This is a genomic window from Parerythrobacter lutipelagi (assembly GCF_005434975.1).
In the GTDB taxonomy this organism is placed as follows: domain Bacteria; phylum Pseudomonadota; class Alphaproteobacteria; order Sphingomonadales; family Sphingomonadaceae; genus Parerythrobacter_A; species Parerythrobacter_A lutipelagi.
This window is the reverse complement of sequence record NZ_SKCJ01000002.1, coordinates 1-56,072: the sequence shown is the minus strand read 5'-3', so window position 1 is coordinate 56,072 and position 56,072 is coordinate 1. Positions and strand designations below refer to the sequence as shown.

Below are 56,072 nucleotides of genomic sequence, written 5' to 3'. Positions count from 1 at the left end.
CTCAGATATTTAGAAAATTCGGTCTATGCGAAGAGCCCGCAAAAGGCCCTCAAAAACCGACTAATGCATTGGTTCGATGCCTTTTTAGGGACTCGAATCGTTGTTTTTTCGACGCCTCACACGACAGACTGGAGGCTTGCACCCGATAGAAACACACGACCGTGAATAGATCTGTGACTGCTCAGATTGGATGGTTTCTTAACCTAAGCGAATTGATCACGACCGAAACCGACGACGCGCTCATGGCACAGGCCGCCAACATCGGGCTGATGAGGATGCCGAAAAACGGATATAACACGCCGGCAGCGATTGGTACGCCTATTCCATTATAGACAATGGCGAAGAACAGATTTTGCCGGATGTTGCGCATGGTTGCGCGCGCTAGCCTCCGCGCGCGAACGATCCCATCAAGATTGCCTTTGACGAGAGTAATTCCGGCGCTCTCGATTGCCACATCAGCTCCGGTCCCCATTGCGATGCCGACATTCGCTTGCGCCAGTGCGGGGGCGTCATTCACCCCATCGCCCGCCATCGCGACTCGCCGACCCTCGCCTTGTAGTTCGCGAATAATCCGCGCCTTGTCTTCGGGTAGCACATCGGCTCGGATTTCATCGATCCCGAGTTTTGCCGCAACTGCCCGCGCGGTGCACTCATTGTCGCCGGTCGCCATTATGATACGAAAGCCCAAACCACGAAGGTCCCTGAGCGCGGTTGGTGACGTCTTCTTGATCGGATCGGCGACGCTGAGGAGACCAGCCATTTCGCCTGAGACCAAGACGAACATCACCGTTTCGCCTTCATCGCGGCGAGCGTCCGCTGCATCTGCAAGCACCGGTGGCTCGATTCGAAGGTCTTGCAATAGCTTGAGATTGCCCAAAGCCACAGACCTGCCATCGACCTCTCCCAGTACCCCCTTGCCTGTGACCGCTTCGAAATTCTTGGCTGACCCAAGGACAATGCCGCGTGCTTTGGCGCCTTCGACGATGGCTTCGGCAAGCGGGTGTTCCGATCCTCGCTCTAGAGTCGCGGCCAGCCGTAGAATGTCGTTTTCATGATAGCCCTCGCTAGGGAGTACCGCGACCAGGCGCGGTTTGCCATGGGTCAACGTCCCGGTCTTATCGACAAGCAGTGTATCGACAGTCGCGAAGCGTTCGAGCGCTTCGGCATTCTTAATCAGCACTCCCGCCTGTGCGCCGCGCCCGGTTGCCGTCATCACCGACATCGGCGTTGCCAGTCCGAGCGCACAGGGACAGGCGATAATCAGGACTGATACAGCCGTGATCAGTGCATGGGAAAAGGCTGGCGGCGGCCCCCAGATTGCCCAGGCTATGAAAGCACACACCGCAATGCCAATGACCGCCGGAACGAACCATCCGGCAACTCTATCGGCATATCTCTGGATCGGCGCGCGCGATCTCTGGGCTGCGGCGACCATCTCGACGATCTGACTTAGCATCGTGTCGGCGCCAACGCGCCGCGCCTCAATCACCAGGCTGCCTGTACCATTGATTGTAGCGCCCGTGACCATATCGCCGGTCTGCTTTTCGACTGGAAGCGGCTCGCCCGATAGCATGCTTTCGTCAAGCGAAGAGTGGCCTTCGACCACGATCCCGTCGATTGGAATCTTCTCGCCCGGGCGAACACGAACAAGGTCGCCGATTGTGACCCGGTCGAGCGCGACATCTTCTTCGCTGCCATCCGCTCGCACAATCCGTGCTGTTTTCGCAGCGAGATCAAGCAGCGCTCGGATCGCCTTGCTCGTTCCTTCGCGCGCCCGTAGTTCCATAATTTGTCCAAGTAAGACCAGCACCACGATCACCGCGGCAGCCTCGAAATAGACAGGGACAATACCGTGTGTGTCGCGGAAGCTTGCTGGGAAAATTTCCGGGGCAATGACCGCAGCAATGCTGAACAGCCAGGATGCGGCAACGCCCATCGCGATCAGCGAGAACATGTTGAGGTTCCAAGATAGAAACGATTTCCAGCCGCGCTCAAGGAAAGGCCAGCCGCAATACCAGACCACAGGAGTTGCCAAGGCAAGCTCAACCCATTGGCCCGTGCGATGCCCTAGCGCTTCGCGGATCGCACCAAGTCCGATCATCGGACCCATGGCGAGAAGCAGGACCGGAAGCGTTAGGATCGCACCCACCCAGAACCGGCGCGCGAAATCATTCAGTTCCGGATTGGGTTCATGAAGCGCCATAGCCGCGCTCTGCGGTTCAAGCGCCATACCGCAAAAGGGGCATGGGCCAGGTGCGGCCTGTCTTACATCAGGATGCATTGGACACGTGTAAACCGCGCCTGCGCAGCCTTCGGAAATCGCATCGTATCGGGCGCCGCTTTGCGGCGTTTCAGCGCAACCCTTATGCTTTTCATGGTGGCAGTGCTGATCGCTCACGGTTCGATTAAACCGCCGAACTGAAACGGCCGGGCGGGTGATCGAGATAGGGATCGAACAAGGCCGCAATCGCCCGTGAGTATGGAAGCCCATGAGGTGTTATTGAGATGGCACCCTCTTCACAGCACGCGAGACCTCGCTCAAGAAATGGCATCAAAAACGGCATTACCTGGGCTTCAGTTTCCGAGGATATCTGAGCCTTCCCCGAACACAGGAGTTGCTCGATTACCTGGCCCCGAGTGCGGTCATCCGTTGATCTGGACCTACCTCGCACGGTGGCTAGACGGCCATCCGATGCTAGCATACGGTATCGGCCGCTATTCTTCTCGTTCTGGGCGAGGAGGGTCTCGAATGAACTGATGGCCGATGCACCCAAGCCTATCAAGGCGCGCGCATTGTCATCGGTGAAGCCTTGGAAATTACGCCGGAGAGTTCCCGCTTGAGCAGCAATTGCAAGCGGATCGTCTTCCGAGCGTGCGAAATGGTCAAACCCGATGGCACGAAAGCCGTTGGAGCAAAGATAGGTGAACCCGATTTGCGCCATTTCGAAACGCGCGGCCCGGTCAGGCATGAAGCGGGCATCGACCGCGCGTTGCCGCGGCACCAAATTCGGCATGTGCGCATAACCAAACAGGGCAATTCGGTCGGCACCGAACGCCACTGCCCGCTGCAAGCTTTCGGACAGATCATCGTTGGATTGCTGTGGCAACCCGTACATCAAGTCGAAGTTGAGCGATGTCACGCCAGCGTTACGCAAAAGATCGGTCGTTTCGGCTATCAATGTCTCAGATTGGACACGCCCTATCGCTTCCTGGCAATGCGGCGCGAAGGTCTGAACGCCAAGGCTTGCGCGATCGATCTCAAGCGCTCTTATGACCTCGGCCCATTCACGAGACATTGTGCGTGGATCAAGTTCGATGGAGAAAACCGGATCAGAGATTCCGAAGCGGATGATCAGATCATCGACGAGGCGGACGAAATCCGTGGGTGCGAGCGCATTGGGACTACCGCCGCCAAATGCAATTCGGCGCACCTGCGAGTTCGAAGGGAGCAAGCGCGAGACCGTCTCGATCTCACGATGCAGCGCTTCGAGATATGATTCCAGTCTGTGTCGGCGTCCTGCAGCACCCGTGTTACAACCACAGTAATGGCAGATCTTTTCACAAAAAGGGATATGCACGTAGAGCGAGACGTCTCCGGACGTGCTCTCAATCGCAGTGCTGTAATCGCCTGCGTCGATCGCCTCGAACTCGGCTGCAGTCGGAAAGCTGGTGTAGCGCGGGACAGGCTGTTCGAGCAATTCGGGATGGTAAGGCCACATGGCCAACGGATGCGCTCTCCCTTTTCGGAAGTCCTTGATCTGTATCAAATCATACGACGCGCCGGTCGCAACTTCCAAACACCAAGGCAATGCAGAGCATTTCCACGTGCCGGGTCGGCGTCGCTCTCAGCTCAAGCCGGAGAGATGACCTGCCTCTTGCTTGAGCGCGGCAAGATCAAGGATTTTGACCTGCGATCTCCCAGAAGTGGATACGAGGCCCGCATTTCGCAGTTCCGTCATTTGGCGGCTTACGGTTTCGATCGTAAGACCAATATTGTCGCCGATATCACGACGAGACATGGGAAGGTCGAGCAGGGCTCCATTTGAGAACGGAGCTCCGATACGCTCCGCCATACTGACCAGGAACGTCGCGACCCGCTCCCGCGCAGTCTTTTGCCCAAGAGCAAGAGATTTTTCGCGACAACGACTGAGGGCGCGCAGCAGGTGACTCAGGAAATTGTTGTTGAGGGTCTTGTCGCTTTGAGCCAGACGAATGAATTCCGTGGCCGGAAAGGCGACAAGCTCGCAGTCCTTCAAGGCGCAGAGATTATAGGCATGCGTTTCTCGTGCGGGCACGTAGATGAAGTCGTCCTTGAAGTAGAACCCCATCACCTGAGTGCGTCCGGCTGACGCACTGGCTATGAGCTTGACCGCACCCTCAACGACAAGAACCACCTGGCTGGCGCTGTTATCAGTTACTCGAGAGTCTCCGGAGCGAGCGCCGACATATCTGGTAAGCGCCTGCAGACGAAGATGCGTTGCTTCGTTAGCGCCAAGAGAAGCCACAGGTGCTGTCGCTCCCGTGAAAACGATCGAAGTCGGCGAGGCCGCAGCTGATTGCTTTGCATGCATCAGCGAAATCTGGATGATCAACGAGGCGACGTCATTGATTTCGGTCAAACCGAACGTTTCGTATTCGGTCTCGTGGAAGCACCGGTTGGTGCGGGGGTCCGAAACTTATAACACGGCCAGCTTGCTTCTCAGCTGGCCTGGGCCAGACTAACCCCCTCGTTCTGCGAGAGCCTTCAACGAATTGATTGTCAGTTCGCGTCGGCCTGGAAGACCGATCAACCCATCATTCTTCAGCTTGGTCATGTGCCGACTAACCGTCTCAATCGTGAGGCCAAGAACGTCAGCCATTTGCTGGCGGGAAAGAGGTAAGGTCAGCGATCGCTCATCACCCAGTTCCGACTCTTTGCAGTTTGCAGGAATGAGCCTTTCTGCCGTCTCGACAAGATAGGTGGCCAATTTCTGCTCGGCATTCATTCGCCCCAGCAGCACCATCCAGCGCCGCGTGCGATCCAATTCGGCCAGCGTCCGCTCAAGGAGCTTGTGCTCAAGCCGGGGGTGCTCTCGGGCAAACCTGTCGAAATCGGTGCGCCGAAATACACAGACCTGCGCATCGGTAATCGCCTCGACGCCATAGGGTGTGGTCTCACCGAAGGGTCGACCTAGGAAGTCCGACGGATAGACAATCCCAAGGATTTGTTCTCTTCCATCCGCCGTCTGCGTCGAAAGCTTGAGGACACCTTCCACCACATTGGCGACGATGATCGCGTCATCGCCTTCCCAAAGTAACTGTTCACCTGCTTGAAGCCGTTTTCGCCGACCGATTGCGTTCAGCAATCCTAATTCATCCTCGTCGAGGTCAGCACAGATCGCACGGTTGCGGACAGCACAAGCCTGGCAGAAGTTTAATGATGGCTCGATTTCGAGAGAATCCATATTGTTGGAATAGCGCGTTTAATTAGGCTCGCCAAGCCAAAGAGGGTTTTGGCCCGGAAACAACCAAGAGAAACTCTGAGAACTGTCACCCACCGCTCACCAAAAGGGGGTAGCAGCCTGTGAGCCATGCATTCGTGACTGGACAGCTATTTCCCCAGAGCCCCTCTTCTCGGCGAATTGAGTATCGGGCCAAAGACAACCAGGAAGAGCCCGAATGCTCCTAGCCACCCAAAGCCCGCAACAACAAGAAGAACAAAGGACTGCCCAATTTGCAGCCCGGCCACGACGCGAGCAATAGCAGCTAGGGTAATCAAAACGCATGCCGATGCGATGGCCAAATTAAAACTCGGTTCGCGCGCTGTCATTGCAAGCGACGTGCGGCTCATGACGCCAAGTATCATCGTCGCCATCGCCCCTGTCGAAAGCGCATGAATTGCAGGGCTCTCGCTGATCCATCCGAATTGCGCGGCTCCGAGGAGGAGCAGGCCGAGTGCGAGCCAAAAATATCCCAGGTGAAGAACAAATACCGGTAGGCAAGGCAAACAGCGCCAGCCCTGCCACCTGGCCAACCGCGCGAAGTTGGCAAGGCCCGCGAGCATCAGCAGGGTTCCGGATGCGCCGCTTGCGCGAGCAAGAATCCAGACGAGCAAGCCGCCAATCGTGACGGCCATGACAATGGCGTCTGTCAGGTCCGGCTGGGTCGGGGTGGGGTCCAGCCTGACTTGCTTCAGCAACCAATTGTGCGTGAAGCTGGGAATAAGCCGCCCTCCGATCAGCATGACAAGAGCGGTCACGAGAGCTATTCCCGCTCGCCACCCCAGGCCCGCGCTATCGATCCATTTTGCCATCTCCATCCGATCAAGAATGTCGGCTAAACCAAACGCCGCAATAACCATGCAAATGGTGAGACTTCGTTTGCGACCGTGGGTCTCTTCGCGCCCGATCAGAAAAGAGAGAAAAAGGTAGAACCCTCCATCGAGGGCAATAAGGGCCGCACTCGTATCCGCTAGGCCAAACGGGAGAACCCGCCCTACACACCAAAAGAAAAATAGCGTTGCAAGCGGCCATCCGGCGATGGGCAAGCGTCCGGTCCAGTTGGGCGCGGACGTTAGCGCAAAGCCAGTGATTGCAGCTCCGACAAATCCGAACAGCATCTCGTGGCGATGCCACGCCAGTGCGTCAGACACGAAACCGCCAGGGATTTGTCCAAGTACATGTCCCAGCCATAGGCACATGGTGAAGATAGCCCAAAACGCGGCGCCGAGAAAGAACGGGCGAAAAGCCCCGCGGAAAATCGCTGGTCCGCTTTCCATCCGACGGCGCCGCAATGCGAGGCGCTCCGCGTTGCTCCCTTTTGGTTCATTCCCGGCTTTGGCGTTCATAGGCAGGCCTGTTGATCCGGGCACTTCTAGAAGGGAAGCGGGCCTTGCCACGAGAAATCGCGCAGGTGCGCTAGTCGCTCAGGAAGAATCGGGTCGTAGGCCTGCTCTAAAGAGAAATTAGCTGGCTTGTCACTCCAGATATTTTCATGCCGACCGCCGACGAAACGGATCACAGAAACGGCGCCCCAGCGTGAGCCATATGGGCCGTGGGGAACGGCTGGTGGCCGCCAGAAGTAGGCGCCTGGATGCATTGTTCCGGGAGGCCCTGTGAGCGAGCCAGCAATCATGTAACATTCCTCGACAACCGGGTGACTTTCCTGCGGCCCATTGCCTGCCGGCGGTTCAGATTGAGGAAGAATCAATGAGAGGAGCGTGCGTTCGCCGGTCTCAGGATCAGTCCGCAGATCCTTTCGCGAAATTCCCAGATGGCGTAGATTGGGGTCATTGAGCGTCATGTCCCAGTCCATTTGTCGGGTTTTGAGATGCGGTATTGCACGCAACATATCGCACTCGCTTTCATCTCCTACCAGCAGTGGCTCTTGGCTGTAAAACGCCAACAGCACGCAGCCTGTCTTGCTGACCATGCTTTTGCGGGTCCAACCTGCAGGTAGAAAGGCATAGCTGTCCGGTTCATAGAACTCGCCGTCCATTTCCAGCGATCCGTCGAGAACGAAAAACTCCTCGTCTGCCTGAATGTGCTCCGGCCCAATACGCGACCAGCCCGGTGGGTAGCGCATCAATGCACTGCATGCGCCGCATTCCGCATCACGACTTAGCATTTTGTATTCAGCATTGGGTCGCGCAAGGCCCGCCCCGATACGTTGCCAGGGAAGCAACTGCGACTGCACAAACTCGACATGATCGCGACGATCCATACTGGTCTTTAAAGATCAAATTTCTCTGACCGGCTTTGACCTAAATCAATTCGAAATTCCGGACAAAGTCTATCTCTAGGGGCCAGTAAAACACTTCAGCAAAGCGCCCTCTCGATGGACTTCAGCCTTTCAAACAATCAGTCCCATTGGCGGGACCGCGTGCGCGACTTCATGCACGCGCATATTTATCGCGCAGAAGAAGTATACCGAGACCAACTAGGCAAGCACGAAGGCGAGCGCTGGCAAGTTCCGCCGGTTGTCGAAGAATTGAAGGCACGGGCCTATTCCGCGGGATTGTGGAACCTGTTCCTGCCGCCGTCGGACCATGATGACGGAGACTATCGCGGAGCAGGGCTCAGCAATCTCGATTATGCGCTGTGCGCGGAGGAAATGGGCAGGGTCGGCTTCGCTTCGGAAGCGTTCAACTGCTCGGCCCCCGACACCGGAAACATGGAAGTGCTCCACCGCTACGGTACGCCAGAGCAAAAGGCACAATGGCTACGGCCTCTGCTCGACGGGGAAATTCGGTCGGCATTCCTGATGACCGAGCCCGATGTCGCTTCCTCCGATGCGACCAATATCCAGACCTCGATCCGCCGCGAAGGCGACGAATACGTCATCAACGGGCGCAAATGGTGGTCTTCCGGAGTTGGTGATCCACGCTGCAAGCTCGCCATCGTCATGGGCAAGACTGACCCGGACGCGAACACGCACCAGCAGCAATCTCAGATCCTCGTTCCGCTCGACGCGCCGGGCGTGGAGATTGTGCGCATGCTACCAGTATTCGGGTATGACGGGGCTCCACACGGCCATGGCGAAGTGGTGCTGCGCAACGTGCGGGTTCCTGCGGCCAACATTATACTGGGTGAAGGACGCGGTTTCGAGATCGCTCAAGGAAGGCTTGGACCCGGTCGCATTCATCACTGCATGCGCGCAATCGGTGCCGCCGAGCGCGCACTAGAGAAGATGGCCGAACGTCTTCAGTCGCGCATCGCATTTGGGAAGAGACTGTCCGAGCAGTCGGTATGGGAACAAAGGCTGGGAGAAGCACGCCTCGATATCGAGATGACAAGACTGCTGTGTCTTAAGGCCGCCGACATGATGGACAAAGCAGGCAATAAGGCTGCCAAGCTCGAGATCGCTCTGATCAAGGTCGCTGCACCCAGAACGGCTCTACGAGTTCTCGATCACGCAATGCAGGCGCATGGCGCGGGTGGGCTCTCAGATGATTTCGGCCTGGCTGAAGTCTATGCCGGTATGCGCGCGCTGCGGATTGCCGATGGACCTGACGAGGTTCACTTGCGATCGATCGCCCGTATTGAGCTGGCACAGGTTGGATCGCGCTTGGCGGAATGGCGAGATCGCTGACGCGTCAGATGGGATCGAACCATGACCAGGCAAGCTGCAGATCCTTTCGCCAAATTCACCGACTGGTTTTCTCAGGCCACGCGCGAGCTAGGGGCTGAGCAAGCCTCGGCAGTCAATCTGGCGACCGTATCGGGCGAAGGGAAGCCATCCAGCCGAATGGTCTTACTCAAGGAGCACGATGAGCGAGGCTTCGTATTCTATACCAATCTCAAGAGCCGCAAAGCCACCGAGCTGGCCGAGAATTCGGCCGTGGCGATGTGCTTCCACTGGTCAGACCTTGGCAAGCAAGTGCGGATCGAAGGTCGCGCCATGTCAGTGAGCGATGTTGAAGCAGATCGCTACTTCGCGACCCGCCCGCTGGCCAGCCGCTATGGCGCATGGGCATCCCAACAATCATCGCAGCTCAAGAACCGGCGCGAGCTGGCCGGGCGGCTGACCAGCGTAGTCGCCAGGTTCAAGTCTTGGGATGTTCCTCGTCCGCCATTCTGGTCAGGTTTCCGGGTTCGTGCCGAGCGGATCGAATTCTGGAGCAATGCCAAGTTCAGGCTGCATGATCGCATTTGCTATCAACGCACCTGCGATGGCGCATGGCAGCAATTCCTGCTCTATCCATGATTTTAGGCATGCCGAGGACCTCTTGAAACCATGGCGCATACAAATTTGGAAAAGTCAGTCGCCAGCAAGGTTGATTCAACTGTTCCGATCGTGATCGCCGCCGGGGGCAACGGTTCGCGTATCGGTGGCTCTAAACATGCGCGGCTGCTGGCAGGCCAATCGCTTCTTGATCGGGCGATCGACTGGGCCAACACACATGCCAATAAAATTGCAATTGCGGTGCGCAGCGTCGATCAAATCGTGATCCCGGGCATACCGCTCTTGACCGACGAGCAAGTCGATATCGGTCCCATCAGCGCGTTGAGCAGCGCATTTGCGTTCGCGGCGACGCACAATCATCTCCGTGTGCTTGTCATCGGGTGCGATATGCCATTCCTGCCCGATGATCTCCTACTTCGGCTCAAGGAGGCAATCGGGGAAGGCGGTTGCGCAATGCCAGTCAGCGCTGGAAAGGATCATCCGATGGCGGCCATGTGGCGCGTCGATCGGCCAGTATTGAAAGATTATATCGCCAATGGAGGACGATCGCTCTGGAGCTTTGCCGAAGCGTCAGGTGCGGTGCGGGTTTCGTGGGAATCCGAGCCCAAGCAAGACCCCTTTGCCAACATCAATGACGAGAGAGCGCTCACAGAAGCGAGGCATCGGCTCAAAAGGCAAGCGCGCTAACATGCTCTCCTGCGCGGCAGACTGGCGCGTTGGGCAGACGACGAATAAGCCAGTCCGCCTGCATCAATGCACGCTGCGCACCGCTATCCTGGTTGGTGACCGGGACAAGGCCGTCTTTCTCCCAGCTGGCGCGAATGAAGGTTTCCCGCCCCCCTGTCGTCGGTAGTTCCTCCGCCAGAACCATTTTTCGCCAGCAATTGACTTCGGCAATCGATTGTCCCTGCAGCCGCGCGAGCAGTGGCATCAGGAACAGACGCGCAGTAACCATGGCGGAGGTTGGATTGCCGGGAAGCCCCAAGACCCACTTGCCTTTGGCGCGTCCGAGCCAGACCGGTTTTCCAGGCTTGATCGCAGCTTTCGCGAACACCAATTCCAGTCCATGCGGGGCAAACATCGGCTTGGCGAAATCGCGTTCGCCGACAGATGCGCCGCCCGTTACTATAACCACGTCAGCACAGCTGAGCATTGTACCGGCCAGATCCTCAAGCGCGGGAAGATCGTCGGAGGCCAATGCTCGTTCGATCACCTCAGCCCCTGATGCGGCAGCCATGGCGGCGACCCCGTAGGTTACGCTCTCGGCAATGGCGTCAGCGCGCGTGTATGCAGTTCCTGGCACCATCAACTCGTCGCCCGTGCCGATGATGGCCACACGCGGCTGCACGCTCACGCTAACGGTGGCAAGGTCGGCTGCGGCCGCAGCAACCATTGCCCGGGCTCCCAGACGGGTGCCCGGCGATACGAGCCGGTCACCTTTGCGGAAGTCGCTGCCCGGCGGACGAACGTGCCAGCCTGGCCCATAATCCTCCTTGAAAACCACCAAATCGCCATTCCGCTCGGCATATTCCTGCATGATGCAGCGGTCACTACCCTGGGGCATGGGAGCCCCGGTAAAAATCCGCACAGCGTCGCCGGGCTTTAAAGCATCAGTAAAGCCCGTTCCGGCTGCAGATTGCCCAATAACCCGCAATGCCTCGCCGGGACGTGTGGCACTATCGATGACGGCATAGCCATCCATCGCGGCAACTGCGCTGAATGGAGCATCCCGTCTGGCGTCCAGAGCTCTTGTGAGAACACGGCCGGCTGCTCGTTCGAAAGGTACGACCTCTTCACCAAGCGTAGTTGCTTGGTCGTTTATCAGTCCAATCGCCTCGTCGAAAGGAATCATCACGTCCCCCATGAGCTCGATTTGCCACCTGTCTTCGAAGTAACCTGGACCGCTTCGATCTGCATTGTTTGATCAATCGCCTTGAGCATGTCGAAGAGCGTGAGCGCAGCGATTGAGACTGCCGTAAGCGCTTCCATTTCAACACCGGTTTTCCCATCGCAGCGCGCGACGCCTTTTACAACGAAGCCCGGCAGGCTCTCGTCGAGCGTCACCTCAACCACGACGCTGGAAAGAGGAAGGGGATGACATAGCGGGATCAAGTCCGCCGTGCGCTTCGCACCCATGACCCCTGCCAATTCGGCAGTCGAAATCACGCTGCCCTTGGGCGTCCGGCCTTCCGATACCGCGACAAGCGTTGCCGGTGCGCACCGAAGGCGACCTAAGGCCTCGGCGCTCCTCCTCGTCGGCAATTTCTCGCCGACATCAACCATTCTTGCGCGACCTTCTCGATCGAGATGAGTAAGGTCGGTCATGCGCAAAGGTGTCTCAGGCGGGGTACTTGGCCTGCGATCGAGCAAGGACGATAACGGCTATCGAACTCGAGCGCGAGAATGCGATCCCAAGCATCGCGGCAGGCTCCTGTGGAGCCGGGAACACAGAATATGAACGTGTCATCGGCCTGGCCTGCGAATGCGCGGGATTGCAGCGTGGAAACGCCGATCGTGTCCATGCTTACCTGATGGAAGACGACGCTGAAGCCGTCCATCACTCTGCGCAGCAACGGACCTACGGCTTCAGGCGTGACATCGCGGGGCGTGAATCCGGTTCCTCCGGTGCTGACAATAACGTCCACGTCCGGATTTGCGACCCAGGCAGATACCTGCTTGCGGATTGAGTCGACCTCATCAGGCACGATAGCGCGGCCTGCGAGATGATGCCCAGCCTCCTGGAGGCGTGTGGCGAAGAGCGCGCCCGACGTGTCGGTCTCCGGTGTCCGCGTATCCGATACGGTAAGAACTGCAACCTTAAGTGGATGAAACTCCAGGCTATCGTCTATTCCGGGCACGACATACTTCCTTTGATTGACTGGTGTTTTCTTTGTCCGGGATTTGCTCACGCGTATTTGACGCGGATCAATGACTGACTGGTGGCTTTATGGCATGATAATCAAATGGAGGTGACCTCACATACTCCAACTGGGCTTCGAGGCTTTGCAGCCAGCCGTCTCGCGACCCACTGAGAATGAAGTGATGCCTCCGCCATCAAGGAGGTTATTATGACCAAAGCAACCAATACGAAGCCTGCCACAAGACGCAGTGATGATAATGGCCAGGGAACAGGCCCCCCTACCCTTGCAGAACTCAAAGCCTGCAACATCATGAGCGGATCGGTGATCTCGATACACACGGATGTATCGATCCATGACGCTGCAGAAATGCTGATCGATCACGGAGTCAGCGCGCTGCCCGTCGTTTCCGGTCGCAAGGTTGTCGGCATTCTAAGCGAAACCGATTTGCTCCACCGGGAGGAGTTGGGCAACCCGCCCGACACCTGCGACGTTGATTCCCCGGAACCTGAATGCGTGAAGGCATTCGGACACACGGTTGGCGAGGTCATGACACCGGTCGTCGTCAGCGTCGAAGAGACCACCACCCTGTCCGAAATCGCGAACCTCATGGATGAACATCGGATCAAGCACCTGCCGGTCCTGCGCGACGACAATCTCGTCGGTATCGTCAGTCGTGCTGATATCGTGCGAGCGCTGATCGTGCGACCAGTAGGCTCGCATGGACCGATGACCAATGATGACGACATCATTCGTGCACGGGTGATCGAGAAGCTTCTGACCATTAAGGGTGCAAGCGCGTGGCTGACTGACGTGGCCGTTTCAGAGGGCGTCGTTACCCTGACAGGAACCGTGCAGGACGAGGACGCACTGCTGCCTTCGCGCGAGGCGGTGGCGGCGATCCCATTTGTCAAAGCGGTCGATGATCACCGCGCAGTCACTCAAGCATTCTGGGGCTGAACCAAACAAAGCAAAGGCATATTGCAGCGCGTTTTGTCGCAGGCTGCATCGCAGCTGATCCGGATGACGTGCTTCACCAGCGCGCAACATCGCTCCTGTCCGCATCGGTCGGCTCGATCCAGGCCGAGCCGTTTGCATGCTCCTCGCGCTTCCAAAAAACTGCTTCTGTCTTGAGCCTGTCCATCAGATAGTCGGCCGCTTCGAACGCCGCTCTGCGGTGGGGTGAGGCCGTTGCCACAAACACTATCGCCTCCAGCGGTTTGATCCGGCCCGCGCGATGAATGACATGGCTTGCGGTTATTGCGAACTTTGCGTGCGCGTCTGCTGCGATTTGCTGCATAGAGGCCAATGTGACGCCCCGGTAGCTTTCAAGGACCAGCGCGTTGATCGGCAAACCGTCCTTGGTCTGCCCTCTGGCTCTTCCGGTGAAGCTTACGACGGCCCCTTCATCACCGATCCGCCCTGTAAACTGCGAAAGGCATACAGACGGATCGAACACCTCCTGCTTTACTTCGACAAACGCCGTCATCCGCCCGAAACCGGAGGAAAAAGCGCCGCTGTATCGCCTTGGCGAATGATCGCATCATCGGGTACGATCGTCTCGTTGACGCAAGCCCGAATGCGACCGCCAGCGAGGATCGGTGCGAGCAAGGGATACGCACTGCTTACCGCCTCGAAGAGCTCCCTGACCGGCAAGCCGCTAGGTGAAATGTCGAGCGTGACAGAGCCCCCGTAGCTGTCTGCCAGCTTGCCGCAAAGTTCAACATTAAGCGACTGGTTCAATTCAACCTCCGATGGATGCCAGGTGCGGCGTGGCACCGCTATTTCCTTGATGAAGCCGATGCGCCGGAGCCTTGGTCGCTGTAAGCTTGCGGATGCGTTCGATCAGTTCGTCCCCTGCGCCATCGTTCTGGAGCAGAGGGCGCAGATTGATGCCAGCATCGCCAAACAAGCACAGATGCAGTTTTCCAAGCGAAGAGACGCGCAGGCGATTGCAACTGGAACAGAAATCCTTCGAATAAGGCGCGATTATGCCGATCCGTCCTTTCGCGTGCTCATGCCCGAACTCGACTGCGGGACCGGCGCCAGCCTGTCGCGGTAGGCGCGACCACCCCAGAGCCTGCAGGCGGTCGATGACAGACTGACCCGTGACGTGCCGCTCGGCAAAGAACTCGGCATTGTCGTTGGTGCGCATGACTTCGATAAACCGGAGTGAAAGATCGCGCGACGAAACGAAATCGACCATTGCCTCGAGTTCCCGGTCGTTGATACCACGCATCAGCACCGCGTTGAGCTTAATGCTGTCAAAACCCGCTGCTTGTGCCGCGTCGATACCAGCGAGGACTTGCCGCAACCTGTCATGCCCGGTAATTTCGGCGAACCGGGCCGGATCGAGCGAGTCCACGCTTACATTGATCGCGCTGATCCCTGCCGCCCGCCAGGCGGCTGCCTTTTCTGCCAGCCGATACCCGTTGGTCGTCATCGCCACGCGCCGGATGCCCGGTACATTTGCAACTGTCCGGGCGATCTCGTCGAAGTCGCGGCGCAAAGTTGGCTCGCCGCCTGTCAGGCGCACCTTCCACAGCCCGAGTCTGGCAAAGGCTGTCACAATACGGCGCACTTCGTCGGCGGAAAGCTCAGTCGGGCGACTGCAGGGCTTCTTGTAGCCGTCGGGCAGGCAATAGGTGCAGCGAAAATTGCAGACATCGGTCAAGGACAGGCGCAGATACTCGAACCGCCGTCCGATCCCGTCGAACAACTGGTCAACACGCCGGTCACTGGCAGGGGCACCGAAGTCGCGATTATCCGTCACTGAACCAATGGTCCTTCTGCTGCAGCCAAGTCCACGCCCTCGATCTCCGTCTGGCTCGCCAGAATCGACAGATATTGCGCAACGGCTTTCCGATAGCTGGCTTCTTCGAGATAATTGCGGATCGATTGCTCGACCACTTCGAACGGCAGTTGCTTGCCTTCCGCCCGCCGCCCGGCACGGATCACGTGAACGCCGAAAGGCGATTTTACCGGAGACAAGCACAGCTCGCCCTCCGATAGGGCAAACAACGCTGTTTCGAACTCGGCGACCGTTTGTCCTTTGCCGATCTGGCCGAGATTGCCGCCTTGTTCTTTCGATGGACAGGCAGATCTGGCCTTGGCCAGTTCGCCAAAGCGCGACGGGTCCTTTTCCAATTCACGGATCGCCATACGCGCATCACCGACTGCCAAACCATAATTGAATGAGTCATCGGGGCTGGCAGAAAACAGGATATGTTCTGCTTCGACCAGCGGTTCGCTGGCGAAGCGATCGCGGTGCTGGTCGTAGAAGCGCTTTGCTTCCTCTTCGTTCGCCACAGGAACGTCGACTTCCTGGCTAAGGAGGGCATCCATCCGGGCATCCTCGCTTGCGAGCTTGCGTCCCTCATCATCGAAGCGCTCGTCGGCAGAGATTTCCAGCCGGTCAGCTTCCGCAAGTAGAAGCTGACGGATTGCCAGCGCTTCGGCCGCGGCCGTCCAGGCGGCCTCCGCGTCGGGAGCCGGATGATTTTGGGCTTCGGCGGCGATAGCGGCTTCGGCAATCTCTACACCGCCGACGCTGACCTGCACGCGTTCCATCACATCATCCATGGCTCAGATCCTTACGCGAACGCACGATCTGGTAGCCGCCCCGCCATAGGTAGCGGACCGGAGCAGACAGCATGTGGACCAAACGGGTGAATGGGAAGAGCAGAAAGATTGTAAGGCCCAGGAAGATATGGACACGGAAAATCCAGTGCGAGCCATCGAGCCAGAGCGAAGCCGTCGGGTTGAAAGTGAATATCCCGTTGGCCCAAGCCATGAAGCGAACCATTTGCTCGCCATCCATATGGCCTAGGGAAATTGGAACGGTTGCGAGGCCAATAGCCAGTTGCAGCCACAGGAGGAAAATGATCCCTGTATCAGAGAAACTCGAATTCGCCCTTATGCGTGCATCGAACAGACGGCGATGGAGAAGCAATGTTGCGCCGATGAAGGCGAGGGTTCCCGCAAAGCCACCTCCGAACACCGCCAGCGCCTGCTTCCATTCATGCTTGATTGCAAAAGAGTCGAAAATCCAGATGGGGACCAACAGTCCGACGATATGGCCGAAGAGCACGAACAGCACACCGACATGGAACAGCACAGACCCCCACATCAGCTGTTTGCGTCGAAGCAGCTGGCTCGAACCCGAGCGCCAGCTATAAGGCTCTCTGTCAAAACGAATAATCGATCCCACCACCAGAGTGGCGAGTGCGATATACGGGTAAATTCCGAAAAGCAGATGGTTAAGATAGGTGTCCATGGACTAATCCCCCGCTGATGTCTTGGTGACGGGAAGCTCGCGCATTCTTTCGAGTATCTCCCCAACTTTGGGGCATGCTGCATTCGGGTCTGGAGCGGCTTCGGCTCCAAACCGGATTTCTTCTTCTTCCCACTGCGCATCGAGCGCCTCGAGATCCTGCGGGTCGTCAACCGGAGAGAGCGCCAGCTGCGCTTCTTCGTCCATTTCCACTCCGGCAATGGCGCAGAGCGATTCGAAAAGCGGCGCATAGTCCGATTCCCGCTCGGCCAGACGCGCGGCGATGGCCACCATAACGACGCCAGGCTCTGAAAGCGCTTCGCGGGCGGCCTGCTCCGGCAGGGTCGAGCAATAGTCGAGGAACAGCGGCAGGTAGTCAGGCAATTCGTTGCCGCTGGGTTCCAGTCCCGCAGCAAGATAACGTTCGCGCAGGTCGACCATTGCCTGGCCACGGTCGCGGCTTTCACCATGGACGTGTTCGAACAGGTGCAGGCTGTGCGCCCGGCCCCGGTCGAAGAGTTCCACATAGATCTCCTGCGCATCATAGATGTCGCTGGTCGCCAGCCGCGTGAGTAGCGGAGCGAGCGACTTCACCGACGCGGACGGAAGCGACGGATCGGCATCCAGCCGCTGGCGGATTTCGCCGATAACAGATTGCAGGTCCTTGGTCGGATATTGCAGCAGCAGCGACATCAGGTGAAGCGATTGCATCAGAACACCTCCGTTGGGGTCTGGAGTTTTTTGCGGGTTTGGGTTGCGAACAGATTGGTCTTGCTTGACCCACCCGAGCACCCGTTGCCGAAGGAGAAGCCGCACGAACCGCGTTCTTCGAACATGTCCTCGGCATCCTCGCGGTGTCCGGTCGGGATCACGAAGCGATCCTCGTAATCGGCCAGCGCCATGATCTTGTACATTTCCTCGATCTGCGCGCCGGTCAGCCCAACATCGGTGGCAATGCTTTCGTTATGGACGCCGTCGATCGATTTGGCCCGCATGTAGCCGCGCATGGCGAGCATGCGCTCGAGGCAGACCGCAATCGGTTCCTCGTCGCCCGCCGTGAGAAGATTGGCGAGATACTTGAGCGGAATGCGCAAAGACCGGATGTCGGGCATATTGTTGTTCACGGAAATCTGCCCGGCGTTTGCCGCAGCGTTGATCGGCGACAGCGGCGGTACGTACCAGACCATCGGCAGGGTCCGGTATTCGGGGTGCAGCGGGAAGGCGACCTTCCATTCCATGGCCATCTTCCATACCGGCGAATGCCGCGCAGCCTCAAGCCAGGCTTCGGGCACTCCGTCCTTGCGGGCCTGTTCAATTACCTCGGGATCATTGGGATCGAGGAAGATATCGAGCTGGGCCTGATACAGATCTTCGACATTTTCCGCCGATGCAGCTTCTTCGATACGATCAGCATCATAAAGCATCACGCCTAGGTAGCGGATGCGGCCAACGCAGGTTTCAGAACAAACGGTCGGTTGACCAGCCTCGATACGCGGATAACAGAACGTGCACTTTTCCGATTTGCCGCTTTTCCAGTTGTAGTAGATCTTCTTGTAAGGACATCCCGATACGCACATGCGCCAGCCACGACAGGCCTCCTGATCGATCAGAACGATGCCGTCTTCCTCGCGCTTGTAGATCGCGCCTGAGGGACAGGCCGCGACGCAAGTCGGGTTGAGGCAGTGCTCGCACAGCCTTGGCAGATACATCATGAAGGTGTTTTCGAACTGGCCGTAAATCTCCTTCTGAACACCTTCGAAGTTGTAGTCCTCCGAACGTTTGGAGAACTCGCCGCCAAGAATTTCTTCCCAGTTCGGACCCCATTCGATCTTCTCCATCCGCTTGCCCGATATCAGGCTCCGCGCGCGTGCGGTCGGAAAGGCCTTACTCTCACCCGCCTGCTGAAGATGGGCGTAGTCGAAAGTGAAGGGTTCATAATAATCGTCGATCTCTGGCAGATCGGGATTGGCAAAAATCTTCGCCAGCACCCGCCACTTGCCGCCCATCCTGGGCCGGATTGATCCTCCTGGAACCCGCTCCCAGCCCCCTTTCCAGCGTTTCTGGTTCTCCCAGTCCTTGGGGTAGCCAATGCCGGGCTTGGTTTCGACATTGTTGAACCAAGCGTATTCCATCCCTTCACGGCTGGTCCATACATTCTTGCAGGTGACCGAGCAGGTGTGACAGCCAATGCATTTGTCGAGGTTCAGAACCTTGCCGATTTGCGCGCGAATTTTCATGCTACGGTCTCCCCTTCAGGCAGAGCTTCTTCGAGCCAGTCGACCTTACTGAGTTTGCGGACGATGACATATTCATCGCGGTTTGAGCCCACCGTGCCGTAATAGTTGAAGCCGTAGGCAAGCTGGACATAACCGCCGATCATATGGGTGGGTTTCAGTACAGCGCGCGTCACTGAATTATGAATGCCGCCGCGCTGGCCGGTCAGCGGCGAGCCGGGCATATTGGTGAGCTTCTCCTGCGCATGATACATGAACAGGGTGCCTTCCTTCATGCGCTGCGAGACCACCACCCGGGCTACCAGTGCGCCATTGCTGTTGAAGGTTTCCACCCAGTCATTATCAACCAGTCCTGCCTTGGCGGCATCGACCTCGCTCATCCACACGATCGGCCCACCACGTGACAAAGTCAGCATCAAGAGGTTGTCGGTGTAGGTCGAGTGGATGCCCCACTTCTGGTGCGGAGTGATGAAGTTCAGGATTACGTGCGGCGCATCCTTGGCTTCATCGAGCATCGGCTTGACCGCCTTCGTATCGATCGGCGGGCGATAAACGCAGAACCCTTCGCCAAAGGCGCGCATCCATTTGTGATCCTGATAGAGCTGCTGCCTCCCGGTCAGCGTGCGCCAAGGGATCAACTCGTGCACGTTGGTATAGCCTGCGTTGTAGCAGACATGCTCGCTCTCAAGCCCCGACCATGTCGGCGAGGAGATGATCTTCCTCGGTTGGGCCTGGATGTCGCGGAAGCGGATCTTCTCCTCTTCCTTGGGCAATGCAAGATGAGTGTGATCGCGGCCGGTGTTCTTCGAAATCGCTTCCCATGCTTTGACTGCGACCTCGCCATTGGTCTCCGGCGCCAGCATCAGGATCACTTCAGCAGCATCGATAGCGGAATCGATACGGGGCGCACCCTTGGCCGAGCCCTCCTCGCTTCTGGCTCCGTTGAGCTTGCGAAGGTTCTCGACCTCGGTTTCAGTGTTCCAGGCGATCCCCTTGCCGCCATTACCGAGCTTGTCCATCAGCGGCCCAAGCGAAGAAAATCGCTCGTAGAGCCCCGGATAATCGCGCTCTACTACGGCAACCGTCGCCATCGTCTTGCCGGGTATCGGCTCGACATCTCCTTTGCCCCAATCGGCCACATCATAGGGCTGCGCGATCTCGTTCGGAGTATCGTGCTGGATCGGGGTCAACACCACGTCCTGTTCGACGCCAAGCACTTCGGGCGCCACTTCGGAGAATTTCTTCGCTATCCCCTTGTAGATGTCCCAGTCGCTGCGCGATTCCCAGACCGGATCGACTGCAGCCGACAGTGGGTGGATGAACGGGTGCATATCGGACGTGTTGAGATCGTCTTTCTCATACCAGCTCGCGGTCGGCAGCACGATGTCGGAGTAGACGCAGGTCGTCGACATGCGGAAATCGAGCGTTACCAGCAGGTCAAGTTTGCCTTTCGGCGCATCGTCATGCCACTTTACTTCCTTCGGTTTCTGCGCGCCGGTTTCACCCAGGTCCTTGCCCTGCACGCCGTGGGCTGTGCCAAGCAGGTGTTTGAGGAAGTATTCGTGGCCCTTGCCAGACGACCCCAGCAGGTTGGAGCGCCACACAAACATGTTGCGCGGCCAATTTGCCGGATCATCCGGATCGAAGCAGGACATTTCAAGCTCGCCGGATTTGAGCGCATCGGCAACGTAGTCTTTGGCCTCCTTGCCTGACGCCTTGGCGGCCTTGCCCACTTCGAGCGGGTTCGTCTTCAATTGCGGCGCTGACGGCAACCAACCCATCCGTTCGGCCCGCACATTGTAATCGATCAGGCTTGCATCCCAATCACCCTCGGGCGCGGTTGGCGACAGGATCTCCTCCACATCGAGGGTTTCGTATCGCCATTGGTCGGTGTGTGCGTAGAAAAAGCTCGTGGAGTTCATCTGCCGCGGCGGACGGTTCCAGTCCAAGGCGAATGCCAGAGGAAGCCATCCTGTCTGCGGACGCAGCTTCTCCTGTCCGACATAATGCGACCAGCCGCCGCCAGACTGGCCGACGCAGCCGCACATCACCAACAGGTTGATAATGCCGCGATAATTCATGTCCATGTGATACCAGTGGTTGAGCCCGGCTCCGAGAATGACCATCGATTTGCCGTTGGTCGTCTCGGCATTACCCGCGAACTCGCGCGCAATCGTAATGATCTGGTCTGCCGGCACGCCGGTAATCTTCTCGGCCCAAGCGGGAGTGTAGGGCACCATTTCACTGTAATCACGGGCGACATGCTCGCCGCCGAGGCCCCGGTCGAGGCCATAATTGGCGCAAAAGAGGTCGAACACAGTTGCGACAAAGGCTTTGCCTTCTTTCAGCTGCAGCTGGCGTACTGGCACGCGTCGCTTGAGCACGCTGGGATGGTCTGTGCCTTGGAAATGATCATGCTCGCGGTTGCCGAAGTACGGAAAGGCTACTTCGATCGTTTCGTCGTGATGGGCATCGAGGATGTTGGTTAGGCGGAGCACTGTGTCGTTTCCGCGGCCATCTTTTTCCTCGAGATTCCATTTGCCCTGTTCGCCCCAGCGAAAGCCTGCCGAACCATTGGGCGCAACGACTTCATCGGTGTTTTCATCGATTGCGACTGTCTTCCAGTCGGGGTTGTTCTCCTCTTCCAAACCGTCAAGGAAGTCAGCCGCACGCAGCAGGTTCTCGGGTACGTAGGCGCCATCTTTCTCGACCAGTCGCACCAGCATCGGCATGTCGGAATATTTGCGACAGTAATCCTCGAAATATTCCGCCTGACGATCGAGGTGATATTCGCGCAGGATGACATGGCCCATGGCCATCGCCAGGGCCGCATCGGTGCCTTGCTTGGGATTGAGCCAGAGGTCGGCGAACTTGGTGGCTTCGGCATAGTCAGGTGAGACAACCGCCACCTTGGTGCCGCGATAGCGGGCTTCGGTCATGAAGTGCGCATCAGGAGTTCTCGTCTGCGGAACGTTCGAACCCCACATCATCAGGAATCCGGCGTTGTACCAGTCGGCGCTTTCGGGAACATCGGTCTGTTCGCCCCAGGTTTGCGGGGATGAGGGAGGAAGGTCGCAATACCAATCGTAGAAGCTCATGCAGGTACCACCGAGCAGCGAGAGATAGCGCGAACCAGCGGCGTAGGAGACCATCGACATCGCCGGGATCGGCGAGAAACCAATGACCCGGTCAGGGCCATAAGTCTTGGCAGTGTAGGCGTTCGCCGCAGCGATGATCTCGTTGACTTCATCCCATGTCGAGCGAACAAATCCGCCATGGCCGCGAATGGCCGTATAGCTCTTGCGCTTGACCGGATCCTCGACGATCGACGCCCAGGCTGCAACCGGGGTGCGAACCACCCGCGCCTCACGCCACAGCTTGAGCAAGCGCGAGCGTATCATCGGATATTTCAGCCGCTGGGCCGAATAGATGTACCAGCTATAGCTCGCCCCGCGCGGACAACCGCGCGGCTCATGGTTGGGCAGATCGGGCCTTGTTCGCGGATAATCGGTCTGCTGCGTTTCCCACGTAATGATCCCGCCCTTGACGTAGATTTTCCAGGAACACGAGCCGGTGCAGTTCACTCCGTGGGTGCTGCGCACGATCTTATCGTGCTGCCAACGCCTGCGATAGCTATCCTCCCAGTCGCGGTTCTCATTGGTGGTGACGCCGTGGCCTTCGGAAAAGGCGACTTTCTTCTGGTTGAAAAAGGTCAGGCGGTCGAGAAGCTTGCTCATGCGGTTGCTCCCTTGAGCTGGTTGGTTGGTTCAGCGGGGACAGGCGCCCGGCCACGTTCGATATCGTGCAGCAGGCCGCCGCGACGGGAATAAGCCCACCAGGTCAGCGCTGCGCAACTGGCGTAGAAGATGAAGAAGCCCCAGAGCGCCGCCATTGGAGAGCCGGTCGCCGAGATCGCGCTGCCAAAGCTTTTCGGGATGAAGAAGGCCCCGTAGGCGGCGATGGCGGAGGTGAAGCCGACAATCGCTGCCGATTCCTTCTCCGATTGGCGCAGGCTTGCTTCCCGAGACAGCTGCGGCATCAACCGCGGCACTTCCTGACGCATGATGTTGGGGATCATCTGGAAAGTGGAGGCATTGCCCACCCCGGTCATAAAGAACATGAAGATGAACGCTGCGAGGAAGCCCCACCAGCTGCCCGCTTCGATGAAGTACGCCACTGCGAGCACACCGAGCATCATGAGGACGAAAACCCAGAAGGTCACCCGCGCCCCGCCCCAGCGATCCGAAACCCATCCGGTCGCAGCACGACTGAGTGCACCGACCAAAGGCCCGAGGAAAACGAACTGGAGCACATCAATTTGAGGGAACTGGTGTTTGGCAAGCAAAGGCAGACCGGCCGAAAAGCCGATAAAGCTGCCAAAGGTCCCTGTGTAGAGCCAGCACATGAGCCAATTGTGCTTGCGCTGGAAAATCACGGACTGCTCGGCGAAGCTGGCCTTGGCATCGGCAATGTCGTTCATCCCGAACCATGCCAGCATGGTCGCAACGATAATGAACGGCACCCAGATGAAGCCGGCATTCTGCAGCCATAACTCGCCACCTTCTGCGGTCTGCTGCGGTTCGCCGCCCAAGACGCCGAACACTCCAGCGACAATGACAAGCGGTACGGCAAACTGCATCACCGAAACGCCAAGATTGCCAAGCCCGGCATTGAGGGCGAGCGCGTTGCCCTTCTGCGCCTTCGGAAAGAAGAAACTGATGTTAGACATCGACGAGGCGAAATTGCCTCCGCCAAACCCGCACAACAGCGCCAGCACCAGGAAAATGACGTAAGGCGTCTCCGGGTTCTGGACTGCATACCCAATCCCGAAGGCCGGGATCAGTAGCGATGCGGTGGACAAAGTGGTCCACAGTCGACCCCCAAAAATCGGGACCATGAAACTATAGAAGATCCGCAGTGTCGCCCCTGAAAGTCCAGGCAAGGCTGCCAGCCAGAACAATTGGTCAGTGCTGTAGTCGAAGCCGATGGAAGGCAACTTGGCGACCACGACCGACCACACCATCCAGACTGCAAAGGCCAAGAGCAGGGCCGGGATTGATATGAAAAGATTGCGCCGGGCAATTCTCTCGCCGGTTTGTTCCCAGAACTCGGAGTCCTCCGGTTTCCACTCCGCGAGCACCTTGCTCGGCTTCGCTGCTGCATGCTTCTTCTCTTCATGCAGATCGGCCATTTCTGGGAATTCAGGCAGCGAGCGGTTATCCATCCCTGCTGCCTTCTGCTCCATCTGCCGAATGGCTATATGCATCCATGCGAGGGCAATGCCGACGAGGGCAAACAGCACCATGAAGCAGCTGGTCCAGATTCCGGTGAGATCGCTAACGGCGCCAAAGACGATCGGCAGGATGAAGCCACCCAGGCCGCCAACCATGCCCACCATGCCGCCAACCGAACCCACGTGGTCGGGGTAGTAGACCGGGATATGCTTGTAGACCGCTGCTTTCCCAAGCGACATGAAGAAGCCCAGCACGAACACCGTGATGACGAAGGGAACCAGGCTCATCGAAGTCGAAAATACGATGTCGCCGCGGATGCCATGAATGACATAGTCGGTTGCCGGGTAAGACAGCATGAACAGGCACACCAACGACACGCCGAAGGTCGCATACATGATCCGCCGCGCGCCGTACTTGTCCGACAGCATCCCGCCATATGCGCGAAACAGGCTGGCCGAGAGCGAGAAGGTCGCCGCCAGCATCCCGGCCGTTTTAACGTCGACGCCATAGAGGCTGACCATGTATTGCGGCAGCCACAGCGCCAGCGCGACGAACGCGCCAAAGACAAAGAAGTAATAGAGCGAGAAACGCCAGACCTGCTCGCTCTTGAGCGGTTCGAGCTGCTCCTTCAGACTCCGCGCTTTGGTCCCATCCGCTTTGCGCGCGGCAAATTCCGGATCATCCCTGGCAAACAGGTAGAACAATACGGCGACGAGTGCGAGCGCACCCGCCCACACCTGGGCGACGCCTTGCCAGCCGATTGCGACCATGACCCATGGGGCCAGGAATTTGGTTACCGCCGCACCCACATTGCCCATGCCGAAAAAGCCTAGAGCCGCACCCTGTCGCTCTTGCGGGTAGAATTTGGAAACATAGGCAACGCCGACGGCAAAGCCGCCACCGGCCAGGCCGAGGCCCAGCGCTGCCAGGAGCATGACGTAGTAATTCTCGGCGTAAGACAGCAAAAAGGTTGATGCGGCTGACGCCAGCATGGTGAGCGGGAACACGATCCTGCCGCCACGCTGGTCGGTCCAGATGCCCAGCATGAGCCGGGTCAGCGAACCGGTCAGGATCGGAGTGCCGACCAACAATCCAAATTGCGTGTCGTTAAGCCCCAGATCGGCTTTGATTTCGATCCCGACGATGGCGAAGATCGTCCAGACGGCGAAACAGATTGTAAACGCAAACGTACTCAAGCCGAGAGCTCGGTTCTGGTCGGCGGCGTTTAGCGCGTGCTGTTTTGGCATGCTCGGCTTCCTCGTGGATCAGCGATCAGTCGTCTTTCGCTGAGCCAAGAAAGCGGAATACTATTTGACCAAGATCAAAGAGCGCCTTGAAAGACTGCAAAACTCGCGGTCGCTTGCTATTTTCGGGAAGAGCGAATTTTGGATATCAAGTCTTCGGTTGATGAATATCAATCGGTGGGCTAGCCAGAGCAGATCAAGTTGTAAGGGAAGCCAATTCGGGTGCGAATCGAAGAAAAGCCGGAAATCGCGCGACTTCCCCTGTTTCGCGACATGGATGATGCCAGACGCGAGGACATCTTCTCCGGTTCATTCCTGCAGGTATTCCCTGCGCAGCTTACGCTTTTCGAAGCAGGCCAGCAGGCGGATTTTTTGCATGTGCTCGTCGATGGCTTGATCGAGCTCTATGTTCCCGGGACAGCGCGCGATACGACGATCCAGCTGATTGAGCCGGTAAAGAGCTTTATCCTCGCTGCAGCGGTCAACGATATGCCCTATCTGATGTCGGCGCGTACGCTTACGTCATCAAGAGTTCTGCTCGTTCCAGCTGCACGTATCCGCGGTGCGATCAAGGAAGATGCTGCCTTGATGCAGGCGACTATGACTAAGCTTGCGCTTGGGTACCGGGACATGGTCAGAGCGCTTGTCGATATGAAGATCCGACAATCTGCCGAGCGGCTGGGCAATTATCTGCTTGGATACAGTGCGAAGCACGGCGATGCGTGGCAATTCGAACTTAGTGGAGAAAAGCGGGTTCTGGCATCTCTGCTCGGTATGACACCGGAAAATCTGTCGCGCGCCTTCGGGACCTTGAAGCAGCACGGGGTAAACGTAGTCGGAGCAAGAGTGCGGATCGAGGACAGGGAAGCTCTGACTGCATTTGCCCGTCCCGATTCAGTACCCGCCGATCCAAATTGAGGAACCACCCGTGTGAGCTCGCCGCCGCAGACACGATTGTTCGTTACTCCAGAAGAAGAGAGGCGGATACGATCAGCTGTAAAAGGCGCGGATGTAGCTTTGCTGGGTCCCGGCTATCGTCCAGCCACTGCTCAAGACGCCGAAGGCCTGCTTGAGCTTCTCGCTGATCCTGAAGTGTCGTATCCGATCTACGATCTTCCGCGACCGTTGACGCATGAAAGCATTCGAAGTTGGGTTCTCGATGCACAGGCGAGACAGCGTCAGGGTGAAGCCGTCTTTGCGATAATGATCGATAGCACTGACGAGATCGTGAGCTACTCCTACTTCACGGTATGGCCGGAGCGCTCCTCAGCCGAAATCGCAGGTGCCTATCGCGGTGACGCGCAAAGCATGGGTGCCGGCAAGGCGGGCGCTGCGTGCAGCTTTGACTGGATGTTTGAGCACTTGGGAGTGCGACTCATCGGCGTCACAGCTGCGATAGATAATGTGCGCTCAGCAAAGGTGATCGAAGCTGCTGGATTCACGTTTTTCGGCGAGCGCGACAGTGTCCGGCCAGATGGTTCGACGCGCCAATCGCGCTACTGGGAGATGATGCGCAAGGATTGGCAAAAGCTAAAAGCACAAGGTCACTAGCAGCTTAGTCGCCAACGGCCTGACGATAGGTCGCCATATCAAAATAATCGCGCCAGACCGCGATTTTTCCATCCTTCATCTCAAAGACCCCGCAGCACGGCAAACTAACCGGCTTTCCATTCACGATCGTACGATCCAACCGCTCTACGAATACGGTGTTTCCAGAGGCAGCAATCGACAAAATGTCCCATTGTGTCCTGGACCAGCCGTGCAGGAATGCAGCGATAAATTGCCGCAAAGCATGGTGGCCCTGAATGGGGTCTATCGGCATGTTGTGGTAAATGCCATCCTTGGCGAAATAGCCCACTAGTTCCTCAGGATCGAGCCGCGACCAGGCGGCTATGAACTCGCGCAAGGTAGCGATGTTGTCTTGCTCCTCCATCAAGTCGAATCCTCAATCAGCATCAAAAAGTCATTTGCAAGGATAGCCACCCTTTGGTCGTATCGACCGCGAACTCATCCGCTTTGTAGTGCGCAAATTTCAGCAAGACCTTGAGGTTTGCCTGGATCGGATAAACGGCGAGCAGATTAATCTCCTGCCCATAGGACTGATCCGTCGAAGTCGCATCAAAATCGTGGACGATACCGCGGAGCAGCAATCCGTTGAGCGGTGAGCCATCGCCAAAGCGGTAGCTGATGTCTCCATAAAGGTCGCGCAAGCCACCGGGCGGCGTCACAAGAAACTTGTCTGCCCAGCCGTTGAAGGCATGCAATGTTGCGAGCGGGGTTTGCAGGGCGAATGCACCATTACCCTCAAGTCGCTCGTAACCTGTCTTGATCGTGAAGCCTCCGAAGGAGATTCCCGGCTCAAGCAACAGATAGTCGAGTGAGAACTCAGCCGGATTCAGCCCTAAATCGCGCTGGTTTGCGTATTCGGCTGCGTAGAGGATCTTTGTCGATCCGCCGATGGGCTGCGCGCCAGAAAGCCGCACTCCAAGCGTCTGCGAACTGTTGGCTGGCGACACCGGAATGTCGAGGAAATAGCCATAGGCGGACACCGTGCCTACCGATGGTATCGCATAAGTCGCATGGACATTGTGGATGTCTGTATCGCGCCATATCCCTTGCGGCGAATCCGGCCCGAAGATGCGATTGACCCGCCAGGCATGGAAATAATCCACGGATGCGCCTTCCACCGGGTTCACCGTGACCTGCGCCAAGTCGAAAGTCTGATCGTTCTGGCGCCAGTCGACCGAACCAATCCAGCGCTGATTGTCGAGGTTGATTTTCTGGCGTCCGGCGAGCACTTCGACAGCAGGGTCCGGTCGCCAGCGAACAAATGCCCGGTTGAGCAATAGGTCCGAGGGATCCGCAATAACCGGGAACTGTACTTGGCCGTTGACGGTATCGTTGAAGTTTTCCGGTCCCAGACGAACCACTGCCTCTCCTTCGACGAGCGCGCTGAGGCCGTTCCACTCATAGGTTTCGACCCCGCCTCTTATCCTGAGCGTCGACGCGGTAGCATCTTCGGGCAGGTTTTCCTGGTCGACCACTTCAAGCCGGTAGCGCAGGTCTAAATATGGATCGAATGGCAGGGCATCACCGTCTTGCGCCAACACTGGCGTGGACATCGTGATCGCCAATGAGGTGGCACCGAGCGTGAGAAGAGTCTTGTTCATGGCCGCTCAGATAGAGGGCAGGCAGCCAAAGTATTTGATCCGTGTCAAAGTCGCGCGCATCCAATTCCACCAAAAGGGCGAGATGATATTTGATGATTTCACTCTGGCCCGCGTGCTCCACATCGTATCCATTGTCGGCTGGATAGGAGGCGTCTGGTTCGTAACATTCGTCGTAATGCCTTCGATCGCGAGGACTGCTTCGCCGGCGGACAGGCTCCATGCCTTTCACCGGATCGAGCAGGGGTTTTCTGTGCAAGCAAAGTTCTGGGTAATTCTTGCCGGAGCATCTGGTTTCTGGATGACCTGGCGCGCTGATATGTGGTCGCGATTTGCGGAAACGTCTTACTGGTGGATGCACGCCATGCTCGGACTCTGGCTCGTTTTCGCTGCTATGCTTTTCATCGCGGAACCGCTCGTACTCCACCGGCGCATGGCAGAATCGCCGTCACCGGAACGCGACTTCAACCTGATGGTATGGGTGCATCGCGTGCTTTCGGTCATCGCTCTCGTCACTGTGCTGGGTGCGATGGCGGGCGCGCACGGGCTTATGTAGGGGGCAAGCGCGAGATATGATGTCACCCTCGATCTTGCTGGCCGCACCGCACCGCCTTCCCTTCCTTGGCGGCGCGATCGGCATTGGCGGACTGGCTTCGTGGTGGCTGATCCAGGTGCTGGGGCTGTATGGGGACGGGCCACTGCCGCCCCAGACCGAGCTGCCCGCGTCCCTGCTTCATGGCCCCGCCATGATCTACCTCGGATTGGCACCGTTCATCTTCGGCTTCCTGCTCACGGTATTTCCGCGCTGGATGAGTCTGCCCGATCTCTCTGCCAAGCAGGTTGGTCCAGCCGCATGCGCACTGTTTGCCGGGGTCGTGACGGCCCAACTTGGGCTGTGGACCGGGTCAGACAGATTGGTTTTGGCTGGCTTCGGGCTTGCGGGTGCAGGGTGGGTCTTGGCGTCAATCATGCTGGCCATTGTCCTTTACCGCAACCGGGCGCAAAGCGGACCGCGCTGCACTCATGGCTGGTCGGCCATGGCGGGCATTCTTTTCGGGCTGGCCGGTATATTGTGTGCGGTTGCCTTCATTGCGCTGAGAGACCCGGCCTGGCTGCCCATCGCCAACCGCATCGGCATATCGGGCTTTCTGCTGCCGGTGTTCCTGACGGTTGCCCATAGAATGGTGCCGTTCTTCGCCGGGAATGTCGTGAAGGATTACATTAGCTGGCGACCAGACTGGCTGCTCGCGCTGCTCTGGGCCTTGCTTCTTGCTCGCCTTGTGGGGGAAGTGCTGAACCTTGGGCACATGCAGACAGGCGCTAATGCCGGCTTGGCTGTTACCACCGCCGTGATGTGCTGGAGATGGTGGCCAAAAGCAAGCGCGCCTGGCTTGTTAAATGTCCTGATTTGGGGTTTCGCTTGGGCGCCGGTGGGCTTCGCTTTCGCTGCGGTTGACGCAGCATTTGGCTTGTTTGGGCGCGGGCCGGACCACGCGCTGATGATTGGTTTCTGCTGCAGCCTGTTGGTCGCGATGGTGACCCGCGTCACGCAAGGACATTCGGGTCGGCCGCTGGTCATGCCGATGGTATCATGGGTTGCCTTTTACGGCATACAGATCGCGGCCATCAGCCGGGCAGCGGCCGCTTTGCAGAGTGAAAGCGGCAGCTGGCTTATGCTTGGAGCTGCGGCATTTGCCGTCAGCCTATTGCCGTGGGTGATACGCAACGGCGCAATTTATCTGTCTCCCCGGATTGATGGCAAGCAAGGATAGCGACGACTTATGCCTGATGAGCCCGCACTCGCCCCGGATCAAGCGCTTGACCTGCTAAAAGAGGGCAATCGACGTTTTCTGGAGGATACATCCTATGAACCTATAATGGACCGAATGCGGCGTCTCGAGATTGCAGCCGCTCAGCGTCCTTTTGCTGCCTACTTGAGCTGCTCGGATTCGCGCGTCCCGCCAGAGCTGCTGTTCGAGCGGGGGCTGGGCGAACTCTTCATTATCCGCAATGCAGGCAACACGCTCTGCGCCACAGCACTCGGTAGCCTGGAGTTCGCGGTGGCCCATCTTCAAGTTCCGCTGATCGTCGTGATGGGCCATGAGGCCTGCGGAGCGCTGAACGCCGCCGTCTCGCTTGCGCGCGGTCAGGCCAGTTTCTCCGGCAACATTGCAAAAGTGCTTCAGTCACTGCTGCCTGCCGTGCTCGAGACCGATCCCTGGGCCGACAACATCGTCGATTCCGCAGCGCTTTCAAATGTTCGCCGCGTGGTAAACGAATTGCGCGAAGAAGCCTCTCCTGCCCTGCTCGAGCCCCAGCAGAGCGGGATGCTCAAAGTGGTGGGAGCATTCTATCATCTCGATAGCGGCAAGGTGGATTTCCTCGAGCCGGACAAGTGACGGTTCTTAGTCTTGGGGGAAAGCGAAGTATGTTTCCCGAAGGAGTATAACAGGTATGGCACCCGTCCGCCCGATCGAAACACTCGGCACACACGAGGTCACTAACCAGCCTCCCCCATTGAAGAATTTCAACCGGTTTCGATCGGATCGGGCGCTGCACGAAGCTGTCGTTATGGCCGGTGCTGGCCGTCATCTCGACAAGTTAGAGAGGTTTGGAGACCGCACAGGCTCGGCTGAAGTCATCGACTGGGGCATTGAAGCGAACCGATCACCGCCAGTGCTTGAGACCCATGACCGTTTCGGGCATCGCATCGACGAAGTGCGGTTTCATCCGGATTATCATCACCTGATGGCGCTTGGACTGGACGCAGGCGTGGCATCAGTCGCATGGGACGGGACCGAGGCGGGGCACACCCTCCATGCCACCCTGAGCTTTCTGTCGGGCCAGACAGATGCCGGGACAAGTTGCCCGATGACGATGACATATGCGGCTGTTGCAGCGCTGAACCTCGATCCTGAAGTCGGGATGAATTGGGTGCCCAGGATTACAGCGTCGCGGTATGATCCCTCCAATCGTCCGGCATCAAAGAAGACCGGTGTGACCATCGGTATGGCGATGACCGAAAAGCAGGGCGGTTCTGATGTTCGGGCAAACACAACGAAAGCCGAGACTGCTGATGGCGCCTACCGGTTAACCGGGCACAAATGGTTCTGTTCAGCACCGATGTGCGATGCATTCCTTACGCTGGCCTACACCCCATCTGGCCTTACCTGCTTCCTCGTGCCCCGCTGGACGCCAGACGGCGAACGCAATGCTGGCTTCCAGATCATGCGGCTCAAGAACAAGCTTGGTGATCGTTCCAACGCGTCGTCGGAGGTCGAATATCGTGGTGCCTACGCTGAGCGTATCGGGGAAGAGGGCCGCGGCGTCTCAACTATCCTCCAAATGGTTCAGCACACCCGGCTTGACTGCGTTGTTGGCTCTGCTGCTACAATGCGCGCGGCACTTGCCGAGGCGCTATGGCACACCCATCATCGCTCTGCCTTTCAGCGTATGCTCGCAGATCAGCCGGCGATGGCAGCGGTGCTGGCTGATCTGGCGGTTGAGAGCGAGGCGGCAACCGCGCTTGCTTTTCGACTGGCGGCTGCGTTCGACCAGAAGGAACCGCTCGCACGTCTGCTGACGCCAATCGCAAAATACTGGGTCTGCAAGCGCGCGCCGGGAATGGTTTACGAGGCGATGGAATGTCTGGGCGGCGGCGGTTACGTCGAGGACGGGCCGATGCCGCGCCTGTTCCGGCAATCGCCTTTGAACGCAATCTGGGAAGGCTCAGGCAATGTCATCGCGCTTGATGTCATGCGAGCGTTAGGCCGCGAGCCAGATGCGCTGGACGCCTTGCAGACGTTTCTCGCCAAAGCGCGCGGACGCTATGCAGCCTATGACAAATGGGCCGACACCCTCCGGTTCGATGATGCTAGCGAGCACCATGCGCGTAACACCGTCGAACGGCTGGCTCTAGCGGCCCAAGGCGCGGCTCTCATCAATGCGAATAGTCCGCTCGCCGAAGCGTTTTGCCGATTGCGTCTTGCCCGGCCATCTCTTGCCTATGGTGGATCGGACGCCGTGATCGACACGCGCGCAATCGTCGAGCGAGCAATGCCCATAGAGGGATGACGCTGGCAATCGCAGAAACCGCTACTCAAATGAGGCTGAACACCGTTATTCATTCTTCATCGCTGAGAGGTTGCGCATCGCCCGCGTGAATTTATGCAGAGACATGGATGTTCTACTGCGAGGCAACATCGCTTCGATCAGATAGAAGCTACTCTCATCATCTATGGCCAGATCCAGCGCACGCTTCAGTTCAGCGCAGGTCTCTACCCTGATCCCGCGGCCGCCAAGCGACGGAGCGATGTCGGCAAAGTGCCAGTCATCCAGATCGTGATAAGTCTGATTGGGCTGAAACCCGCGGAGCATTTCCCAGCTCTGGTTGTTCAGGACGATGACAATTGGAGACCAGCCATATTTCCGGCAGTTTCCCAACTCCCAGCCGGTCATCTGAAATGCGCCATCACCGACGAGAACGATCGGGCGACGCCCGGTAACGGCATTGATCGCAAGGCCTGCCGGAACTCCCATTCCCATCGAGGCATAATAACCCGGCGCGACCAGCGCCGTGTCCGCAATCTCCAACCCGATGAACAGACTATCGCCAACATCGGCTGCGATCGGAGACGATCCTTTGCTATTAAAGAGATCATTGACGGCAATCGCGATATGCGTTGGTTCCAAGGGCGTTTCGTCGTCGGGCAATCCGGTCGCGTAGACAGGTTCCGGTTGCGGCTCCGGAACGCCGATTGTCTCAGCAATTTCGAGCAGGGCATCAACCAGTGCCTCAAGAGAAACGTCCGGATAGAGGTGATGGCCGAGTACAACCGTACGATCCAGGGCACGGATAGAAGCTCGCATATCTATGGCACGACCGGAGACACCGAAATTGGTGTCGCATGTAATAACACCTAGCATCAGCAAGCAGTCTGCACCTTCAATTGCGCTCGCAATATTCATGTCACCTGCGGAGCCGAGATATGGCCCCAGCAATGGAAGTGTGAAGTCGGCAAACAGCCCGCGCCCCATGAAGCTGGTTGCGACTGGCACCCCCAGTTTTCGGCAAAGGCTCGCGATCTTGTCTTCAAGACCATATCGGCGCGCCTCGACGCCCACCAGAATTGCGGGCGACTTTGCCGAGCGCAGTCTGTCGAGCACTTCCTTGGCACAGGCGCGCGCTGCATCGTGATTAGCCGCCGGCAACGCTATGGCCGGGGCTGACGCGCAAGGCTGATCGACCAGATCACGGGAGATCTCGATGTAGACAGGGCGTGAGAGGCTCAGCGCCGTATTGAGCACTCTGGCAATTTCGATTGGAGCGGTTTCGAGATCGTTCAAAATGCATTGCGCACAGGTCAGTTCGCGAAAGATCTCGAATTGCGAGCTCAACGTCTTCACCTGGTGGTGGAGGCTGAGCCCGAGTTTGCCCTCGTCGGCCCCCGGTCCCCCCGATATGACCACCAGTGGAGACTTCTCCGCATAGGCCTGCGCCACGGCATTAACCATGTTAAGAGCGCCCGCGCCATAGGTCACCACCGCTACGCCCAGCGAACTACCAATCCGTCCGGCCGCATCTGCCGCATAGCCAACAGAGGGCTCATGGCTGAGCGTGTGCAAGGGAAGGATGCCGCTTTCGGCAATAGTGCGGAAAAATGGCAGGACGAAATCGCCGGGGAGCCCGAAGATGCGGTCCGCTCCGCGTTCTTTCATCGCGTTCAGAAGGACAGTTCCGAGCGTTTCTGACAATGAGATTTCCTTCCAAACGGCGTGCTCGGGAGAGCATCGCTGGCGCAGCTATGGTGGCCAACTGCCGGGCTCTCCTTGACCAAAATCAAAGGTAGGAGGTCATCGCCCTGAACTTCTCCCAAAAACCTTCTCGGTTTGACATTTATCAAATGAGCCTCGGAATTTTGTGCTTAAGCATACGTGCGCAACACAACATCTTGTGGTTTGGCGGCGCAATCCGCGGTCGCGCCACTGTCGGGAGGAAAAGCGATTATGACACTTGAACTGCAAGAGAAGAACTTCGGCGATGCAATTGCGGCTAATGATCAATTGGGTTTTGGCGACCCAATGCCAGGCCCAGTCTGGTCGGGGAGCAAGATCGATTGTTCGGATACTGTCGGCGAATATATCTCTGGTGCCGATTGGCGGATCAAGGCAAATGCCAATGTCGGTTACTCGCATGCCGGATTGATAAGCAATGTGGCAGGTAAGGTGATCGCCAATTACTGGCTCGACGAAATCTACGCCCCTGAAGAAGGTCTGGCCCATCGCCAGGGCGACATCCATATCCATGATCTCGACTGCCTGACCGGCTATTGCGCGGGCTGGTCCTTGCGTGCGCTCCTCAACGATGGGTTTAACGGGGTCGCTGGCCGCGTATCCTCACGCCCGCCGCGGCATTTCCGAGAAGCGCTGGGGCAGATGAGCAATTTCCTCGGCATCCTTCAATCCGAGTGGGCTGGTGCTCAGGCTTTTTCAAGCTTCGACACCTATCTTGCGCCCTACGTCTTCTATGACAATCTGAGCTTCGCCGAGGTCAAAAAGGCGATCCGGCAATTCGTCTACAATCTCAATGTACCGGCACGGTGGGGGCAGTCCCCCTTCACCAACATCACGCTCGATATCGTGGTGCCAGACGATTTGCGTGAGCTATATCCGACATACAGAGACGAGCATTTGTTCAAAGGGATCAGGAACGAAGAGCTGCTCGCGCAGGCACAGACGCGCGACATGGGGCTACGCAATCTGGAAGACATGTCCTTTGCTCATTTCGAGCCGGAAATGGAGCTGATCAATCTCGCTTACTATGAAGTGATGACGGAAGGCGACGCCACGGGACAACCGTTCACCTTTCCGATCCCGACGGTAAACATCACCGAGGATTTCCAATGGGACAGCAAGGTTGCAATTGCGATCTTTGAAAATGCTGCCAAAGTTGGTTCTTCATATTTCCAGAATTTCATTGGTAGCCAGTACCTGCGCGACCCCGTCACGGGCGAGCGACGCCCCAATCCCGAGGCGTATTCGCCCGGCGCTGTTCGCTCGATGTGCTGCCGCCTCCAGCTGGATCTGCGCGAATTGCTGAAACGCGGAAATGGTCTGTTCGGATCAGCGGAGATGACCGGATCGCTGGGGGTTGTCACCATCAACATGGCGGCGCTCGGATACCGTTTCAGAGGAGACCTGCCCGGACTGATGGCGGAGCTCGACCGGCTGATGGATATCGCGCAGTCCACGCTGGAGAAAAAGCGCGCCTTTGTGCAACAGATGTATGATCGCGGGCTTTATCCATTCACGGCGCGCTATTTGCCATTCCTGCGGAACCATTTCTCGACCATCGGGGTCAACGGAATGAACGAAATGGTTCGCAACTTCACTGAGGACGCGTCTGACCTGACACAGCAGGGCGGTATCGATATGGCGCTGGCGATCCTTGACCATATGCGCGAACGGCTGGTCGGCTTTCAGGAGCAAACCGGCAACCTCTACAATCTGGAAGCAACCCCGGCGGAAGGCACCACCTACCGGTTTGCCAAGGAAGATGCTAAACGGTTTCCAGACATTCTTCAGGCGGGCAGCGATGAAAACATCTACTACACGAATTCCTCGCAGATCCCCGTCGAACACACTGATGACCCGTTCGAGGCATTGGAACTGCAGAATGATTTGCAATGCAAATATACCGGCGGAACGGTGCTCCATCTCTATATGAACGAGAAGCTCTCGAGCGCGGACGCGGCCCGTAATTTCCTGAAAAAGGTACTGAGCAATTACCGTCTGCCCTATGTCACGCTCACGCCGGTATTTTCAGTCTGTGACACGCATGGCTATCTCGATGGCGAACAGCCTGAATGTCCCGAATGCGGAGAACGGACCAAAGTCTGGACCCGGGTGATGGGTTATTTCCGGCCCGTGGACAGCTTCAACAAGGGTAAGCAGGGTGAACACCGGCAGCGCCGCCACTTTACCGAAGATGCTGCCATGGTCGGCGATTTGTTCGCACCACAACGCTGAAATGGGAGCTGTTGCGCCAGTGGAGAGGAATGCGCGGCACGGGACGACCCGTGTCGCCACGCCCTTTTATGCCGTAACGCCTTTCACCATGCTCGATTTCCCAGATCGTATTGCCTGCATCCTGTGGATCGCAGGATGCAATATGCGCTGCGGATATTGCCACAATCCGCAAATCGTACTGGGCAGGGGAAGCATCGACGAAGACCGGGTGATCGAGTTTCTGACCCGCCGTAAGGGATTACTGGACGGTGTAGTGTTCTCCGGTGGTGAGGCAACAAGTTGGAAGCATCTTGCGCGCTTCGCCGCTCAGGTGAAATCGATGGGATTTGCGATCAAGCTCGACACTAACGGCCTTAGGCCGGACGTTGTTCAATGCCTGCTCGATGAACAATTGGTCGACCGTATCGCGCTCGATTACAAGGCGCCTCGGTCGCATTTTCACAAGGTCACCGGGGTAACAGCCTATTCGCGCTTCTCGGCGACGCTCGACCTGCTTTGCACGCAAGGGAAAATACTTTTTGACGTGCGGACCACGGTGCACACCGATCTGCTGGACGAGGAAGCCATCGTCGCGATGGCAAACGATCTTTTCCAGCGCGGATATCGCGGAGTCTATGCCATCCAGTCGGCGGTGATCGACCCTGATCGCCCCACTCTCGACGGCTTAGCCGCGCAGTCCCGCCCGCTTGATACGGAGCGGCTGCGCAATGGAAGTCCGCTGCAACTCGAATTTCGTTAGAGTGTTAGCGGTTTGTAGCAGAACTCACGTCGGCAACGGCCATGTGATTATGCACAAAAATAGTTTCTGCTAAGCTGCGAACACGATAGCGGAGCCCACCTTGTTTATGAAGAAGGTGTTTGAGATGGAGTGGAGCGTCGATGGTCCTCTTCTCAAGCTTTCTCAGTAGCCAGCTGCTGGAGAAAGCGAGACCGTGATCCGGTAATCTGCGCAAGATCGAATTGGTCGAGATGCGCCAGAAAAGCGTTCAGAGCGCCCGATAATGCGGGCTTGAGGCCGCAAGCGCCGTCAATAACACAGTCTTCCTTGCCGCCCATGCAGGCAACAAAGCCTGTCGTGTTCTCCAGCTTCCGCACCACGTCACCGACATTGATTTGCGAGGGAGGGCGAGCCAAGCGCAGTCCTCCGCCTCTGCCGCGCTGCGTCTCGACAAACCCGGCGGCAGAAGAGGCATCGCACAATTGACTTATCAGATTGATTTCGCGTGATAATTTGATGCGGGTTTTCAGAAAAGCCCCCAAAATGGCTTCAAATTCCTTATAAGTGACTGGTTCGATGCCTTTTTGGGGACTCAAATCTGCAAAAAGTGGCAGAATTGCGTTGGTCCATCATAGCGAATCCAGACACTTTTGAGGTGCAATCATCGAGGCTGTCCAGCCGTCATTTTCGGGCTCGGCGAAGCATCAAACGTCACCATGACATGGCGATGTGGCTGGCTCCCGCGAAACTTGCCGACGCCAGACCTGCCTGATCAGCGACCTTCTTTCCCGTCGATTGGCAGGATATCGAGTCCGACGATACCGAGCGGCTTTCAGTGGCTTTGCGCGAAGCAATTGCCGATCCGCAGTTTGACGGCGAAATAGGCGCAGACGATCTGACGCGTCTGGCTGAGCAGCAGCCTGCTTTTGCAAAACGGTTTGTCGATTTGCACTCGCTTTATCGTCGGACTTCGCAGCGCCTTGCCATGATTGACGATGCCATATCTGCCGACAACTCGACCGGCGCACGGCTTCCATGGGAGGAAGTGAGAGACTGGTTCCACCTGTCGAACAACTATGTCGACAGTCTCGACCGCGCCGCCGAGAGATTGGCGAACTCACTAGTCGATGAGCATTCTCACCTCACCGGATCAGCCATGAGGCAGCATCTCCTTGCCCAGCACGGGATCATGGTAATTCTGGAGAGATCGGACCGGGTTCGCAAGTTCGATACAAAGGCGAGCGCGCTGGTAATCGATGCCGGCCAGCCGGCATCAGGAGTCCGCTTCCAGCTTGCCTACCAGATTGCAGTGATGACGCTGGGAGAGACCATCACTCAGGTGGCTGCGGATGCCGAACTTCGATCGCAGGCCGCGCGCGAACTCCTCAAGGTAGGTCTCGCCAATTATGCAGCTGGGGCCATGCTGATGCCATACGAGCATTTCAGGCAGGCGGCCCGCGCCGAACGCCACGACGTGGACAGATTGACGCTACTCTATCGGGCAAGCTTCGAGCAGGTCTGTCATCGCCTGTCGACATTGCAACGCGAGGGCTCCCGAGGCGTGCCTGTCTTCTTCTGCCGCGTCGATATGGCGGGCAACATCACCAAGCGTCACAGCGCCACCAGACTGCAGTTTGCGCGATTTGGCGGTGCCTGCCCGCTGTGGATCGTCCATGAAGCCGTGGCCATTCCCGATCGGGTGCAGGTCCAGCTGGCCGAGACGCCCGATGGGGTGCGTTATGTTTCCATGGCCAAAGGGCTGATCAAGGCCTCAGGAGGATTTGATCGGAATCCGCGCCGTTATGCTGTCGCGCTCGGTTGCGAGGTCGAGCATGCTAGCGAATTCGTTTACGCCGACGGTATCGACCTGATCTCAGCTGGAGTGGCCACCGAGATCGGGGCATCATGCAGGATCTGCCCACGAACGGGCTGCGACCAACGCGCATATCCTCCAAGCGACCAGCAGATCGAAGTCGATCTGTTCGAAAGAGGCGTTGTTCCCTATTCGATGCGGCAAAACGGCTAGATGGTGATCTGGCGAAACGGATGAGAGCGATGGGCGAAGAGCGATCGCAAGAGATAGAGAACGAACAAGCCAAGATGAATACAGCGAGCGCAGCCCATGGATGGCGAGAGATGGTTGCAGGCGATCTTCCCCGAGTGCTTGCCATCGCGGACAAGTGCCATCCCGATCACCCTGAAGACGAGGCTGTGTTTCGAGAGCGGCTCGAACTTTTCGCAGGAGGATGCTGTGTTCTCGAGCAAGACGGAGAGACGGTTGGATACATCATTTGTCACCCCGCTACTTTCGGCCATCCGGTGCCACTGGACACACTGCTAGGCGAACTGCCTGACAATGCGGATGTGCTCTACATTCATGATATCTCGATCGACCTGGGTATGCGCGGTCAAGGGCTTGCAAGCGAGGCGGTTGATCATGCAAAGCTACTTGCGCGCAATCACGGTTTCGACCGGGTGGCATTGGTGGCGGTCAACCGGTCTCAGATTTTTTGGGCAAAACATGACTTTGTGACCGTAGCCGACGAGGACATCAGGGAAGCGCTGGTCGGATATGGCGGAGCCAGTAGCTATATGGTCTGCGATCTCACCTAGGCTGGAGCGAGCCTTTGCATGATTTGCGACTTCGACCCAGTGATCTGTCCCAGATCGAACTGGTCGAGGTGGGATAGAAAAGCCTCCAACGCCCCCGCGAGGGCGGGTTTGAGTCCGCACACTCCATCGATGGCGCAGGTTTCCTTGCCTCCCATACAGGCGACGAAACCGTGCGTATTTTCCAGCGACCGGACAACCTCGCCTACATTGATTTGCGAAGCCTGCCGCGCGAGCCGCAGGCCACCGCTCCTGCCTCGCAAGGTTTCTACAAAGCCCGCGGCTGCGAGATCCTGTGCCACTTTGGCCAAGTGGTTGCGTGAGATCCCATAGCGATCAGCAATCCAGTCGATCGAGACCACATCGTCTTTGGCGGCAAGCGCCATGAGCATTCGCAACGCATAATCGGTTCGAAGGTTTAACTGCATAAAAGCGGTATATCAGATGTTGCTTTTACCACAAAACGGGATATAAGAGGTATATCATATACCTGTTTTAAGGTTCAAGAGATGACCGCGAACTTCAATGATTCTCGCGCAGATGTGCTCGATGCACGAGCAGCGAAGCGCGCTCACGCTGAATCGCTCGGCGTCACCGCCCAGTTCGTGTCGCAACTGGTGGACGAATTCTACGGACGCATTCGCGAGGACGACCTGCTTGGCCCCATTTTCGCGGACCGTATTTCGCAGTGGCCCGCGCATCTTGAGCGCATGAAGTCCTTCTGGCGCTCCGTACTGTTCAACAGCGGTGAGTTCGCAGGCAATCCCATGCGCAAGCACATCGAGATTACTGGTCTGGAGGAGCCCCATTTCACCCGTTGGCTGGACCACTTCTACGCAACGCTCCGCACGCTCTCGAGCCAACCAGAGTCGATAAGACTGGTTGCCGACCGAGCCCGCGCAATCGCTGACAGTCTCCTGACAGGCATCGCGATCGGAAAAACCGGAATCTCGGGGTCAGCAGCAGGAAGGAACCTCCCTCATGTTTGAACAGCACACCTTACTCGCGGAGCGCGAGGTCCATCCGGCAAACGAAGTCGAGGCTCTCGACGGCATTCTGCAGCCGCTCTCGGTTGCACCAGTAGCTCCCGAGAATGCAGGCTTTCAGCTCCCAGCACGGGTCTGGCAGATCATGCTCTCATGCTACGGAATATTCTTCTTCGCGATATTCTTGGCGACGGGCGGTAGTACGGCGGCGCGCTTCGCGATCGTGATTTCCGTCTTGTACACGGCAATGTATTTCGGGGTCGCACGCCTGGGTGCGCGTCAAGCGGGACGTGAAGAGACTTCACCGCTCGATTGCGGTGGAAAGCTTCCAACGTGGACCGGCCCGATGGATCGCAAGGCGGTCTTCGTGCAGGTGCTCGTTGTACCGGCAACAGTCTCGCTGTTCGGGATCGGCATATTGATCATTGTCTTGGCGGTTGGACCTGGCGCGTGACCCAGTCGGTCGAATTGCCGCCAGGCGTGGTCAAATACGCCGAAAGCCCGGTGTTTTCCTCAGCAACCGTTCCAGAAAAACTCACGTCCAAACATAACTTGAAGTCCGATGTTTGGGGCAGGCCTTGCGTTGATGCTGGGTCGGTGGAGTATCACGCTCTCGCACCCTCGAGCTGGACAGTCACCGCTAGCGCGGGGGAAAGCATCGTGATCGAACCTTTACAGGAACATTTCGTAAGACCTTCGGACGACGCCATATTCCAGGTCGAATTTTATCGGCGTTTTCATACATAATAATCAGGCTGAAGCGTGTGTTCCGCCAAGCGTCACAATCGACGCTCAATCTCGCATACTAGCAGCACACCTGTTGTTTTATTGGCCGTAAATTTTGCGTTGCTTTGTTTAGCTCTCAGCCCCTCTCCAATCGCGTAGCGATCCAGGCCTCAACCTCGCTCTCCACCCAGGCAACCGCATGTCCTCCGAGTGGGACCGGTTGAGGGAATTCTCCTTCAGCCATCCATCTGTAGATCGTCGAGCGCCCCAGACCGACACGATGCTGTACCTCTTTGAGGCGAATGAGGCGGGTTTTGGGAACCGCGTTCTGTTGGCTTTCAGCCATGTCCGATGCCTCCCTCTCCATCAAGAAGTCCATCGCGGCGTTCAAGCTCGTCAATATGATCCGAAAGAAGTCTCGCGACCCGGTGGGCAGTGCCCTTGGCCCAGCGTGGCCGGACATCCACCAACTGGTTGCCAAGCACCCGCTCGAGAGCGGCGGGCAGCTCGGACAGGAAGCCATCAAGAAAATGCGCCACTGGCTGATCCAGCCATTCATCGCCCCGAACCCGATCTCCAGAGAGTGTGAGCATGAGAGTTGAGACAGCCGCGGCATCGGATGCATCGAGAATCCGCAAGGCTTCGGATAGCGTCGGTGACCGTTGGCCTGAAAGAATACGTCTGAGCGCATCCTTGTGAATGCCGGTGCGCGCCGCGATGGCCCGGCGCGTTCTTCCGCTTTGACTTACGGCCTTCTCGAGAACCTTGCTGACCATTCCATGGTCAGCAGCGGTCTGCCTCTCGACCGGGCAAAGGTCATTATGGTTCATAGGAAAGCTCCCTTGATGCGAAGTGATGCCTGAAGGAATCACTCGATAGTCACTGGCTGGAGGTGTAGGAAAACAAAAAGAACAATAAGAGAACATCTAGGAAAGCGTTCGATTGTTTTCTCTCGTGATTCGCGCACGATCCGGCCTTGCCGTCGCAGCATCCGGCCTCCTTGACGCGGCAGACAGCCACCCAGCGCAACAGGGGCCGCGCAGTGGCTCGATTGCCGGCAATCCGTGTTCAATCCTTCGATTTTTCTTGGATGCAAGGACAGCCACGCTGCTTTCCGATTTCCTACACCCTGCTTGGGAATCGAGGAAAGAACATACAGCGAACGCATCGCTGCCATTGTTCGAAACGGAGTTCCTCGATGACCAAGACACTCGCTCTTCCCACCCGGCCCAAGAGCACCATTCGCGCCCGTGATTACGTCCTTCCTGCGGCGATCGCGTTGGCGTGTGCGGGCGCCGCCTATGCCGGTGCCGACACCACCTTCGATCCGGCGCTGCAGAAGTTCACGGACTTTCTCGAAGGTTCGGGCGGCAAGATCATCACCGTCCTCAGCCTGGCAGGTGGTCTCATCGCGCTCGCATCCGGGCGCTTCGCACTCGGCCAGGTCGCCGTGCCGGTCGGTGTCGGGATCGGCGTCGGCACCGGCGTTCCGATCGTCACTTCGGTCGTGACCGCGACCATCTGATCGCGGTCTAACGACGGGAGGGCGGCATGGCCGACACGTACCTTGTTCCACGGCGGCTCGACGATCCGGAGCTCATCGGCTTCTGGACAATCGACGAGTTCGCGGGACTGCTCGTCCCGTTCGCATGGGGCATTCTCGCGCAGCACATCATCATCGGCACTGGCCTATCGGTCATAACCTGGTTCGCCTTGCGGAAGGCGAAAGCTTCAGGCGCAGGCTCGAAACTGGTGCACGCTGCCTACTGGTACCTTCCGAGGAGCTTCCTCGGGTTGAAAGCCACGCCGCCCTCCCATTGCCGCCTGCTCGCAGGCTGAGGGAGGACATCGATGGAACACGAATTCGCCTACGAGGAAGCGCAGCGACACTTGAAGCAGCGCAATCGCTTTGCAGCGCTTGCCGCCGTGCTTGGTCTCACCGCCGTGCTCGCAGTCGGCGCGGCAGCGACGCGCGACGAAACGGTCGTACTCGTGCCGATCACGTCCGAACGGATCGCGCTCGGCAGCGGCGGTATCGAAGCGCACTATCTCGAACTCGTCACTCGTGACACCGCGCTGATGCTCCTCAACCGCGCGCCGGAAAGCCTCGACTACTGGATGGAGCAAATCCTGAAGGTGGCCGACCCTGCGGCCCGCGGACACCTCAAGTCCGAGCTTGTCAAAATCGTCGACGAGCAGCGCGGCTCAGACATCAGCCAGGCCTTCGTCATCGCCACCATGCGCGTCGACACAGAGGCGCTGACCTCCACTGTCACCGGCACGCTCAAGACCTTCGTCGGAGCGGAGGTGATCGCGAGCCAGGAGCGCAGCTTCGAATTCACCTGGAACCGCCGCGGTCTCAGCCTCGGCCTCTCGGGTTTCCGCCAGCTTCCTAACGCCAACGAGGAGGAAGACCTATGAGTCTCCTTGCCCGACCCTTCCCGGCCGCATTGACCAGCGTCGCGCTTGCCGCCCTGAGCTGCGCTTTTGCTGCGCCAGCCCAGGCGGACCAGTTCGTCGAAGCCGCCGACGGCGCGACCATCGACTGCGTGCTTGCCCGCGGCGCGCTCACTCGAATAGCGCTCGTCGAAGACGGCTTCGCCAATGTCTCCAAGATGGCGAGCGGCTTCCCCTACAATGATTTCGAAGTGACGCACGAGCCGGTGCGCGGCGACATCTATATCTCCGTGCCGCTGCAATATGCGAGCGCCCGAGTCAGCTTCTTCGCGACCAGCACCGCGGGCCATGTCTACAAGTTTGCCTGCCGCGTCGAGGGCGACGAAGCGAGCCAGCTGTTCGTGACCAACCCGGCGTTCGCCAAGTCCGAGGCCGCCGACTGGGCAGAAGGCGAACCGAGCCGCGACGAAGCCACACTTCGCCTGATTGAGTCCATGGCGAATGACGCGGTGCTGCCCGGGTTTCGCGCACGGGCTGCGCTTTCGCGTCCGCGCCGGACAGGCAATCTCGAAGTCCAACAAGTCGCCGAATACGAAGGCGCCGAGCTGACCGGCCAGGCATTCACCCTGCGCAACCTTGGTTCCGAAACCATCGATCTTGCCAACGAGCGAGCGGCTCCTGCGGGCGCACTGGCCTTTGCCTATGGCCGGGACGCGCTTGCTCCCGGCGAGACGACGCAAGCCTTCCTTGTGTTCGCCAAGGGAGGGCTCGAGTGATGGCAGACAATACTTCCCCGACATCAGGAAGCCCGAACGCCAGAGATCAGGGCGGCGCCAAACGCTCCAACCTCAACTCCGCAATCGCGCAGCGCCAGAAGCTTTTGCTCGGCGGGATTGGAGCCGTCGCTCTGATCGCCGGATCGATGTTCATCTTCGGCGGCGACGACGCCCAGGACGGCGAAGAGGGCGGTGCAACCACCATCGACACCGGCGGCCTCGTCAATCGCAATCTGTCGCAGCGCGAATTCGTTGCCACCTACGGCAACCGCCTCGACGCGCAGGGCAAGGCGATCAAGGACCTCCAGGACAGCCAGCTTCCCAAGAGCGCAATCGAGCAGGAGCTCGAAACCCTGCGCGGCGAGAACGCGAGGATGCTGAGCGAAGGCCAGGCCGCGATCGACGCCATCTCGGCCGAGAATGCGGCGCTGCGCAGCGAGCTCCAAACCGTCCGGGCCAATCCGCCTGCCGCGCCCATCGCTGCAGTCGATCCGCGTCACCCCGGCACCTCGCCCTCCGCGCTCGATCCCACAGCACTGGCCGAGCCAAAAGCCAGCTTGCTGAACTTCGAAGGCGAGAAAGCGAAAACTTCACTTGCGAGATCGAGCGACGGTTCTCCGCCGCTGCTGCTCGAGGCAAGCCGCGACTACCTTCCACCCAACAGCTATGCGCCCGCGACCGTCATCGTCGGCGTCGATGCATCGACCGGCGTCACCAGCCAGAGCGATCCCTTGCCCGTGGTGCTGCGCATCACCGGACCAGCCCGCTCGGTGCTCAAGGGCAATCGCCTGCTGACCACCGACCTCACCGGCTGCCTCGTCAACGGCGCGGCACGCGGGGATCTCTCGGCCGAGAAGGTCTACGTGAAGCTCGTGCGCATGACCTGCGCGCAGCCCGGCGGTCGCTACGCGGTGAGCGAGGTCAAGGGGTTCATCGCCTTTGCCGGCAAGTCCGGCGTGCGCGGCCGCGTTGTCAGCCGCGAAGGCAGCCTTGTCAGCCAGGCGCTGCTCGCCGGGATCGTCGGCGGCTTCGGGCGCGGCTTCTCGGCCAATGCCAACGGCGTCTTTGCAGGGCGTGTCGGCGAAGACGGGACGCGCGAGGCGCTCTCCCCCACCGACATCCTAGCAGGCGGCTTCGGCCAGGGCGCGGGCGAGGCTGCCGACACGGTCAGCAAGTACCTCATCGAACGCGCAGAACAATATCAACCCGTCGTCGAGATGCCGACGGGCATCGCAGTCGAGATCGTCTTCCTCGACGGCGTCCATGTCAGGAGCACTTCCCAATGAATTTCAATGAATTCCAGCCGGGTCTGAAGGCCCGCTTCGCCCACCTCTCACTTGCCGCAGCGAGCGCAGCGGCGCTTCTTACCAGCGGCGTTGCGGTGGTCACCGCCATGCCGGCTCAGGCCGCTATTGCGCGCGATGTCGCACTGGCCTTGAAGCTGCGCCTGCCCAAGACGCCGATCGACGCGCTCGACTGCACGACGTTCGCACCATGGTGCGAGGTCGTCTCGGGCGAGAGCCTGTTCTATATCGACGAAGCCGCCCGCTATCTCTTCGTCGGGCGCCTATACGACCTCGAAGAGCGTCGCGACGTCACTGCCGCGCGGCTGCTCGAACTCAATCCGGACCTGCTCGTTGCCGGGGCAGCGCGGGCGGCAGGCCATGCGGAAACGCATTCTCCCGAAGCGCGAACCGCACAAGCGAAGACCCGGGTGGACCTCTCAGTCCTGCCCGAGGATGGCGGAGTGCTCTGGGGCAACCGCAGGGGTCCACGGCTCGTTGTCTTCTCCGATTTCCAGTGCGGCTACTGCCAGCGGCTGACGGGCGAGCTCAAACAGGCCGGCGTGCTGGTCGAAGAACGCCCGATCTCGATCTTCGGAGCAGCGAGCCGCCGCATGTCCGAAGGCGTGCTCTGCGCCAAGGACAAGGCAAAGGCGCTCCATGCTGCCTATGCCGGGCGCGCACCTTCGGCCCAGGCCGATTGCGACGCTGGCGAGGTGCTCGATGCCAACGAAGCCTTCGCGCGAGCCAATGGTTTTGCCGGGACCCCGGTCATCGTGCGCGCGAGCGACGGCGCAGTCCTCCACGGCTACCGCGATGCGGCAACGCTGCGGGAGTTCGCAGGCGCCAAGCCGGGAACTGACCAATGAGCCCGCGCCTCATCAAACTCAGCGCGCTGGCGGGGATTGCTTTGGCGATCGGCGGTTGCACAACGCTCGGCAGCAACGTCAAAGGCGATTTCGCGTGCCGCGCGCCCGAAGGCAGCTGTGCGCCCACCTCCGCGATCGACGACCAGGCGACGAAAGCCATGCAACAGCAGGGCGCGAACGCACCTTCTTCGTCACCAGCGAATGGTCGCACGTTGCGTGTTTTCCTCGCAGCCTCGCGTGACGCGAATGGCCGCGAGCACGAAGCGCGCGTCGTGCATGTCCCTCTTGCAGATAAACCTTCAACGGACTGGCGAGCCCCGCTTTCGACCGGCGATGTCCTGCGTGCGCTCGGCCGTGCGAGCCAGAACCAGCCTGAGACCGCCGACACCGGCGATGCAACCGGCGCCGCCAACATCCCGTCTTCCCTCCCCCAGCAGCTTCCGGATGTCCTGGTTATCCCCTCCCAGGGTGCGCCGGAGCTGCCCGGCGCTTCGGCGCCGGACCAAGGGGCACCTGGCCGTTCCCCCTCCCCCGGCCGGGTGCCCCACCCTGTTACGCCTGAAGGAGACACGCGATGAACCTTTCGCTTGCTTCCGCGCGCGATGCGCTGCTCTCCGGGCTATTCGGCGACGCAAAGCGCGCCGACCATCCCCAGGCGCACTTCTCGCTCGACATGCTGTCGGACTGGCTGCCCTATCGCGTCTACGACGAGGGGCCAGGGCTCTATCGCAACGCGCATTCGAAGGGCTTCGTCCTCGAAGTCACCCCGCTGATCGGGGCGGACGAGCGCACCGGCGAGATCCTTGGCCAGTTCTTTTCCGAGAGCCTGCCGCAAGGTGCCTGCCTCCAAGTCTTGAACTTTGCCTCCCCGCGTATCGGCGCAATCGTTGGACCCTGGTTCGCGCCGCGCTACGAACAGGGCGGCATCTACGAAGCCATCGCGAAAGCGCGCGTGGGCCGGCTCTACGATCTCGTGTGGCAATCGGGCTCTGCGCATGCGCCGTTCCACGCACGCCATGTCCGCCTGATCATCTCGCTCGGTGTCCCGGTTTCCGGCCATGTCACCGATGCAGAACTGACCGAATGCCGCAACGGGCTCATGGGAATGCTCAATTCGCTGGGGCTGTCGTCGAACGCGCTCGAGCCGGCGGGTCTGCTCGAACTCGTCGATGAGCTGACCTCGCCGACAACGGCGCGCGAACCCGAACGCACGCACTGGAACCGCGAAGACACGCTCGATGTCCAGGCGATCCGCCGCGACATCGAACTCGAAGTGGAGGACGACCGCCTGATCCTGCGCACCGAGCGTTTCCGCGAGACGGGACGCACCCGCGACGGGGTGCCGCAAATGGGCGAGTGCTATCCAGACCGCTTCGACGTACGCCATTACGGTGTGCGCTCGACGCCCGAGCGCTGGGCTCCGTGGGAATGCGCGCGGCTGATCGGCGACATGTTCACCGACAAGCTGCGCTTCCCTTGCCCTGCCGCCACCATGCTGTGCCTGCACTTTCCCGACCAGGAAGCGGCAGCCGCGCGCGCAGGCTACAAGTTCATGCGCACCACCAGTCTTTCGGAGACGAAGAGCGCACGCTTCCTGCCAAAGCTCTCCGAGCAGTCGGCCGAATGGAAACACGTCCAGGCCGAACTCCAGGCCGGCAAGAAGCTGGTCAAGCTGTTCTACGGCCTCACCACCATATCGCCGCTCGGCGAAGGCGATGCGCATGAGCGCACGGTCAAGGCGATCTACAAGGCGGCCGGATGGGACCTTGCCGACGAACGTTTCCTGCAATTGCAGGGTTTCGTCGCCGCCTTCCCCTTGAGCCTTGCCGACGGGCTCGTCCACGACATGGCGCGCCTCAAGCGCTTCCGCACGATGCTTTCGACCACGGCGGCGAACATCGCGCCGATGCAGGGCGAGTATCTCGGAGGCGAGATCCCACACTTGCTGCTGCTTGGACGGCGCGGCCAGCCCTTCTTCTGGTCTCCCTTCGAGAACAAGGCAGGCAATCACAACATCGCGATTTGCGGGAAGTCGGGCTCGGGCAAATCGGTGCTGCTGCAAGAGCTGTGCACCGCCCTGCGCGGTGCCGGCGCCAAGGTCGTGGTGATCGACGACGGGCGCAGCTTCGAGCACTCGGTCAAACTGCAAGGCGGCCGCTTCGTCGAGTTTACGCTCGCCTCGGGCTTCTCCTTGAACCCCTTCTCGATGGTCGACGATGCCCGCGCGCATGAAGACGAGGACTACCGGCTCGATTGCTTTGCGATGATCAAGGCAATCGTGGGCCAGATGGCACGGCCGAGCGCAGCCCCCTCGGACACCGAACGCGGCCTGATCGACCGCGCGGTAACGCAGGTCTGGGAAGCGCTCGGCAGCGGCGGCGCGATCGACGATGTCGCGCATGCGCTGCTCTCAAGCGAGAACGAGGCGGGCAAAGACCTTGCCACTGCGATCGCGCCCTTCTGCCGCGGTGGAAGCTATGCCGGGTTCTTCTCGGGGAAAGCGAGTTTCGCGCTCGAGGACGATTTCACCGTCTTCGAGATGAGCGACCTTGCTGCCAGAGAGGAACTCAGAAGCGTCGTCCTCTCGGCGATCATGTTCATGACCGGCCAGGCGATGACGAGGAGCTCACGCGCAACCAAGAAGCTGCTGTTGATCGACGAAGCCTGGGCGATGCTCAAGGGCGGCTCGATGGGCGAGTTCGTCGAAACCTATGCCCGCACCGCGCGCAAGTATGGCGGCGCGCTCGCCACTGCCACCCAGTCCTTGAACGATTACTACAAGTCCGATGGCGCGCGCGCCGCACTCGAAAACAGCGACTGGATGCTGGTGCTCCAGCAGAAGCCCGAGACCATCGCCGATTTCCGCAAGGAAGCGCGGCTTGACATGGACGACCGGACCGAGACGCTGATCCGCAGCCTCAAGCGCTCGGGCACCGAATACAGCGAGATCTATCTGAAAGGTCCCGAAATGGAGGCCGTCGGACGGCTCGTGCTCGATCCGCTCTCGGCAACCATCTTCTCCTCCGATCCCGACACCTATGCCGAGATCCACCGCCATGTCGAAAACGGCATGCCGCTGGAGCGCGCTGTGGCGCTGGTCGCGGGCATTGAAGGAGACGGGTGATGACGCTCGAAACCACAACGCTCGTCGATCGCGTTCCACTCCCGACACCCAAGCGGACAAGGGCCAACCGTCAACCCATCAACTGGCTTGCGCTGTTCCAGGGCACCTGCCTCGTCCTGATCGAAGCGGCAGGCTTCGCGGCGAGCACGCTGCTGCTCGTGCTTGGGACCCCGCTGTTCGTGTTTCTCCTGATCGCAGGCTGGGATCTGGGATCACTCTTCGCCCAGCTCGGCAATCTCGCCGACCATTACCGCACCGCCGAACCGCTTGCGCGGCACTTCTTTGCGCAGGACCTCCAGATCGCATTTCTCATCGCGGCGGGAGGCCTCGCACTGCTGCGCTTGCCCGCTTTCCTACGCCGTCTCGATCGCCGTCTCAATGAAGGAAACAATGCCCATGCCTGATCAGCTCCACACGTCGCACTCGCTCGCACTCAAACTGCTCGCCACCGCAGCCCTGGTTGCGGCGCTGCTCTGGGGCGCCTGGATCACCCGCGAGGTCGCCAGCTCGCCTGAGCAGCGCATCGTTACCGTCCGCCTCGCCAAAACGATCGGAAGCTTCGTCGAGGAGGCCGCGCGCGCAGATGCCGATCCGGCAGCGGTCCAGGCCGCAAGCCTTGCCTACCTCAAGGCGGCGGAGAGCGCGGTTGCCGAGATGGGGAACGATGGCCGCGTGGTGCTGATGGCCGAAGCCGTGCTTGCAGGGGCCGCCGAAGATGCGACCCCCGAACTTGAACGCCGCATCGCCGACAAGCTCGAAGCCAGGACAATCGAAGAAGGAGAGCAGCCATGAGACTGCCGCTCCGCCTGCGCCGACCCTTGCTCCTCTCGAGCCTCGTCCTGCTGCCTCTGGCGTGGGCACCGCTCGATGCTTTCAGCAAGGACCACGCCTTCCTCATCAATGCCAGCCCGAGCCTCCCCAATTGGGCATTCTGGCTCGACAAAAAGGCACCAATCGCGCGCGGTAGCCTGATCTTCTTCGAGCCGCCGCACAGCGATCTCGTCGAGGCACACTTCGGACAAGAACCACAGATGTTCGGCAAGCGCGTGCTGGGCATGCCCGGCGATGTGGTGACCCACGAGGCCGATGCGGTCTTCATCAATGGCAAGAAGGTCGCGACGCGGCTCGAAGCCACCCGCCTTGGCATTCCGCTCACGCGCGGTCCCGAAGGCGTGATCCCTCAGGGCTGCTATTACACCGGCACCAGCCATCCGCGCGGGCTCGACAGCCGCTACGCAGAGATCGGGTTCGTGTGTCGCGGGCAAATACTCGGCAGCGGGAGGGCGATCCTGTGATTTGCTGCCTCCTTCCGCTCAGCGCGCTTCTCTTGGCCGCGCTCCCGGCCAGCTTGCAGGCACGCGACTATGGTCAACGCGGCGCGGTCTTCCCGGTGATCGAGCGCGACCTGCTCGAGCAAATCCATTCGCGCCTCACGGCAATGGAAAAGTCGGGCGAGACCGCCCGTCTCAACCAGGAATTGAAGCGACGTACCATAGCGCGGGTCAACCGGCCCGATCCGGTTGACGGCCTGATCCGTGCCAGCGAAAGCCGCAGCTGGCTGTTCGATCCGACGATCACGCTCGCCGCCGATATCCGCGGTGCCAAGGGCGAGCTGATCCATGCTGCCGGGACGCGGGTCAATCCACTCGACAGCGTCAAACTGCGTGGCCCCCTCCTCTTCCTCGACGGCGATGATCCCGCGCAGATCCAATGGGCCCTTAGGCAACAGGCCAATGCCAAGCTGATCCTCGTGAAAGGCGCGCCGCTCGAGCTGATGAAGGCCCGCCAGCGGCGGTTCTATTTCGACCAGGGCGGCAAGCTGACCGAAAAATTCGGCATCACGGCCGTCCCCGCGCGTGTGCGCCAGAATGGGCGAATGCTCGAAATAAGCGAGATCGTGCTCCCGCCTCGGAAGGTCCGGCCATGAGCAGCATCCGCGCCTTCCTCATCCTCATCACAGCGACATTGTCACTCGCCCTTTCCTCGCCCGCCTCGGCCGATGCCGGGCCGGGCAAATGCACCGGGCAGTTTGTCAATCCGATCACCGACATCTGCTGGTCGTGCTTGTTCCCGATATCGGTCGGCGGGCTCGAAATCTGGCCGAGCAACCGGCCCGATCCCGACAATCCCGACCTGCCTGTGTGCCTGTGCGGTCTTCGACCCGGCATCGCCATGGGGTTCTGGGAGCCGGTGCGGCTCGCCGATGTCAGCATGAAGCCGTGGTGCTTCGTGAACCTCGGCGGGATGAAGCTCGATCCCGGCTTCGATATCGGCTTCCGCTCGATCTCGGGTTCCTCGGCGGTGGGCGGCGCAAGCCAGTATTATTCGAGCTGGCACGTCCACTGGTACGCCTATCCGCTGATCTACTGGATGGAGATCGTCGCCGATTTCCTGTGCCTCGAGCCGGGTTCGATCGACATCCTCTACATCTCCGAGATCGATCCGCTGTGGCAGGACAGCGAGCTCACCGCGATCATCAACCCCGAAGCGGTGCTCTTCGCCAACCCGCTGGCACTGGCCGCCTGCGCTGCGGATTGCGCGGCATCGACCGCGAACCTGCCGCTCGACGAGATGTTCTGGTGCGCGGGCTGCCAGGGGTCGATGTACCCCATGAACGGCAATGTTTCGGCTTCGATCGGGCACGTCCAGGCCTCGCGGCTCGTGCTTTCGCGATTCGCTTACAAGCTTCACCGCGAACTCGTCTCGTGGGGCACGATGGGCTCCAAAGGCCTGTGCGGCAAATACCTGATGCCGGTGATGCGAAAGCAGCAATACCGCTTCCAGGCCACCAACCCCAACCCGGCGACCAAGGGCCGCTACGCCTGCCCGCCCATCGGTGCCTCCACCACTTTCCAGTCCCCCGGACAGGTGATCCCCGCCATCGGCGAAGACATGGGATACCTCGTCTGGCGCAAGAGGAATTGCTGCGCGCTATGAGAAACGCCTTCCCCCTGCTCGTCGTTATCAGCCTTGCAACCGCCGCCGCCTTTGCTGCCGCGTCTGCGCAGGAGAGTTCGCCCGAACTCGACCTTGCCGAAATCCGCGCTCGCGCCAGCGAGCATAGCGCCGATGCCGAAGCGCTCGCCACGTCGGTGAGGACAAAAGCCGATGCGCTGGCAGAGGACGCGCGCGCCGCTCAGCAAACGGCCTATGATAACCGCACCGCCTATGCAGAAACGGCGCACGCGACTGCGGATACCGGCCCGCTCGATCTTGATGGCATGATCCGCGCCCAGGCCGATGCGGAAGTAGCCGCGATGGGCGAGACGCCCCGGTTCATTGCATTCGCCTCGCTGGGAATGCCCGAGCCCTCGCTAAAGGCGCTCGTTCGCGATGTCGCGAGAGCCGGCGGCGTCACCGTGCTGCGCGGCTTTCCGCAAGGCGACAGCGCGCGCTTCAAGAAACGCATCGCCGCCATCTGGAGCGATGGCAGCGACGCTGGCGCGCTGGGGATAGACCCGCGCCTGTTCCGGGCCTTCGATATCGAGGTCGCTCCGAGCTTCGTGATGATCGCGAGCGACTTCGCCCCGTGCGACGGGTTCGACTGCAGCGACATCCTGCCGCCGCACGACCGCATCGCAGGCAATATCAGCGTTGCCGAAGTGCTCGACACCTTCGCTTCGGGAGGCGGTCCGGGCGCACAGCTCGCACGGCTCCATCTCCGCCGCCTCGAAGGAGAGCGGCCATGAGGCTCACACAATCGCTTCGCCTGGCACTGCTCGTCGTTCTCGCCGTCGCCGCGCCCCTTTCCGCGCAGCAGCAGGATGCGCGGGCTGACGGAAAGGCCTTTGGCGAAAGCCTTCGCAGCGAAGCGCAGGCAGCCGCCAGGTCGCAGCCCGACGCAGCCACGCTCCCCAACTATGATCGCAATGCCGTGCGTGACCTCGAAACGCTCGCCCAGGATCCCGACCGGATCGAAAGCAATGCGGCAGCAGCGGCCACCGGACACCAGGGCTATCGCGCCATGCGCGACAGCATCGCCAACCGCGCGCGCTTCGATCCAGACGACATCGAAGACGTGATCGCGCGCAGTCTCGCGATCAACGAGACGCCGCTCGATTACACCAGCGGCATGGATATCTCGGGCAGCCAGGGCAATTGCGTTGCCCTGCCGCCCGGCTCGGGCTCGGCGGGAACCTACACCGCGACCTGCAACACCGGCACGCGGATCGACCAGTCGGCGGGCCAATGCGCGGTGCCGCTTGTCGCTACCGTGACCCAGCGCCAACGATGGCATTACCTCTGCAACGACACCGGCATCTACCAGGGACTTCCATGGTGCTCGGCATTCGATGGCGGCTCGTGCCGCATAACCGGCTATCGCCCAGGTCCGTGCCTCCAATGGTGGCAGGACCAGTTTACCCGCTACTGCACCGAGCCTGGCGATCCGATTGCAGAGATTTCCTGCGATGCGCCCGATCCTCGCTACACGCCCTATGCGGTCACCACCGACAGCACGGTCGATACCATTCCCGATGAGAGCCAGTGCACGGGCTTTGCCGACAATGGAGATTGCACACTCGATGCAGAGATCTGCACCGACGCCGACCCGCAGGCCCGCGTGGTCGACGGCGTCTCGGTGACGCGGCCGTGCTGGGAATGGCAGCGCAGCTACACCTGCACGTCGCGCGAAGCGGCAACCGACTGCTCGGACGTAGAGAGCCAGGGCACCTGCCGGTTTATCCGCGAGGAATGTCTCACCGAAGAGACGCCTTGCGAGACCTGGGAACGCATCTACGAATGCCCGCTGCCCGATACAGAGAGCACAACGCAGTATGTTTGCGATGGCGATGTCTATTGCATCGATGGCAGCTGCGAGACGATCGAGCGTACCGCCAATGACGAGTTCAAGGATGCGGTCACCGCGCTCCATGCGATGGACGAGGCACGCGGGCAGTTCGATCCGAACACGCTGACGCTGTTCCGGGGAACGCGCAACACCTGCTCGTCCAAGGTCTTCGGCGTGCTCAACTGCTGCAAGGGCAAGGGTTTCCCGCTCATTCCAGGGATCAGCCTGCTGGTCGCGCTCGGCTGCGACCGCGAAGAAGTGCTGCTCCACCAGCGCGATGCGCAGGGGCTTTGCGCCTATGTCGGGACCTACTGTTCGGACAAGTTCCTCGGCGTCTGCCTCACCAAGAAAAAGGTCTACTGCTGCTTCGAGAGCAAGCTGTCGCGCATCCTGCAAGAACAGGGCCGCGAGCAACTCCCGAAGCCCTGGGACAAACCCAAGGAAGAACAGTGCGAGGGCTTCTCCCTCGACGAGTTTGCGCAGCTCGATCTTTCCCGCATGGATTTCAGCGAGGTTTATGCAGAGTTCACCGAGGCCGCGCGGCTGCCCGACGAACTCGAGACCAGCATCCTCATCCAGCAAAAGATCGACGATTATTACGCAAGGGGCGGCCAATGACCCATTTCTATCGCACGGCACTCGTCCTGGGGGTTGCTGCCCTCTCCGCTACGTCGACCCAGGCCCAGGAACGGCAAGGCACTCCATCGACCACCGCAGCCGACACGCTCTACTGCGAAGAGCGCCGGCTCGGCTACTGGTTCTACTGCGTCAAACCACCTCCCGCACAAGAGCTGCAACAGCCCGAGGTCGAACCGGTCCCGGCCAGCCAAGAACTCGACGCGATCACGTCCGAGTTGCGCGAGTTGAAGGCGCGGGCGATCCTCTATCCGACCGAAGCGAATGTCGCGGCCTATATCCGCTTCCAGCGTGCGCAGCTCGACCGCGCCTCGCTTTTCTCCGATGTCTGGCAACGGGCGATCTGGCAGGATCCCGAACTCGACTACACGCTCGAACGCCCGGTCGGCGCGGTCGCCAAGAAGCAGTGGCAGGATGCCCGCAGCGCCGAGCGCGATCACGTCATGGCACGGCTCTC

General features: G+C 59.3%; 58 protein-coding genes. 33 read left to right on the top strand and 25 right to left on the bottom strand.

The genetic code is table 11. The features are described 5' to 3' along the window. Positions 1 to 181: 181 nt before the first annotated feature. From E0502_RS08690 to E0502_RS08665, 6 genes are all read right to left on the bottom strand, one after another. Positions 182 to 2,320, bottom strand: a complete 2,139-nt coding sequence (locus E0502_RS08690) for a copper-transporting P-type ATPase (protein ID WP_275668368.1) — start codon at positions 2,318 to 2,320, stop codon at positions 182 to 184. 85 nt (positions 2,321 to 2,405) lie between these two features. Further along, positions 2,406 to 3,719 (bottom strand): oxygen-independent coproporphyrinogen III oxidase, encoded by a 1,314-nt coding sequence (hemN, locus tag E0502_RS08685; RefSeq protein WP_137678748.1) that lies wholly within the window; start codon positions 3,717 to 3,719, stop codon positions 2,406 to 2,408. 126 nt (positions 3,720 to 3,845) lie between these two features. Beyond that, positions 3,846 to 4,619, bottom strand: coding sequence for a Crp/Fnr family transcriptional regulator (locus E0502_RS08680; protein ID WP_137677632.1), 774 nt, complete (start codon positions 4,617 to 4,619; stop codon positions 3,846 to 3,848). Positions 4,620 to 4,718: 99 nt separating this feature from the next. Further along, on the bottom strand, positions 4,719 to 5,444 hold the full coding sequence (locus E0502_RS08675; protein WP_137677631.1) for a Crp/Fnr family transcriptional regulator: 726 nt from the start codon (positions 5,442 to 5,444) through the stop codon (positions 4,719 to 4,721). 146 nt (positions 5,445 to 5,590) lie between these two features. After that, positions 5,591 to 6,826 (bottom strand): NnrS family protein, encoded by a 1,236-nt coding sequence (locus tag E0502_RS08670; RefSeq protein WP_137677630.1) that lies wholly within the window; start codon positions 6,824 to 6,826, stop codon positions 5,591 to 5,593. A gap of 26 nt (positions 6,827 to 6,852) precedes the next feature. Further along, positions 6,853 to 7,701, bottom strand: a complete 849-nt coding sequence (locus tag E0502_RS08665; protein ID WP_137677629.1) for a cupin domain-containing protein — start codon at positions 7,699 to 7,701, stop codon at positions 6,853 to 6,855. A 114-nt stretch (positions 7,702 to 7,815) separates the two neighbouring features. Between E0502_RS08665 and E0502_RS08660 the strand changes: the two genes are divergently transcribed. The 3 genes from E0502_RS08660 to mobA are packed head-to-tail and all read left to right on the top strand — an operon-like array spanning position 7,816 to position 10,350. Further along, complete coding sequence (locus E0502_RS08660; RefSeq protein WP_034960232.1) at positions 7,816 to 9,069, top strand: acyl-CoA dehydrogenase family protein; 1,254 nt, start codon at positions 7,816 to 7,818, stop codon at positions 9,067 to 9,069. Positions 9,070 to 9,090: 21 nt separating this feature from the next. Then, positions 9,091 to 9,684 carry a pyridoxamine 5'-phosphate oxidase gene (gene pdxH, locus E0502_RS08655; protein WP_137677628.1) on the top strand — a complete coding sequence of 198 codons (594 nt, stop codon included), beginning with the start codon at positions 9,091 to 9,093 and terminating at the stop codon, positions 9,682 to 9,684. Between the two features lie 30 nt (positions 9,685 to 9,714). Continuing rightward, positions 9,715 to 10,350, top strand: coding sequence for a molybdenum cofactor guanylyltransferase (mobA, locus tag E0502_RS08650; protein WP_137677627.1), 636 nt, complete (start codon positions 9,715 to 9,717; stop codon positions 10,348 to 10,350). Here the strand turns inward: mobA and E0502_RS08645 are convergent. The 3 genes from E0502_RS08645 to moaB are packed head-to-tail and all read right to left on the bottom strand — an operon-like array spanning position 10,331 to position 12,521. Beyond that, positions 10,331 to 11,515 carry a molybdopterin molybdotransferase MoeA gene (locus E0502_RS08645; RefSeq protein ID WP_137677626.1) on the bottom strand — a complete coding sequence of 395 codons (1,185 nt, stop codon included), beginning with the start codon at positions 11,513 to 11,515 and terminating at the stop codon, positions 10,331 to 10,333. The two genes, mobA and E0502_RS08645, sit on opposite strands and share 20 nt — an antisense overlap. Next, complete coding sequence (gene moaC, locus E0502_RS08640) at positions 11,515 to 11,988, bottom strand: cyclic pyranopterin monophosphate synthase MoaC (protein ID WP_034960238.1); 474 nt, start codon at positions 11,986 to 11,988, stop codon at positions 11,515 to 11,517. Before moaC ends, E0502_RS08645 begins: the two co-directional genes overlap by 1 nt. Beyond that, positions 11,985 to 12,521: a molybdenum cofactor biosynthesis protein B gene (moaB, locus tag E0502_RS08635; protein ID WP_034960240.1), complete on the bottom strand. Its 537-nt coding sequence runs from the start codon at positions 12,519 to 12,521 to the stop codon at positions 11,985 to 11,987. Before moaB ends, moaC begins: the two co-directional genes overlap by 4 nt. Before the next feature lie 210 nt (positions 12,522 to 12,731). On the opposite strand from moaB, the gene E0502_RS08630 reads away from it, so the two are divergent. Then, complete coding sequence (locus tag E0502_RS08630) at positions 12,732 to 13,481, top strand: CBS domain-containing protein (RefSeq protein WP_137677625.1); 750 nt, start codon at positions 12,732 to 12,734, stop codon at positions 13,479 to 13,481. A 73-nt stretch (positions 13,482 to 13,554) separates the two neighbouring features. Here the strand turns inward: E0502_RS08630 and E0502_RS08625 are convergent, their stop codons facing one another. From E0502_RS08625 to E0502_RS08585, 9 genes are read right to left on the bottom strand one after another with little or no spacing between them, the layout of a single operon-like run. After that, positions 13,555 to 14,010, bottom strand: a complete 456-nt coding sequence (locus tag E0502_RS08625; protein WP_034960243.1) for a molybdenum cofactor biosynthesis protein MoaE — start codon at positions 14,008 to 14,010, stop codon at positions 13,555 to 13,557. Further along, positions 14,007 to 14,264, bottom strand: a complete 258-nt coding sequence (locus tag E0502_RS08620) for a MoaD/ThiS family protein (RefSeq protein WP_034960244.1) — start codon at positions 14,262 to 14,264, stop codon at positions 14,007 to 14,009. The genes E0502_RS08625 and E0502_RS08620 overlap by 4 nt, the downstream gene beginning before the upstream one ends. 1 nt (position 14,265) lies before the next feature. Further along, positions 14,266 to 15,294, bottom strand: coding sequence for a GTP 3',8-cyclase MoaA (gene moaA / locus E0502_RS08615; protein ID WP_240048969.1), 1,029 nt, complete (start codon positions 15,292 to 15,294; stop codon positions 14,266 to 14,268). Then, positions 15,291 to 16,103, bottom strand: coding sequence for a peptidylprolyl isomerase (locus E0502_RS08610; RefSeq protein ID WP_137677624.1), 813 nt, complete (start codon positions 16,101 to 16,103; stop codon positions 15,291 to 15,293). The genes moaA and E0502_RS08610 overlap by 4 nt, the downstream gene beginning before the upstream one ends. Then, complete coding sequence (gene narI / locus E0502_RS08605; RefSeq protein WP_137677623.1) at positions 16,096 to 16,797, bottom strand: respiratory nitrate reductase subunit gamma; 702 nt, start codon at positions 16,795 to 16,797, stop codon at positions 16,096 to 16,098. Before narI ends, E0502_RS08610 begins: the two co-directional genes overlap by 8 nt. A 3-nt stretch (positions 16,798 to 16,800) precedes the next feature. Then, positions 16,801 to 17,505 (bottom strand): nitrate reductase molybdenum cofactor assembly chaperone, encoded by a 705-nt coding sequence (narJ, locus tag E0502_RS08600; RefSeq protein ID WP_192895945.1) that lies wholly within the window; start codon positions 17,503 to 17,505, stop codon positions 16,801 to 16,803. Beyond that, a complete protein-coding gene (gene narH, locus E0502_RS08595; RefSeq protein ID WP_137677622.1) occupies positions 17,505 to 19,031 on the bottom strand; it encodes a nitrate reductase subunit beta in 1,527 nt (508 codons plus the stop codon). The genes narJ and narH overlap by 1 nt, the downstream gene beginning before the upstream one ends. Beyond that, entirely contained in the window at positions 19,028 to 22,765 is a 3,738-nt protein-coding gene (locus E0502_RS08590) for a nitrate reductase subunit alpha (protein WP_034960249.1), read from the bottom strand. The genes narH and E0502_RS08590 overlap by 4 nt, the downstream gene beginning before the upstream one ends. Continuing rightward, positions 22,762 to 25,509 (bottom strand): nitrate/nitrite transporter, encoded by a 2,748-nt coding sequence (locus E0502_RS08585; RefSeq protein WP_137677621.1) that lies wholly within the window; start codon positions 25,507 to 25,509, stop codon positions 22,762 to 22,764. The genes E0502_RS08590 and E0502_RS08585 overlap by 4 nt, the downstream gene beginning before the upstream one ends. A 219-nt stretch (positions 25,510 to 25,728) precedes the next feature. Here E0502_RS08585 and E0502_RS08580 point away from each other — a divergent pair, with 219 nt between their 5' ends. Then, a complete protein-coding gene (locus E0502_RS08580; protein ID WP_161593741.1) occupies positions 25,729 to 26,424 on the top strand; it encodes a helix-turn-helix domain-containing protein in 696 nt (231 codons plus the stop codon). A 12-nt stretch (positions 26,425 to 26,436) separates the two neighbouring features. After that, positions 26,437 to 27,057 carry a GNAT family N-acetyltransferase gene (locus E0502_RS08575; protein WP_137677619.1) on the top strand — a complete coding sequence of 207 codons (621 nt, stop codon included), beginning with the start codon at positions 26,437 to 26,439 and terminating at the stop codon, positions 27,055 to 27,057. Positions 27,058 to 27,061: 4 nt separating this feature from the next. Here E0502_RS08575 and E0502_RS08570 read toward each other — a convergent pair whose 3' ends face one another. Further along, on the bottom strand, positions 27,062 to 27,439 hold the full coding sequence (locus E0502_RS08570; RefSeq protein ID WP_137678745.1) for a limonene-1,2-epoxide hydrolase family protein: 378 nt from the start codon (positions 27,437 to 27,439) through the stop codon (positions 27,062 to 27,064). Between the two features lie 22 nt (positions 27,440 to 27,461). Next, the gene (locus E0502_RS08565) at positions 27,462 to 28,676 is read right to left on the bottom strand and encodes an alginate export family protein (RefSeq protein ID WP_137677618.1); all 1,215 of its coding nucleotides are present in this window, start codon (positions 28,674 to 28,676) and stop codon (positions 27,462 to 27,464) included. An 82-nt stretch (positions 28,677 to 28,758) separates the two neighbouring features. On the opposite strand from E0502_RS08565, the gene E0502_RS08560 reads away from it, so the two are divergent. Genes E0502_RS08560 through E0502_RS08545 form a run of 4 tightly spaced genes read left to right on the top strand, consistent with a single transcriptional unit; the run spans position 28,759 to position 32,747 of the window. After that, positions 28,759 to 29,229: a hypothetical protein gene (locus E0502_RS08560; RefSeq protein WP_137678744.1), complete on the top strand. Its 471-nt coding sequence runs from the start codon at positions 28,759 to 28,761 to the stop codon at positions 29,227 to 29,229. Between the two features lie 16 nt (positions 29,230 to 29,245). After that, positions 29,246 to 30,445, top strand: a complete 1,200-nt coding sequence (locus E0502_RS08555; protein WP_137677617.1) for an NnrS family protein — start codon at positions 29,246 to 29,248, stop codon at positions 30,443 to 30,445. A 9-nt stretch (positions 30,446 to 30,454) separates the two neighbouring features. Further along, positions 30,455 to 31,072 (top strand): carbonic anhydrase, encoded by a 618-nt coding sequence (locus E0502_RS08550; protein ID WP_137677616.1) that lies wholly within the window; start codon positions 30,455 to 30,457, stop codon positions 31,070 to 31,072. A 55-nt stretch (positions 31,073 to 31,127) separates the two neighbouring features. Then, entirely contained in the window at positions 31,128 to 32,747 is a 1,620-nt protein-coding gene (locus E0502_RS08545; protein WP_137677615.1) for an acyl-CoA dehydrogenase family protein, read from the top strand. Positions 32,748 to 32,792: 45 nt separating this feature from the next. Here the strand turns inward: E0502_RS08545 and ipdC are convergent, their stop codons facing one another. Then, positions 32,793 to 34,391: an indolepyruvate/phenylpyruvate decarboxylase gene (gene ipdC / locus E0502_RS08540; RefSeq protein WP_240049150.1), complete on the bottom strand. Its 1,599-nt coding sequence runs from the start codon at positions 34,389 to 34,391 to the stop codon at positions 32,793 to 32,795. Positions 34,392 to 34,754: 363 nt separating this feature from the next. On the opposite strand from ipdC, the gene E0502_RS08535 reads away from it, so the two are divergent. Further along, positions 34,755 to 36,701 (top strand): ribonucleoside triphosphate reductase, encoded by a 1,947-nt coding sequence (locus E0502_RS08535; protein ID WP_137677613.1) that lies wholly within the window; start codon positions 34,755 to 34,757, stop codon positions 36,699 to 36,701. A 1-nt stretch (position 36,702) separates the two neighbouring features. Continuing rightward, complete coding sequence (locus E0502_RS08530; RefSeq protein WP_137677612.1) at positions 36,703 to 37,440, top strand: anaerobic ribonucleoside-triphosphate reductase activating protein; 738 nt, start codon at positions 36,703 to 36,705, stop codon at positions 37,438 to 37,440. Positions 37,441 to 37,592: 152 nt separating this feature from the next. On the opposite strand, the gene E0502_RS08525 is transcribed toward E0502_RS08530, so the two are convergent. Beyond that, a complete protein-coding gene (locus tag E0502_RS08525) occupies positions 37,593 to 37,901 on the bottom strand; it encodes an RrF2 family transcriptional regulator (RefSeq protein ID WP_240049149.1) in 309 nt (102 codons plus the stop codon). A gap of 359 nt (positions 37,902 to 38,260) precedes the next feature. On the opposite strand from E0502_RS08525, the gene E0502_RS08520 reads away from it, so the two are divergent. Both E0502_RS08520 and E0502_RS08515 read left to right on the top strand, forming a co-directional pair. Beyond that, positions 38,261 to 39,445, top strand: coding sequence for a helix-turn-helix domain-containing protein (locus E0502_RS08520; protein ID WP_240048968.1), 1,185 nt, complete (start codon positions 38,261 to 38,263; stop codon positions 39,443 to 39,445). Positions 39,446 to 39,465: 20 nt separating this feature from the next. Continuing rightward, a complete protein-coding gene (locus tag E0502_RS08515) occupies positions 39,466 to 40,032 on the top strand; it encodes a GNAT family N-acetyltransferase (protein ID WP_161593739.1) in 567 nt (188 codons plus the stop codon). Here the strand turns inward: E0502_RS08515 and E0502_RS08510 are convergent. After that, a complete protein-coding gene (locus E0502_RS08510; RefSeq protein WP_137677608.1) occupies positions 40,029 to 40,457 on the bottom strand; it encodes an RrF2 family transcriptional regulator in 429 nt (142 codons plus the stop codon). The genes E0502_RS08515 and E0502_RS08510 overlap by 4 nt on opposite strands. An 81-nt stretch (positions 40,458 to 40,538) precedes the next feature. On the opposite strand from E0502_RS08510, the gene E0502_RS08505 reads away from it, so the two are divergent. The 3 genes from E0502_RS08505 to E0502_RS15455 are packed head-to-tail and all read left to right on the top strand — an operon-like array spanning position 40,539 to position 41,762. Next, positions 40,539 to 41,018: a group III truncated hemoglobin gene (locus tag E0502_RS08505; RefSeq protein WP_137677607.1), complete on the top strand. Its 480-nt coding sequence runs from the start codon at positions 40,539 to 40,541 to the stop codon at positions 41,016 to 41,018. Further along, a complete protein-coding gene (locus E0502_RS15105) occupies positions 41,011 to 41,469 on the top strand; it encodes a hypothetical protein (protein WP_161593738.1) in 459 nt (152 codons plus the stop codon). Before E0502_RS08505 ends, E0502_RS15105 begins: the two co-directional genes overlap by 8 nt. Then, positions 41,466 to 41,762, top strand: a complete 297-nt coding sequence (locus E0502_RS15455; protein ID WP_161593737.1) for a TehB-like domain-containing protein — start codon at positions 41,466 to 41,468, stop codon at positions 41,760 to 41,762. The genes E0502_RS15105 and E0502_RS15455 overlap by 4 nt, the downstream gene beginning before the upstream one ends. A 115-nt stretch (positions 41,763 to 41,877) precedes the next feature. Here E0502_RS15455 and E0502_RS08495 read toward each other — a convergent pair whose 3' ends face one another. After that, positions 41,878 to 42,087, bottom strand: coding sequence for a helix-turn-helix transcriptional regulator (locus E0502_RS08495; RefSeq protein ID WP_137677605.1), 210 nt, complete (start codon positions 42,085 to 42,087; stop codon positions 41,878 to 41,880). Continuing rightward, positions 42,080 to 42,571: a helix-turn-helix domain-containing protein gene (locus tag E0502_RS08490; protein ID WP_137677604.1), complete on the bottom strand. Its 492-nt coding sequence runs from the start codon at positions 42,569 to 42,571 to the stop codon at positions 42,080 to 42,082. Before E0502_RS08490 ends, E0502_RS08495 begins: the two co-directional genes overlap by 8 nt. 368 nt (positions 42,572 to 42,939) lie before the next feature. Here E0502_RS08490 and E0502_RS08485 point away from each other — a divergent pair, with 368 nt between their 5' ends. The 16 genes from E0502_RS08485 to traF form a co-directional block, all read left to right on the top strand. Then, complete coding sequence (locus tag E0502_RS08485; protein ID WP_137677603.1) at positions 42,940 to 43,266, top strand: hypothetical protein; 327 nt, start codon at positions 42,940 to 42,942, stop codon at positions 43,264 to 43,266. 26 nt (positions 43,267 to 43,292) lie between these two features. Then, entirely contained in the window at positions 43,293 to 43,580 is a 288-nt protein-coding gene (traL, locus tag E0502_RS08480; RefSeq protein WP_137677602.1) for a type IV conjugative transfer system protein TraL, read from the top strand. A 12-nt stretch (positions 43,581 to 43,592) separates the two neighbouring features. After that, a complete protein-coding gene (locus E0502_RS08475; protein ID WP_137677601.1) occupies positions 43,593 to 44,162 on the top strand; it encodes a type IV conjugative transfer system protein TraE in 570 nt (189 codons plus the stop codon). Continuing rightward, positions 44,159 to 44,914 (top strand): type-F conjugative transfer system secretin TraK, encoded by a 756-nt coding sequence (locus E0502_RS08470; protein ID WP_137677600.1) that lies wholly within the window; start codon positions 44,159 to 44,161, stop codon positions 44,912 to 44,914. Before E0502_RS08475 ends, E0502_RS08470 begins: the two co-directional genes overlap by 4 nt. Beyond that, positions 44,914 to 46,200 (top strand): TraB/VirB10 family protein, encoded by a 1,287-nt coding sequence (locus tag E0502_RS08465; RefSeq protein WP_137678743.1) that lies wholly within the window; start codon positions 44,914 to 44,916, stop codon positions 46,198 to 46,200. The genes E0502_RS08470 and E0502_RS08465 overlap by 1 nt, the downstream gene beginning before the upstream one ends. Continuing rightward, positions 46,197 to 47,066 (top strand): DsbC family protein, encoded by an 870-nt coding sequence (locus E0502_RS08460; RefSeq protein WP_137677599.1) that lies wholly within the window; start codon positions 46,197 to 46,199, stop codon positions 47,064 to 47,066. The genes E0502_RS08465 and E0502_RS08460 overlap by 4 nt, the downstream gene beginning before the upstream one ends. Beyond that, positions 47,063 to 47,644 carry a prolipoprotein diacylglyceryl transferase gene (locus E0502_RS08455; protein WP_137677598.1) on the top strand — a complete coding sequence of 194 codons (582 nt, stop codon included), beginning with the start codon at positions 47,063 to 47,065 and terminating at the stop codon, positions 47,642 to 47,644. The genes E0502_RS08460 and E0502_RS08455 overlap by 4 nt, the downstream gene beginning before the upstream one ends. Then, entirely contained in the window at positions 47,641 to 50,190 is a 2,550-nt protein-coding gene (gene traC, locus E0502_RS08450; RefSeq protein WP_137677597.1) for a type IV secretion system protein TraC, read from the top strand. Before E0502_RS08455 ends, traC begins: the two co-directional genes overlap by 4 nt. Further along, positions 50,190 to 50,594: a hypothetical protein gene (locus tag E0502_RS08445; protein ID WP_137677596.1), complete on the top strand. Its 405-nt coding sequence runs from the start codon at positions 50,190 to 50,192 to the stop codon at positions 50,592 to 50,594. The genes traC and E0502_RS08445 overlap by 1 nt, the downstream gene beginning before the upstream one ends. Further along, positions 50,587 to 50,982 carry a TrbI F-type domain-containing protein gene (locus E0502_RS08440; RefSeq protein WP_137677595.1) on the top strand — a complete coding sequence of 132 codons (396 nt, stop codon included), beginning with the start codon at positions 50,587 to 50,589 and terminating at the stop codon, positions 50,980 to 50,982. The genes E0502_RS08445 and E0502_RS08440 overlap by 8 nt, the downstream gene beginning before the upstream one ends. Continuing rightward, positions 50,979 to 51,485, top strand: coding sequence for a S26 family signal peptidase (locus E0502_RS08435; RefSeq protein WP_137677594.1), 507 nt, complete (start codon positions 50,979 to 50,981; stop codon positions 51,483 to 51,485). Before E0502_RS08440 ends, E0502_RS08435 begins: the two co-directional genes overlap by 4 nt. Further along, positions 51,485 to 52,117 carry a type-F conjugative transfer system protein TraW gene (gene traW / locus E0502_RS08430; protein WP_137678742.1) on the top strand — a complete coding sequence of 211 codons (633 nt, stop codon included), beginning with the start codon at positions 51,485 to 51,487 and terminating at the stop codon, positions 52,115 to 52,117. The genes E0502_RS08435 and traW overlap by 1 nt, the downstream gene beginning before the upstream one ends. After that, positions 52,114 to 53,127 (top strand): conjugal transfer pilus assembly protein TraU, encoded by a 1,014-nt coding sequence (gene traU / locus E0502_RS08425; protein WP_137677593.1) that lies wholly within the window; start codon positions 52,114 to 52,116, stop codon positions 53,125 to 53,127. The genes traW and traU overlap by 4 nt, the downstream gene beginning before the upstream one ends. Next, positions 53,124 to 53,879 (top strand): type-F conjugative transfer system pilin assembly protein TrbC, encoded by a 756-nt coding sequence (trbC, locus tag E0502_RS08420; RefSeq protein WP_137677592.1) that lies wholly within the window; start codon positions 53,124 to 53,126, stop codon positions 53,877 to 53,879. Before traU ends, trbC begins: the two co-directional genes overlap by 4 nt. After that, a complete protein-coding gene (locus E0502_RS08415; protein WP_137677591.1) occupies positions 53,876 to 55,597 on the top strand; it encodes a conjugal transfer protein TraN in 1,722 nt (573 codons plus the stop codon). Before trbC ends, E0502_RS08415 begins: the two co-directional genes overlap by 4 nt. After that, positions 55,594 to 56,072, top strand: a 479-nt coding sequence (traF, locus tag E0502_RS08410; RefSeq protein WP_137677590.1) for a conjugal transfer protein TraF, incomplete at its 3' end; no start/stop codon positions are given. The genes E0502_RS08415 and traF, both read left to right, overlap by 4 nt.

Excerpts from the sequence above, each read along its gene's own strand:
- E0502_RS08645 (WP_137677626.1), bottom strand. The coding sequence starts at position 11,515 with ATGATTCCTTTCGACGAGGCGATTGGACTGATAAACGACCAAGCAACT.
- E0502_RS08630 (WP_137677625.1), top strand. The coding sequence starts at position 12,732 with ATGACCAAAGCAACCAATACGAAGCCTGCCACAAGACGCAGTGATGAT.
- E0502_RS08670 (WP_137677630.1), bottom strand. The coding sequence starts at position 6,826 with ATGAACGCCAAAGCCGGGAATGAACCAAAAGGGAGCAACGCGGAGCGC.
- E0502_RS08415 (WP_137677591.1), top strand. The coding sequence starts at position 53,876 with ATGAGGCTCACACAATCGCTTCGCCTGGCACTGCTCGTCGTTCTCGCC.
- trbC (WP_137677592.1), top strand. The coding sequence starts at position 53,124 with ATGAGAAACGCCTTCCCCCTGCTCGTCGTTATCAGCCTTGCAACCGCC.
- ipdC (WP_240049150.1), bottom strand. The coding sequence starts at position 34,391 with ATGAAAGAACGCGGAGCGGACCGCATCTTCGGGCTCCCCGGCGATTTC.
- E0502_RS15105 (WP_161593738.1), top strand. The coding sequence starts at position 41,011 with ATGTTTGAACAGCACACCTTACTCGCGGAGCGCGAGGTCCATCCGGCA.
- traU (WP_137677593.1), top strand. The coding sequence starts at position 52,114 with ATGAGCAGCATCCGCGCCTTCCTCATCCTCATCACAGCGACATTGTCA.
- E0502_RS08555 (WP_137677617.1), top strand. The coding sequence starts at position 29,246 with ATGATGTCACCCTCGATCTTGCTGGCCGCACCGCACCGCCTTCCCTTC.
- mobA (WP_137677627.1), top strand. The coding sequence starts at position 9,715 with ATGGCGCATACAAATTTGGAAAAGTCAGTCGCCAGCAAGGTTGATTCA.
- E0502_RS08550 (WP_137677616.1), top strand. The coding sequence starts at position 30,455 with ATGCCTGATGAGCCCGCACTCGCCCCGGATCAAGCGCTTGACCTGCTA.
- E0502_RS08455 (WP_137677598.1), top strand. The coding sequence starts at position 47,063 with ATGAGCCCGCGCCTCATCAAACTCAGCGCGCTGGCGGGGATTGCTTTG.
- E0502_RS08665 (WP_137677629.1), bottom strand. The coding sequence starts at position 7,701 with ATGGATCGTCGCGATCATGTCGAGTTTGTGCAGTCGCAGTTGCTTCCC.
- narI (WP_137677623.1), bottom strand. The coding sequence starts at position 16,797 with ATGGACACCTATCTTAACCATCTGCTTTTCGGAATTTACCCGTATATC.
- E0502_RS08510 (WP_137677608.1), bottom strand. The coding sequence starts at position 40,457 with ATGCAGTTAAACCTTCGAACCGATTATGCGTTGCGAATGCTCATGGCG.
- E0502_RS08535 (WP_137677613.1), top strand. The coding sequence starts at position 34,755 with ATGCCAGGCCCAGTCTGGTCGGGGAGCAAGATCGATTGTTCGGATACT.
- E0502_RS08475 (WP_137677601.1), top strand. The coding sequence starts at position 43,593 with ATGGAACACGAATTCGCCTACGAGGAAGCGCAGCGACACTTGAAGCAG.
- moaC (WP_034960238.1), bottom strand. The coding sequence starts at position 11,988 with ATGACCGACCTTACTCATCTCGATCGAGAAGGTCGCGCAAGAATGGTT.
- E0502_RS08590 (WP_034960249.1), bottom strand. The coding sequence starts at position 22,765 with ATGAGCAAGCTTCTCGACCGCCTGACCTTTTTCAACCAGAAGAAAGTC.
- pdxH (WP_137677628.1), top strand. The coding sequence starts at position 9,091 with ATGACCAGGCAAGCTGCAGATCCTTTCGCCAAATTCACCGACTGGTTT.
- E0502_RS08570 (WP_137678745.1), bottom strand. The coding sequence starts at position 27,439 with ATGGAGGAGCAAGACAACATCGCTACCTTGCGCGAGTTCATAGCCGCC.
- E0502_RS08435 (WP_137677594.1), top strand. The coding sequence starts at position 50,979 with ATGAGACTGCCGCTCCGCCTGCGCCGACCCTTGCTCCTCTCGAGCCTC.
- narH (WP_137677622.1), bottom strand. The coding sequence starts at position 19,031 with ATGAAAATTCGCGCGCAAATCGGCAAGGTTCTGAACCTCGACAAATGC.
- E0502_RS08440 (WP_137677595.1), top strand. The coding sequence starts at position 50,587 with ATGCCTGATCAGCTCCACACGTCGCACTCGCTCGCACTCAAACTGCTC.
- E0502_RS08565 (WP_137677618.1), bottom strand. The coding sequence starts at position 28,676 with ATGAACAAGACTCTTCTCACGCTCGGTGCCACCTCATTGGCGATCACG.
- E0502_RS08505 (WP_137677607.1), top strand. The coding sequence starts at position 40,539 with ATGACCGCGAACTTCAATGATTCTCGCGCAGATGTGCTCGATGCACGA.
- E0502_RS08625 (WP_034960243.1), bottom strand. The coding sequence starts at position 14,010 with ATGACGGCGTTTGTCGAAGTAAAGCAGGAGGTGTTCGATCCGTCTGTA.
- traL (WP_137677602.1), top strand. The coding sequence starts at position 43,293 with ATGGCCGACACGTACCTTGTTCCACGGCGGCTCGACGATCCGGAGCTC.
- E0502_RS08560 (WP_137678744.1), top strand. The coding sequence starts at position 28,759 with ATGATATTTGATGATTTCACTCTGGCCCGCGTGCTCCACATCGTATCC.
- hemN (WP_137678748.1), bottom strand. The coding sequence starts at position 3,719 with ATGTGGCCTTACCATCCCGAATTGCTCGAACAGCCTGTCCCGCGCTAC.
- E0502_RS08545 (WP_137677615.1), top strand. The coding sequence starts at position 31,128 with ATGGCACCCGTCCGCCCGATCGAAACACTCGGCACACACGAGGTCACT.
- narJ (WP_192895945.1), bottom strand. The coding sequence starts at position 17,505 with ATGCAATCGCTTCACCTGATGTCGCTGCTGCTGCAATATCCGACCAAG.
- E0502_RS08445 (WP_137677596.1), top strand. The coding sequence starts at position 50,190 with ATGACGCTCGAAACCACAACGCTCGTCGATCGCGTTCCACTCCCGACA.
- E0502_RS08495 (WP_137677605.1), bottom strand. The coding sequence starts at position 42,087 with ATGGCTGAAAGCCAACAGAACGCGGTTCCCAAAACCCGCCTCATTCGC.
- E0502_RS08610 (WP_137677624.1), bottom strand. The coding sequence starts at position 16,103 with ATGGATGATGTGATGGAACGCGTGCAGGTCAGCGTCGGCGGTGTAGAG.
- E0502_RS08660 (WP_034960232.1), top strand. The coding sequence starts at position 7,816 with ATGGACTTCAGCCTTTCAAACAATCAGTCCCATTGGCGGGACCGCGTG.
- E0502_RS08675 (WP_137677631.1), bottom strand. The coding sequence starts at position 5,444 with ATGGATTCTCTCGAAATCGAGCCATCATTAAACTTCTGCCAGGCTTGT.
- E0502_RS08585 (WP_137677621.1), bottom strand. The coding sequence starts at position 25,509 with ATGCCAAAACAGCACGCGCTAAACGCCGCCGACCAGAACCGAGCTCTC.
- E0502_RS08490 (WP_137677604.1), bottom strand. The coding sequence starts at position 42,571 with ATGAACCATAATGACCTTTGCCCGGTCGAGAGGCAGACCGCTGCTGAC.
- E0502_RS08470 (WP_137677600.1), top strand. The coding sequence starts at position 44,159 with ATGAGTCTCCTTGCCCGACCCTTCCCGGCCGCATTGACCAGCGTCGCG.
- E0502_RS08485 (WP_137677603.1), top strand. The coding sequence starts at position 42,940 with ATGACCAAGACACTCGCTCTTCCCACCCGGCCCAAGAGCACCATTCGC.
- E0502_RS08515 (WP_161593739.1), top strand. The coding sequence starts at position 39,466 with ATGAGAGCGATGGGCGAAGAGCGATCGCAAGAGATAGAGAACGAACAA.
- E0502_RS08530 (WP_137677612.1), top strand. The coding sequence starts at position 36,703 with ATGGGAGCTGTTGCGCCAGTGGAGAGGAATGCGCGGCACGGGACGACC.
- E0502_RS08465 (WP_137678743.1), top strand. The coding sequence starts at position 44,914 with ATGGCAGACAATACTTCCCCGACATCAGGAAGCCCGAACGCCAGAGAT.
- E0502_RS08460 (WP_137677599.1), top strand. The coding sequence starts at position 46,197 with ATGAATTTCAATGAATTCCAGCCGGGTCTGAAGGCCCGCTTCGCCCAC.
- traC (WP_137677597.1), top strand. The coding sequence starts at position 47,641 with ATGAACCTTTCGCTTGCTTCCGCGCGCGATGCGCTGCTCTCCGGGCTA.